Annotated in this window: 54 protein-coding genes (1 of these 54 cut by a window edge); 38 read left to right on the top strand and 16 right to left on the bottom strand. The window is 71.7% G+C overall.

What is annotated here, in order from left to right:
* Positions 1-128 precede the first annotated feature (128 nt).
* Complete coding sequence (locus ABD831_RS19220) at positions 129-767, bottom strand: hypothetical protein (protein ID WP_344950568.1); 639 nt, start codon at positions 765-767, stop codon at positions 129-131.
* A 177-nt stretch (positions 768-944) separates the two neighbouring features.
* Here ABD831_RS19220 and ABD831_RS19225 point away from each other — a divergent pair, with 177 nt between their 5' ends.
* The 5 genes from ABD831_RS19225 (at position 945) to ABD831_RS19245 (ending at position 6,502) form a co-directional block, all read left to right on the top strand.
* On the top strand, positions 945-1,841 hold the full coding sequence (locus ABD831_RS19225) for a lysophospholipid acyltransferase family protein (protein ID WP_344950571.1): 897 nt from the start codon (positions 945-947) through the stop codon (positions 1,839-1,841).
* Entirely contained in the window at positions 1,792-3,108 is a 1,317-nt protein-coding gene (macS, locus tag ABD831_RS19230) for a MacS family sensor histidine kinase (RefSeq protein WP_344950574.1), read from the top strand. The genes ABD831_RS19225 and macS overlap by 50 nt, the downstream gene beginning before the upstream one ends.
* A complete protein-coding gene (locus ABD831_RS19235) occupies positions 3,105-3,818 on the top strand; it encodes a response regulator (protein ID WP_425582856.1) in 714 nt (237 codons plus the stop codon). Before macS ends, ABD831_RS19235 begins: the two co-directional genes overlap by 4 nt.
* 179 nt (positions 3,819-3,997) lie before the next feature.
* Entirely contained in the window at positions 3,998-5,434 is a 1,437-nt protein-coding gene (locus ABD831_RS19240; protein WP_344950577.1) for a class II 3-deoxy-7-phosphoheptulonate synthase, read from the top strand.
* Between the two features lie 3 nt (positions 5,435-5,437).
* A complete protein-coding gene (locus tag ABD831_RS19245; RefSeq protein WP_344950580.1) occupies positions 5,438-6,502 on the top strand; it encodes a threonine aldolase family protein in 1,065 nt (354 codons plus the stop codon).
* A 43-nt stretch (positions 6,503-6,545) separates the two neighbouring features.
* On the opposite strand, the gene ABD831_RS19250 is transcribed toward ABD831_RS19245, so the two are convergent.
* The 3 genes from ABD831_RS19250 to ABD831_RS19260 all read right to left on the bottom strand — a co-directional run bounded on the left by ABD831_RS19250 (position 6,546) and on the right by ABD831_RS19260 (position 10,492).
* Entirely contained in the window at positions 6,546-7,445 is a 900-nt protein-coding gene (locus ABD831_RS19250; RefSeq protein WP_344950583.1) for a DMT family transporter, read from the bottom strand.
* A gap of 9 nt (positions 7,446-7,454) precedes the next feature.
* Complete coding sequence (gene pknB, locus ABD831_RS19255; RefSeq protein WP_344950587.1) at positions 7,455-9,446, bottom strand: Stk1 family PASTA domain-containing Ser/Thr kinase; 1,992 nt, start codon at positions 9,444-9,446, stop codon at positions 7,455-7,457.
* A gap of 83 nt (positions 9,447-9,529) precedes the next feature.
* Positions 9,530-10,492, bottom strand: a complete 963-nt coding sequence (locus tag ABD831_RS19260; protein ID WP_344950590.1) for a LysM peptidoglycan-binding domain-containing protein — start codon at positions 10,490-10,492, stop codon at positions 9,530-9,532.
* Between the two features lie 429 nt (positions 10,493-10,921).
* On the opposite strand from ABD831_RS19260, the gene ABD831_RS19265 reads away from it, so the two are divergent.
* Positions 10,922-11,329 (top strand): Rv2175c family DNA-binding protein, encoded by a 408-nt coding sequence (locus ABD831_RS19265; protein WP_344950593.1) that lies wholly within the window; start codon positions 10,922-10,924, stop codon positions 11,327-11,329.
* A gap of 63 nt (positions 11,330-11,392) precedes the next feature.
* On the opposite strand, the gene ABD831_RS19270 is transcribed toward ABD831_RS19265, so the two are convergent.
* Complete coding sequence (locus tag ABD831_RS19270) at positions 11,393-12,487, bottom strand: polyprenyl synthetase family protein (protein WP_344950596.1); 1,095 nt, start codon at positions 12,485-12,487, stop codon at positions 11,393-11,395.
* Between the two features lie 106 nt (positions 12,488-12,593).
* On the opposite strand from ABD831_RS19270, the gene metF reads away from it, so the two are divergent.
* Complete coding sequence (gene metF / locus ABD831_RS19275) at positions 12,594-13,502, top strand: methylenetetrahydrofolate reductase [NAD(P)H] (protein ID WP_344950598.1); 909 nt, start codon at positions 12,594-12,596, stop codon at positions 13,500-13,502.
* A 154-nt stretch (positions 13,503-13,656) separates the two neighbouring features.
* On the opposite strand, the gene ABD831_RS19280 is transcribed toward metF, so the two are convergent.
* Together ABD831_RS19280 and ABD831_RS19285 are read right to left on the bottom strand one after the other, a co-directional pair.
* Positions 13,657-14,127, bottom strand: a complete 471-nt coding sequence (locus tag ABD831_RS19280; protein ID WP_344950601.1) for a hypothetical protein — start codon at positions 14,125-14,127, stop codon at positions 13,657-13,659.
* Positions 14,128-14,277: 150 nt separating this feature from the next.
* On the bottom strand, positions 14,278-14,991 hold the full coding sequence (locus ABD831_RS19285; RefSeq protein WP_344950604.1) for a DUF4126 domain-containing protein: 714 nt from the start codon (positions 14,989-14,991) through the stop codon (positions 14,278-14,280).
* Positions 14,992-15,515: 524 nt separating this feature from the next.
* Here ABD831_RS19285 and ABD831_RS19290 point away from each other — a divergent pair.
* From ABD831_RS19290 to ABD831_RS19315, 6 genes are all read left to right on the top strand, one after another.
* The gene (locus ABD831_RS19290) at positions 15,516-15,863 is read left to right on the top strand and encodes a DUF6504 family protein (RefSeq protein WP_425582857.1); all 348 of its coding nucleotides are present in this window, start codon (positions 15,516-15,518) and stop codon (positions 15,861-15,863) included.
* 29 nt (positions 15,864-15,892) lie between these two features.
* Positions 15,893-16,342: an SAV_6107 family HEPN domain-containing protein gene (locus ABD831_RS19295; protein WP_344950607.1), complete on the top strand. Its 450-nt coding sequence runs from the start codon at positions 15,893-15,895 to the stop codon at positions 16,340-16,342.
* Between the two features lie 7 nt (positions 16,343-16,349).
* Entirely contained in the window at positions 16,350-20,375 is a 4,026-nt protein-coding gene (locus ABD831_RS19300) for a DNA polymerase III subunit alpha (RefSeq protein ID WP_344950611.1), read from the top strand.
* 63 nt (positions 20,376-20,438) lie between these two features.
* Positions 20,439-21,203 (top strand): class I SAM-dependent methyltransferase, encoded by a 765-nt coding sequence (locus ABD831_RS19305; RefSeq protein WP_344950614.1) that lies wholly within the window; start codon positions 20,439-20,441, stop codon positions 21,201-21,203.
* 72 nt (positions 21,204-21,275) lie between these two features.
* Entirely contained in the window at positions 21,276-22,535 is a 1,260-nt protein-coding gene (dinB, locus tag ABD831_RS19310; RefSeq protein ID WP_142177743.1) for a DNA polymerase IV, read from the top strand.
* A 75-nt stretch (positions 22,536-22,610) separates the two neighbouring features.
* A complete protein-coding gene (locus ABD831_RS19315) occupies positions 22,611-23,009 on the top strand; it encodes a DUF3040 domain-containing protein (protein ID WP_142177744.1) in 399 nt (132 codons plus the stop codon).
* 79 nt (positions 23,010-23,088) lie between these two features.
* On the opposite strand, the gene ABD831_RS19320 is transcribed toward ABD831_RS19315, so the two are convergent.
* A complete protein-coding gene (locus tag ABD831_RS19320; protein ID WP_344950619.1) occupies positions 23,089-23,577 on the bottom strand; it encodes a DUF456 domain-containing protein in 489 nt (162 codons plus the stop codon).
* A 70-nt stretch (positions 23,578-23,647) separates the two neighbouring features.
* Positions 23,648-23,872 (bottom strand): DUF7455 domain-containing protein, encoded by a 225-nt coding sequence (locus ABD831_RS19325; RefSeq protein WP_026863175.1) that lies wholly within the window; start codon positions 23,870-23,872, stop codon positions 23,648-23,650.
* Between the two features lie 359 nt (positions 23,873-24,231).
* On the opposite strand from ABD831_RS19325, the gene ABD831_RS19330 reads away from it, so the two are divergent.
* The 7 genes from ABD831_RS19330 (at position 24,232) to ABD831_RS19360 (ending at position 32,031) form a co-directional block, all read left to right on the top strand.
* Positions 24,232-26,364: a DNA gyrase/topoisomerase IV subunit B gene (locus ABD831_RS19330; protein WP_344950630.1), complete on the top strand. Its 2,133-nt coding sequence runs from the start codon at positions 24,232-24,234 to the stop codon at positions 26,362-26,364.
* Between the two features lie 467 nt (positions 26,365-26,831).
* A complete protein-coding gene (locus ABD831_RS19335; protein WP_344950849.1) occupies positions 26,832-27,806 on the top strand; it encodes an AAA family ATPase in 975 nt (324 codons plus the stop codon).
* A 27-nt stretch (positions 27,807-27,833) separates the two neighbouring features.
* On the top strand, positions 27,834-28,721 hold the full coding sequence (locus ABD831_RS19340; RefSeq protein ID WP_344950634.1) for a DUF58 domain-containing protein: 888 nt from the start codon (positions 27,834-27,836) through the stop codon (positions 28,719-28,721).
* A complete protein-coding gene (locus tag ABD831_RS19345) occupies positions 28,708-29,190 on the top strand; it encodes a hypothetical protein (RefSeq protein ID WP_344950636.1) in 483 nt (160 codons plus the stop codon). The genes ABD831_RS19340 and ABD831_RS19345 overlap by 14 nt, the downstream gene beginning before the upstream one ends.
* Complete coding sequence (locus ABD831_RS19350) at positions 29,181-30,170, top strand: vWA domain-containing protein (RefSeq protein WP_344950638.1); 990 nt, start codon at positions 29,181-29,183, stop codon at positions 30,168-30,170. Before ABD831_RS19345 ends, ABD831_RS19350 begins: the two co-directional genes overlap by 10 nt.
* Positions 30,167-31,177 carry a VWA domain-containing protein gene (locus tag ABD831_RS19355; protein ID WP_344950642.1) on the top strand — a complete coding sequence of 337 codons (1,011 nt, stop codon included), beginning with the start codon at positions 30,167-30,169 and terminating at the stop codon, positions 31,175-31,177. Before ABD831_RS19350 ends, ABD831_RS19355 begins: the two co-directional genes overlap by 4 nt.
* The gene (locus tag ABD831_RS19360; protein ID WP_344950645.1) at positions 31,174-32,031 is read left to right on the top strand and encodes a tetratricopeptide repeat protein; all 858 of its coding nucleotides are present in this window, start codon (positions 31,174-31,176) and stop codon (positions 32,029-32,031) included. Before ABD831_RS19355 ends, ABD831_RS19360 begins: the two co-directional genes overlap by 4 nt.
* A gap of 25 nt (positions 32,032-32,056) precedes the next feature.
* Here the strand turns inward: ABD831_RS19360 and ABD831_RS19365 are convergent, their stop codons facing one another.
* From ABD831_RS19365 to ABD831_RS19375, 3 genes are read right to left on the bottom strand one after another with little or no spacing between them, the layout of a single operon-like run.
* Positions 32,057-33,355, bottom strand: a complete 1,299-nt coding sequence (locus ABD831_RS19365) for a ferredoxin family protein (RefSeq protein WP_344950648.1) — start codon at positions 33,353-33,355, stop codon at positions 32,057-32,059.
* Entirely contained in the window at positions 33,352-35,889 is a 2,538-nt protein-coding gene (locus ABD831_RS19370; protein ID WP_344950651.1) for a DNA gyrase/topoisomerase IV subunit A, read from the bottom strand. The genes ABD831_RS19365 and ABD831_RS19370 overlap by 4 nt, the downstream gene beginning before the upstream one ends.
* Before the next feature lie 53 nt (positions 35,890-35,942).
* Positions 35,943-36,566 carry a nitroreductase family protein gene (locus ABD831_RS19375; RefSeq protein WP_344950654.1) on the bottom strand — a complete coding sequence of 208 codons (624 nt, stop codon included), beginning with the start codon at positions 36,564-36,566 and terminating at the stop codon, positions 35,943-35,945.
* A gap of 55 nt (positions 36,567-36,621) precedes the next feature.
* Here ABD831_RS19375 and ABD831_RS19380 point away from each other — a divergent pair, with 55 nt between their 5' ends.
* From ABD831_RS19380 to ABD831_RS19395, 4 genes are all read left to right on the top strand, one after another.
* On the top strand, positions 36,622-39,321 hold the full coding sequence (locus tag ABD831_RS19380; protein WP_344950657.1) for a bifunctional acetate--CoA ligase family protein/GNAT family N-acetyltransferase: 2,700 nt from the start codon (positions 36,622-36,624) through the stop codon (positions 39,319-39,321).
* Between the two features lie 125 nt (positions 39,322-39,446).
* On the top strand, positions 39,447-40,046 hold the full coding sequence (locus ABD831_RS19385; protein ID WP_142177755.1) for a DUF5998 family protein: 600 nt from the start codon (positions 39,447-39,449) through the stop codon (positions 40,044-40,046).
* A 10-nt stretch (positions 40,047-40,056) separates the two neighbouring features.
* Entirely contained in the window at positions 40,057-41,217 is a 1,161-nt protein-coding gene (locus ABD831_RS19390) for an alkaline phosphatase family protein (protein ID WP_344950660.1), read from the top strand.
* An 11-nt stretch (positions 41,218-41,228) separates the two neighbouring features.
* Positions 41,229-41,921, top strand: a complete 693-nt coding sequence (locus ABD831_RS19395) for a thymidine kinase (RefSeq protein ID WP_142177757.1) — start codon at positions 41,229-41,231, stop codon at positions 41,919-41,921.
* 82 nt (positions 41,922-42,003) lie between these two features.
* Here ABD831_RS19395 and sepH read toward each other — a convergent pair whose 3' ends face one another.
* The gene (gene sepH / locus ABD831_RS19400; RefSeq protein ID WP_344950665.1) at positions 42,004-43,515 is read right to left on the bottom strand and encodes a septation protein SepH; all 1,512 of its coding nucleotides are present in this window, start codon (positions 43,513-43,515) and stop codon (positions 42,004-42,006) included.
* Positions 43,516-43,676: 161 nt separating this feature from the next.
* Between sepH and ABD831_RS19405 the strand changes: the two genes are divergently transcribed.
* From ABD831_RS19405 to ABD831_RS19415, 3 genes are read left to right on the top strand one after another with little or no spacing between them, the layout of a single operon-like run.
* Entirely contained in the window at positions 43,677-44,312 is a 636-nt protein-coding gene (locus ABD831_RS19405; RefSeq protein ID WP_344950668.1) for a trimeric intracellular cation channel family protein, read from the top strand.
* A 57-nt stretch (positions 44,313-44,369) separates the two neighbouring features.
* Positions 44,370-45,509 carry a ferrochelatase gene (locus ABD831_RS19410; protein WP_344950671.1) on the top strand — a complete coding sequence of 380 codons (1,140 nt, stop codon included), beginning with the start codon at positions 44,370-44,372 and terminating at the stop codon, positions 45,507-45,509.
* 9 nt (positions 45,510-45,518) lie between these two features.
* Positions 45,519-46,427 (top strand): inositol monophosphatase family protein, encoded by a 909-nt coding sequence (locus ABD831_RS19415; protein WP_344950676.1) that lies wholly within the window; start codon positions 45,519-45,521, stop codon positions 46,425-46,427.
* A gap of 133 nt (positions 46,428-46,560) precedes the next feature.
* On the opposite strand, the gene ABD831_RS19420 is transcribed toward ABD831_RS19415, so the two are convergent.
* Complete coding sequence (locus ABD831_RS19420) at positions 46,561-46,746, bottom strand: hypothetical protein (RefSeq protein WP_142177762.1); 186 nt, start codon at positions 46,744-46,746, stop codon at positions 46,561-46,563.
* A 348-nt stretch (positions 46,747-47,094) separates the two neighbouring features.
* On the opposite strand from ABD831_RS19420, the gene ABD831_RS19425 reads away from it, so the two are divergent.
* The 5 genes from ABD831_RS19425 to ABD831_RS19445 all read left to right on the top strand — a co-directional run bounded on the left by ABD831_RS19425 (position 47,095) and on the right by ABD831_RS19445 (position 50,022).
* Positions 47,095-47,394 (top strand): DUF4193 domain-containing protein, encoded by a 300-nt coding sequence (locus ABD831_RS19425; protein WP_030146251.1) that lies wholly within the window; start codon positions 47,095-47,097, stop codon positions 47,392-47,394.
* A gap of 53 nt (positions 47,395-47,447) precedes the next feature.
* Positions 47,448-47,945, top strand: coding sequence for a dUTP diphosphatase (gene dut, locus ABD831_RS19430; protein ID WP_142177763.1), 498 nt, complete (start codon positions 47,448-47,450; stop codon positions 47,943-47,945).
* Positions 47,946-48,043: 98 nt separating this feature from the next.
* Positions 48,044-48,838 carry a DUF3710 domain-containing protein gene (locus ABD831_RS19435; RefSeq protein ID WP_344950686.1) on the top strand — a complete coding sequence of 265 codons (795 nt, stop codon included), beginning with the start codon at positions 48,044-48,046 and terminating at the stop codon, positions 48,836-48,838.
* Between the two features lie 67 nt (positions 48,839-48,905).
* Positions 48,906-49,301 carry an OB-fold nucleic acid binding domain-containing protein gene (locus ABD831_RS19440; protein ID WP_344950689.1) on the top strand — a complete coding sequence of 132 codons (396 nt, stop codon included), beginning with the start codon at positions 48,906-48,908 and terminating at the stop codon, positions 49,299-49,301.
* Complete coding sequence (locus tag ABD831_RS19445; RefSeq protein WP_344950692.1) at positions 49,294-50,022, top strand: DUF3159 domain-containing protein; 729 nt, start codon at positions 49,294-49,296, stop codon at positions 50,020-50,022. The genes ABD831_RS19440 and ABD831_RS19445 overlap by 8 nt, the downstream gene beginning before the upstream one ends.
* A gap of 41 nt (positions 50,023-50,063) precedes the next feature.
* On the opposite strand, the gene ABD831_RS19450 is transcribed toward ABD831_RS19445, so the two are convergent.
* Both ABD831_RS19450 and ABD831_RS19455 read right to left on the bottom strand, forming a co-directional pair.
* Positions 50,064-50,750, bottom strand: coding sequence for an NAD-binding protein (locus ABD831_RS19450; RefSeq protein ID WP_142177767.1), 687 nt, complete (start codon positions 50,748-50,750; stop codon positions 50,064-50,066).
* A 23-nt stretch (positions 50,751-50,773) separates the two neighbouring features.
* The gene (locus ABD831_RS19455) at positions 50,774-51,436 is read right to left on the bottom strand and encodes an NAD-binding protein (protein WP_142177768.1); all 663 of its coding nucleotides are present in this window, start codon (positions 51,434-51,436) and stop codon (positions 50,774-50,776) included.
* A 157-nt stretch (positions 51,437-51,593) separates the two neighbouring features.
* On the opposite strand from ABD831_RS19455, the gene ABD831_RS19460 reads away from it, so the two are divergent.
* From ABD831_RS19460 to acnA, 6 genes are all read left to right on the top strand, one after another.
* The gene (locus tag ABD831_RS19460; protein WP_425582858.1) at positions 51,594-53,603 is read left to right on the top strand and encodes an APC family permease; all 2,010 of its coding nucleotides are present in this window, start codon (positions 51,594-51,596) and stop codon (positions 53,601-53,603) included.
* Entirely contained in the window at positions 53,600-54,862 is a 1,263-nt protein-coding gene (locus ABD831_RS19465; protein WP_344950697.1) for a class I SAM-dependent RNA methyltransferase, read from the top strand. Before ABD831_RS19460 ends, ABD831_RS19465 begins: the two co-directional genes overlap by 4 nt.
* Before the next feature lie 47 nt (positions 54,863-54,909).
* Positions 54,910-55,335, top strand: coding sequence for an acyl-CoA thioesterase (locus ABD831_RS19470; protein ID WP_344950700.1), 426 nt, complete (start codon positions 54,910-54,912; stop codon positions 55,333-55,335).
* A 67-nt stretch (positions 55,336-55,402) separates the two neighbouring features.
* A complete protein-coding gene (locus tag ABD831_RS19475) occupies positions 55,403-55,870 on the top strand; it encodes an Hcp family type VI secretion system effector (RefSeq protein WP_344950703.1) in 468 nt (155 codons plus the stop codon).
* Between the two features lie 62 nt (positions 55,871-55,932).
* Positions 55,933-57,201, top strand: a complete 1,269-nt coding sequence (locus ABD831_RS19480; RefSeq protein WP_344950705.1) for a methyltransferase — start codon at positions 55,933-55,935, stop codon at positions 57,199-57,201.
* 125 nt (positions 57,202-57,326) lie between these two features.
* Positions 57,327-57,508 carry the start of an aconitate hydratase AcnA gene (gene acnA, locus ABD831_RS19485; RefSeq protein WP_344950707.1) on the top strand. 2,623 nt of this gene lie beyond the right edge of the window, so 182 of the gene's 2,805 nt are visible here — the first part of the coding sequence; the start codon lies at positions 57,327-57,329; its stop codon lies off the right edge, out of view.

Consider the following 57,508-nt stretch of genomic DNA (forward strand, 5'->3'; position numbering starts at 1 on the left):
GACATGAGGGCCTCCTGTTTGGCGAAGTGAACCTTGAGCAGTTCCACTCCACCGCGGGAGGCCCTCCCATGTCATCAGCTCACAACGCGAAGTCGCATTCCCTCAACCAACGTGCCCGGTCAGTACAGCTAGAGGCGGGTGCCGTCGTCGAACGGGTCGCGCTCGTTGCCACCGCGCAGGACGAGGAGCACGAAACCGACGACGATCATCGTCAGGGCCGTCACGACCCACCAGCCGCTGCCGTCGCGGTCGAAGAAGAGGACATAGAGCAGCAGGAGGGGACCGCCGACGAGGCCACCCACGATGGCCCAGAACATCGGGTCGGTCTCGGCCGAGGGGAGGTCGATCTCCGACGGCGGGACGAAGTGCTCGCCGTCGTCCACGACGTCGCCGGCGTCATCACGGAGGGGGGTGCTGCCACGCCACGCGTGCGAGGTCGTCGGCGCGATCGGCAGCTCCAGCAGACCGGACGCGCTGGGCGGACTCGACGGGCCGGCGGGGCCGGCGGGACCGCTCGCGCTGCCAGGGCCGGCCTGGTCGGGCGCGGGCTCGGGCTGCTCGGGCTGCTCGGGCTGCGCCGCACCTTCGCCCTCGGTGGCCAAGGCGCTCGGGGTGCCGTCGACCGCATCGACCGCGTCGACAGGGTCAGCAGGGCCCGCACCGTCCGTGCTGTCGACGGTCGCCGCGCGGGGCAGCGGGTCAGGTGCCTCGTCGTCCCACCCGGCGATGATGCGCGCGAACTCCGCGTCGAGGTCGCGGTCGCTCACGACCGGCGCCTCGGGACCCGTCGCGCGGGCAGACCGGAAGCGGCTGCGGCGTCGGGAAGGACCGTCACGGTGGGGCTCCTCGGAGGAGACGACTGAACCCACTGATCCTCGCATGCCCCGCCGGGCGGGCGCGAGTGTCGTAGAGTTCGAGCCGTCACACACGGAAGGCGGACGCGGTTGTTCTACTGGTTCCTCAAGACGATCGTCCTCGGACCGATCGTGAGGCTCGTCTTCCGTCCGTGGGTGGAGGGGGAGGAGCACATCCCCGAGGAGGGAGCCGCGATCTTCGCGAGCAACCACCTGTCCTTCTCCGACTCGATCTTCCTGCCGCTCGTCGTGCCGCGGCGGATGACCTTCCTCGCGAAGAGCGACTACTTCACCGGACGCGGCGTCAAGGGGCGCCTCACCGCGGCGTTCTTCAAGGCCATCGGTCAGGTGCCCGTCGACCGGTCGGGGGGCAAGGCGAGCAACGCCGCACTGAACTCCGGACTGAAGGTCCTGCGACGCGGTGACCTGCTCGGCATCTACCCCGAGGGCACGCGTTCGCCTGACGGGCGCCTCTACCGCGGCCGCACCGGCGTCGCCCGGATGGCGCTGGAGGGCAAGGTCACCGTCATCCCGGTCGCCATGATCGGCACGGACAAGGCGCAGCCCACGGGCAAGGTCATCCCGCGGATCATGCGCGTCGGGGTCCGGATCGGCAAGCCGCTCGACTTCTCCCGCTACGAGGGCATGGAGGACGACCGGTTCGTCCTGCGCTCGATCACCGACGAGATCATGTACGAGCTGATGCTCCTGTCGGGGCAGGAGTACGTCGACATGTACGCCACCTCGATGAAGGACCGCCTCGTGGCCGCCGCCCGGGCCAAGGCGCGTGAGCTGCAGGAGGCCGCCAAGCCCGGCAGCGCCGCGCCCGAGCTCGAGGAGGCGCTCGATGCCGCCGAGGGCCGGGCCCGTCCGTCGGTGGGCGGCTCCGCGGAGGCGGCGGACGACGACCGGTCCGGGGACGAGACGTCGTCCCGCAGTGCCGACGACGGCGACGACGGCGATGCTCCCGTCGTGGCGGCGTCCTGACGTCATGGCCGACGACGCGGCGACGCCCGCTGTCGCCGCGTCGACGAGCGCGGTCCTGAACGACGAGCACGCCATCGTCCGTGGCCTCTGGCGCGGCGTCGACGTCTTCCGCTGGCTCGCCCTCGCGTATGCCGCGTGGGCCGCGTGGGAGCGCCACGACCAGATCGCCCACCTCGCCCTGGGCGTCGCCGTCCTCGGCGTCCTCGCGGGCTGGACACTTGCGGTGACCCTGCGGCCGGTGCGCACGGTGCGCGCCTACACGATCGAGCTCGCCATCGGCTGCTCCGCGATCCTCGCGACGCGCCTCGTCGACGACCCCGCGGTCATCACGGCGGGTGCCAAGACCATCCCGTCGATCTGGCCGACCGCCGCCGTCGTCGGGTTCGCGGTGCTGCGCGGTTGGCGTGGTGGGCTCGCCGCCGCGTCGCTCGTCGCCGCGTGCTCCTTCGTCGAGGTGGTCGAGCCGACCCCCAACACCATCACCAACTCGATCTTCGGGCTCCTGCTCGGCGGGTGCATCGGCTACTGCGTCGACCTCGCCCGCACGAGCCATGCGGCGCTCGCCGAGGCGATGCGGCTCGACGCCGCCCGCGCCGAGCGCGACCGTCTGGCGCGCACCGTCCACGACGGCGTGCTCCAGACGCTCGCCTTCATCAACCGTCGGGCCGGCGACCTCGGGGGAGAGGCGGCCCGGCTCGGCGCGATGGCCGGTGAGCAGGAGCGGATCCTGCGCACGCTCGTGAGCCAGACCGACCTCGCCGAGGTGGGCCGCGCCGTCAGCGGGGACGCCGACCTGCGGGGGCTGCTGCGTCACGTCGAGGGCGACGGGGTGCAGCTCGTGTCGCCCGCCGACGCCGTGCTGCTGCCGCGTCGGGTGGCCGACGAGGTCGTCGCCGCCGTCGAGGCGGCCCTCGACAACGTCCGCCAGCATGCCGGTGACGACGCCCACGCGTGGGTGCTGCTCGACGACGCCGGCGACGAGGTGGCCGTGACCATTCGTGACTCCGGGCGAGGTGTGCCGAACGGTCGGCTGGAGGAGGCCGTCTCGCAGGGCCGCCTCGGCGTCTCCTCGAGCATCCTCGGCCGGCTGACCGACCTCGGAGGCACCGCGACGGTCACGTCCGGCCCGACGGGCGGCACGACCGTCGAGCTGCGGATCCCGAATCGCCGGACGGCACGCCTCGCCGGCCGACACCATGGTCGCCAACCGGAGCGCAACGCCGACAGCAGCGCGGGCGCCCGGGCCCAGGGACGAGGAGCATCGTGACGGAACAGGAGGACGCCATGCCGCAGCAGGGGAGCAGCACGCCGCCCGAGCACATCCGGGTCGTCGTGGCGGACGACCACCCGATGTGGCGCGATGCCGTGGCTCGCGACCTCGCCGACGCGGGTTTCGAGGTCCTCGCGACCGCGGACGACGGACGCTCGGCGGTGGCCCGTACCCGAGCCACGACGCCCGACGTCCTCGTCCTCGACCTCAATCTCCCCGGCCTCACCGGCGCCGAGGTGTGCGCCGCACTGGCCGCCGCGCACGTGCCGACCCGGATCCTCATCCTCTCGGCGAGCGGAGACCACCAGGACGTCCTCGACGCGGTCAAAGCCGGCGCCCTCGGCTACCTCGTGAAGTCGGCCGGCCGCGAGGAGTTCCTCGCCGCGGTGCGAGCCACCGCGGCGGGCGAGCCGGTCTTCACCGCCGGCCTGGCGGGCCTGGTGCTCGGAGAGTTCCGACGCGTCAAGGCCGCTGGTGGCGGCAGCGCAGAGCGACCCATCCCGGAGCTCACCGACCGCGAGACCGAGATCCTCAAGTACGTCGCGACGGGCATGGGCTACAAGGAGATCGCAGCAACGCTCTTCCTCTCGCACCGCACCGTGCAGAACCACGTGCAGAACATCTTCGGCAAGCTCCAGATGCACAACCGTGTGGAGCTCGTCCGCTTCGCCATGGAGCGCGGCCTCGACCTCGCCGACCCGACCTGAGCCCCCTCTGAGGCCGGACCTGAGGCCGGACCTGAGGCCGGACCTGAGGCCGGACCTGAGGCCGGACCTGAGGCCGGACCCGAGCCACGACGTCAGCCACGACGAGACGCGGGGGTGCCCCGCACCGCGGCCACACGGCATACGTCGTCGGTGACGGCCCGGGTCACGCAGGTTTCGGGATGCGGACCCGTGCGGGAGCCGCCCCTCACGGCGTCTACTCTGACGGAGTGAACACGAGGACCGTCACCGCCGATGCCGGCCTCGAACCCGTTGACGGGTCCGAGGCCCTGGCCGCCCTCACGGCTGCCGCCGCCGAGCTCGAGGCCCAGCAGCAACCCGCCTGGCCCGACACGGCCGCGCTGGCCGAGGTGATCGAGACCCTCGCCTCGTATCCGCCGCTCGTCTTCGCCGGCGAGTGCGACATCCTCACCGACCGCATGGCCAAGGCAGCCGTCGGCGAGGCCTTCGTGCTCCAGGGCGGCGACTGCGCCGAGACCTTCGCGTCCGCGACCGCTGACAACATCCGCGACCGCATCAAGACGATCCTGCAGATGGCCGCGGTCCTGACCTACGGCGCGTCCGTGCCGGTCATCAAGATCGGGCGCATGGCCGGGCAGTACGCCAAGCCGCGCAGCTCGACGGTCGAGACCCGCGAGGGCGTCACCCTTCCCGCGTTCCGTGGCGACATGGTCAACGACTTCGCCTTCCACGAGACCGCCCGGATCCCCGACCCGCAGCGCCTCGTCCGCGCCTACCACGCGAGCTCGGCGACGTTGAACCTCGTGCGCGCCTTCACGACAGGCGGATTCGCCGACCTGCGCCACGTGCACGACTGGAACCGCGGGTTCGTCGCCAACTCGGCCAACCAGCGGTACGAGAAGATCGCCAAGGACATCGACAAGGCGATGCGCTTCATGTGGGCGTGCGGCGCCGACTTCGACGCGATGCGCACCGTCGAGTTCTACGCCGCGCACGAGGCCCTGCTGCTCGACTACGAACGACCGCTGACGCGCATCGACTCGCGCTCGGGCCGCCTCTACGACACCTCGGGCCACTTCGTGTGGGTCGGCGAGCGCACCCGCCAGCTCGACGGCGCCCACGTCGACTTCGTGTCGCGCATCAGCAACCCCATCGGCGTCAAGCTCGGGCCCAAGGCCGACATCGACGAGGTGCTGCGCCTCATCGACAAGGTCGACCCGAACCGCACGCCGGGCCGCCTCACCTTCATCACGCGGATGGGCGCCGGCACGATCCGCGACGCCCTGCCGGCCCTCGTCGACAAGGTGACGGCGTCCGGTGCGACCGTGACGTGGATCTGCGACCCCATGCACGGCAACACGTTCGAGAGCCCGTCGGGTTACAAGACGCGTGACTTCGAGGACATCGTCGAGGAGGTCCGCGGCTTCTTCGAGGTGCACCAGTCCCTCGGCACGATCCCCGGCGGCATCCACGTGGAGCTGACCGGCAACGACGTCACCGAGTGCCTGGGCGGCGCGGAGAAGATCATCGACTCCGACCTCGAGAAGCGCTACGAGTCGGTGTGCGACCCGCGCCTGAACCACCAGCAGTCGCTCGAGCTCGCGTTCCTCGTCGCCGAGATGCTCGGCCAGGCCTGATCGGTGGTCGCTCCGAGCCCGTTCGCGGCGGACCTGCTCAGTGACACCCTGACCCGGCCGACCGAGGCGATGCGCCAGGCCATGGCGCGGGCCGAGGTCGGCGACGACGTCTTCGGCGAGGACCCCACGTTGCGCGCCCTCGAGGAGCGCGTCGCCGGGATGCTCGGCCACGAGGCCGCGCTCTTCACCCCGTCGGGCTCGATGGCCAACCAGCTCGGCGTCCGGCTGCACGTGAGGCCGGGGGAGGAGCTCATCGGTGACTCCCTGGCCCACGTCGTGAGGGCCGAGCTCGGCGCGGCAGCGGTGCTCTCGGGCATCTCCTCGCGCACCTGGCTCTCCGAGCGCGGTCGGTTCCGCGCCGACGACGCCGCGTCGCTCATGGTCACCGGCGTCGGCCCCTACCAGGTCTGCACGTCGCTCGTGATCGTCGAGAACACCCACAACTTCGGTGGCGGCACCGTGCAGTCCCTCGACGAGATCCGCCGCGCGCGTGAGGTGACGCGGGACCGGGGCGTCGCGATGCACCTCGACGGGGCGCGCCTCTTCAACGCCCACGTCGCTTCGGGCGTGCCGGTGGACGACTACGGCCGCGAGTTCGACACCGTCTCGATCTGCCTGAGCAAGGGGCTCGGCGCGCCGGTCGGCAGCGTTCTCGTCGGCTCGGCCGACGCCATGGCCGAGTCGCGCATCTGGCGCAAGCGCTTCGGCGGTGGCATGCGTCAGGCCGGGATCCTCGCGGCTGCAGGGCTCTACGCGCTCGACCACAACGTGGAACGACTCGCTGATGACCACGCCCGGGCGCGGCGTGCGGCCGAGGCGATGGCCGAGGCCGCACCCGGCTGCGTCGACCTCGCGACGGTCGAGACCAACATCGTCATCGTCGACGTGGCATCGATGGGATGGACCTCCGCGGCCTTCGTCGACGCGGCTCTCGCCGACGGCGTCCGGACGTATGCCGTGGGGCCCGGTGCCGTGCGTCTCGTCTGGCACCTGGACGTGGACGACGCCGGCACCGACGTCGCCGTCGACGTGCTCACGCGCCTGCTCCGATCGGCACCGGCAGCCTGACCCGAGAGCTCGCCGGCCTCGTTCCGTGGGGAGCGTCGGGGGGTCAGACCTCGTGGTGCAGAGCCTCCGCGGGGAGCTCGCCGGGGCGCCTGCGCGCCAGGAGCTCGACGGCATACATGGCCGTGAGCACCAGGGCGCCGCCGAGGACCATCCGTAGCGTCGCGGCCTCGTCGCCGAGGGTCACGGCGAAGAACGCCGCGAACACCGGTTCGAGCGTCATGACGATGGCGGCCCGGGTGGCAGGCAGGTGCGCCTGTGCCCACGTCTGGACCCACAGGGCCAGGATGCTCGCGAAGACGACCATGTACAGCACCGTGCCCCACTGTCGAGGCGTGCTCGGCAGGACGAGACCTCCGGGGAGCGCTCCGACGAGGCAGAGCACCGCGATGACGACCATCTGGACGACGGACAGGCCGGTCGCGATCCCGGACGCGCTGTGGCGACCCAGCCCGACGATGTGCAGCGCGTAGAGGGCGGCGGCGAGCAGGGTGATCGCCTCGCCCACGCCGACCGTCAGACCGTTGAGGGACAGCAGGGCGAGACCACACGTCGCGAGTCCTATTGCCGCCCAAGTGGATCCGGGCACGCGTTCACGAAGGATCACGGCGGTGAAGACCGGGGTCAGGACGACGTAGCTGCCGGTGATGAAGCCGGAGACGGAGGCGGGTGTCGTCGCGAGCCCTTGCGTCTGGAAGATCTGGGCCAGGCCGTAGAGGGCGCCCAGACCCGCCCCGACGAGGACCTGTCGACGGCTGAGTGCACGGACGGGACGCCAGAAGAGCACGAGCATGATGACGGCCGAGATGGAGAAGCGGACCGCGAGGAAGTCGATGGCAGGCAGGGCTTGGACGAGGTCACGGATGAGGAAGAACGTCGAGCCCCAGACCGCCGTCAGGGCGACCAGCAGGATAGTGGCGAGGCGCGTCTGCGCCGCGGGCTGCACGGGGCGGTCTCAGACGATCGTCAGGCTGATCGTGCTGCCCTTGGGCACCGACGTCCCGGCGGCGGGATCCTGGGCGCGGACCTTCTTCTCGAAGAGGTCGCCGAAGGGATACTGCTTGTCGACCTTGAGGCCGAGGTCGGTGAGCGCCTTGTCGGCCGCGGCGTCCGGCTGGTCGACGACGTTGGGCACCTGCACCATGACGGGGCCCTTCGACACGACGACCTTCACCGGGTCACCCTGGTGGAGGGTGCCCTTGTCGGGCGACTGCGAGACGACCTGGCCGGCCGGCACGGAGTCGCTGTTGACGTCGTCGCCGCGCTGGACCGTGAGTCCGGCCTTCGTGAGGGTTGCCGAGGCCGCCTCGAACGGTGTGCCCGTCACGGTGGGGACCTCGATGGGCCGGCGCCCCTTGGAGACGACGACCGACACCGCGGTGTTGCGCTTGACGGACTCGCCAGGGGCCGGGTCCTGCGAGATGACGACGCCCTCGGGGACCGTCTCGCTCCAGGCCCGCGACCTCTCTCCGAGCCGAAGATTCAGGGGGGAGAGGGCAGCTCCCGTGTCGCCGACCTTGACCCCCACGAGGGTCGGGACGGCATACCGCTCCTTGCCCTTCGAGACGACGACGCGCACCGTCGAGTCCTTGCCGAGCTCGCTGCCCGCGCCGGGCTCGACGCGCAGCACGACGCCCTGGGCCCTGGCCTCGGAGAACTCCTCGACGGTCTCCATCGACAGGGAGGCCTGCCGCATCTCGCCTGCGGCCTGCGAGAGCTGCTCGCCGACGACGGCGGGCACCAGGGTCGAGCCGCCCGGGCCGGCCGTGAACCACCAGCCGCCGAACGAGGCCCCACCCACGATGAGGACGGCTGCGAGCCAGAGCGGCCAACGACGCCGACGGCCTCGGCCACCGCGTCGCTCGATCGGCATCGCCGCGGTGTGCTCGAGGGCAGGCCCGTCGTCGTGGACCGGCAGGCCTGCCAAGGCGGCGCGCCCGACGTCGTTGGGGCGCGTGCGTTGCCGCTCGGGCACGGCCGACGCCTCGACGCTCTGGTCTCGATCCACGGGGGAGAGCTGTGCCGTCGCGGAGGTAGGCGCCAGCACTGCGGAGCCGGCGGGGTCCGGACCGGTGCCGCGCTGGTCGAGCTCGGACGCCGACAGCCCGCGCCGGACCTCGCGCAGTGCGGTGACGAAGGCGGTGGCGGACTCGAAGCGGTCGTCGGGCTCGACGGCGGTCGCGCGGGCGACGAGGTCGTCGAGCACCGTCGGGACGGCGGGCACCAGCGTCGAGGGCGCGACGATCGAACCGTGGACGTGGTTGTACGCGATCTGGATCGGGGTGCCGCCGGTGACGGCCTTGCGCCCGGTGAGCATCTCGAAGAGCAGCAGGCCAGCGGCATACACGTCGCTGCGCGTGTCGGCCACGCCTCGCTCGACCTGTTCGGGTGAGAGGTAGGACACGGTGCCCAGCAGGACGCCGGTCTGACTCGTCGTGGCCTGGTTGGTGATCGCGCGGGCAAGCCCGAAGTCGGCGACCTTGACCTCCCCGTCGCGGCGCACGATGACGTTCTCGGGCTTGACGTCGCGATGGATCATGCCGGCCGCGTGGGCCGCCCGCAGAGCCAGCAGGATGGGCTCGAGGATGGCGAGGGACTCGCGCGCGGTGAGCGGCGCCTCCTCGTGGATGACGTCGCGCAGCGTCTTGCCCTCGATGAGCTCCATCGCCAGGAAGACCTCGCCGTCGTCCTCGCCCTGGTCGAAGACGGCGACGACGTTGGGGTGGTTCAGGCGTGCTGCGGACCGGGCCTCGGCGCGGAAACGTTCGACGAAGACGTCGTCGGTGGCGAGCCCGGGGCGCATGATCTTCAGCGCCACCTCCCGGTCGAGGCGTCCGTCCAGCGCCACGTAGACAGAGGCCATGCCTCCGTCTGCGAGGTGGGAGAGGATGCGGTACCTGCCGTCGATCACCCGACCGACGAGGGCGTCCGCCACGCTGGACGTCACAGGCGAAGTTTACGGGCTGATCCTCGGCATCCCGCGCAGGCGAGCCGCGGCGGCCGGGCGTCCGCTGACCTCGGGAGGACCGGTCACATGCGGTCGTAGGTGGCGAGCACGCTGGCCACGTAGCGCTTGGTGTCCTCGTACATGCCCTTGGTCCGGACCGAGTAGAGGCCCTGGTAGTAGCCGGCGATGGCCTGCTCGCGGGAGTCGGCGCTCGTCAGCAGGGCGCGGATGATGAGGACGCCACCGGTGATGTTGTCCTGCGTGTCGTAGCGGTCGAGCGAACGGCCTGCGAGCTGCGAGGCCCACGTCTGGGAGACGGGCATGAGCTGCATGACGCCGACCGCGTCCGTGTAGGACACGGCACGCTGGTACCAGCCGGACTCGAGCCAGCCGATGGCGAGCGCCAGCTTGGGGTCCACACCGTTGCGGGTGGCCGTCGCGCGGATCATCGCCGAGGTCTCGGTGCGGCTCGGCACGGCCTGGGCGGCGAGCTTCGCCTTGCTCTCGGCGACGGCCTGCGCCGTCTTGCTCGGGTACTGGTAGCCGGGCGGGGGAGTCGGCGCGGGCGACGGGGTGCTCGGCGTGGCGGAGGATCCCGTCCCGGGAACGGTGATCTTCTGGCCGACGTAGATGACCGTCGTGCTGCTCATCCTGTTCGAGGCCAGCAGCTTCGTCAGGGAGACGCCGAAGCGCTTCGCGATGCCGCTCATCGTGTCGCCCGAGCGCACGACGTAGACCGAGTCGCCTGCCGACGGCTTCGTGGGACTGGTGCTCGGTGTCCCGGTCGGCCTCGCCGGGAGGGGCGCCGTCGTGGCCCCGGCGGGCCGGCCGGGGACGAGCAGCTTCTGCCCGGGACGGATCAGGGACCCGCCGCGACTCAGCCTGTTCTTCTCGACGATCGCGTAGATCGTCGAGCGGTGCGCGATGGCGAGGTGCCACAGCGTGTCACCCGGGCGGACCGTGACGGTCTTCCACGGCGTCGTGGCGACGGGGGCGACGGCGGAGTGGGCAGGCAGCGCGAGCGCGGCGACGTCGGCGAAGGGCATGGGGTGTGGAGTCCTTTCCTGGGGCCCGAGCTGAGTTCGAGAAACGTGGAGGGGCGTTCGGAAGGGGCGGTCGAGTTCGGCGATGGTCTGGCGTCCGCGGGAGCTGCGGAGACGTTGCTGGGCGTCCCAGTGGGACGCTTGTGAACGGAGTGGCGCCTGTGACGATAGCGCACAATTGAGCACTAAAGTATAAATACACCCGTGTAATTCACGGCTCGAGAGCACTGAGCGCCTCGGTGGTCCCGCTCCGACGGGCCCCGACCCGCCCCGACCCGGCGCCAACCCGGCGCCAACCCGGCGCCAACCCGGCGCCGACCACGCGCCGACCACGCGCCGACCACGCGCCGACCACGCGCCGACCATGCGCCGACCATGCGCTGATCCGGCAGGTGCGCGAGCCGGTTGCAGACGGTGGCAGACTCTTGCACCGTGAGCGACACCCCTGCACCGCAGTCCGACGAGTCCACCCATCCCCACGCGACCGACCTCGAGTCCCTCGTCGGGGAGTGGCTGACCGTGCCCGACGCCGCCGAGCGGATCGGCGTGTCCCTGTCGCACGTGCGGCAGCTCATCGCCGACCGCGAGGTCCTGGCCGCTCGCATCGGCGAGCGCCGGGTCACTGCCGTCCCGGCCAAGTTCTTCGACGAGACCGGCCCTCGGCCCGAGCTCCGCGGAACCTTCACCGTCCTCGCCGACGGCGGCATGGGCGACGACGAGATCATCGCGTGGCTCTACACCCCGGACGCGACGCTGCCCGTCGAGGGCGCCCCCATCGACGCGATGCTGGCCGGCTACAAGACGGAGATCCGCCGCCGGGCGCAGGAGCTCGCCTTCTGAGGCGGCACCCCTTCGGGCACCTGTGACCGCACCACGGGCGTATGCCGTGTGGTGCGGTCCGCGTCAGGACCGGCGCGCCGTCGACACCGCGACGAGCGCCTCGAGCACGTCGAGCGCCGAGGCGTCGTAGGAGTCGGTGGCGCGGGCCCGGTCGAGCGCCCGGAAGGCGTCGTCGGCGAGGGCGGTGATCAGACTCTCGACCCGGTCGACGGAGCCTGTGTCGACGAGCACCTGGCGGATCGACTCGACGCCGCCGATCTCGAGGTCGTCGCGCCCGAGCAGGCTCTCGACGATCTCGCGCTGGGAGTCGGACGCCGCGTCCAGGGCATGCGCGACGAGGACCGTGCGCTTGCCCTCGCGCAGGTCGTCGCCGGCCGGCTTGCCGGTCGCCTCGGGGTCACCGAAGACACCGAGGAGGTCGTCGCGCAGCTGGAACGCCTCACCGAGGGCCAGGCCGTAGTCGGACAGGGGTGCGAGCGCGCCGTCGGGAGCGCCACCGACCAGGGCCCCGATGAGCAGCGGGTGCTCGATGGTGTACTTCGCGCTCTTGAACCGAATCACCTTGCGAGCCGAGGCGATCCGGGCATCGAGGTCGAGCCCGTCCCAGCCGCGGGCCGACTCGAGCAGGTCGAGGAACTGGCCGCCCATCAGCTGCGTGCGCATCGAGTCGAAAAGCTGACGTCCGCGCGCGAGCTCCGCAGCGGGCAGGCCGCACGTGGCATACAGCTCGTCGCACCAGGTCAGGCACAGGTCACCGGCGAGGATCGCGGTGCCCTCGCCGAACCGGTCGGGGTCACCGGCCCAGCCACGCTGCTGGTGCAGCGAGGCGACGGCACGGTGGGCGGACGGCATACCCCGTCTCGTGTCGCTGCGGTCCATGACGTCGTCGTGGAGCAGCGCGGCGCCCTGGAAGAACTCCATGCTCGCGGCGAGGCGCACGAGTGCGTCCGAGTCGGCGCCGCCGGCGGCGCGGTAGCCCCAGTAGAGGAAGCCGGCGCGCAGGCCCTTGCCACCCGTCAGCAGGCCCGTCACCGCCGACACGAGCGGGGCCGTCTCGTCGCCGATCGCGGCGAGCGACTGCGTGGCCCCGGCGATCTGCCCGTCGATCGCCTGCTGCACCCGACGGCGCAGCACGTCGAGGTCGGTGGGGGTCTGCACGGGGTCCTCCATCGAGTCGCGGGAATCGTGGTCAGCCTACGCGGCGGGACGGCCGCCTCGTGAACAGCCCACGCAAGCGTGGACGCGCTCGGCCTAGGGTGGCGACATGGCACACGGCACGGCATCCTCGATGGCGCGGGCGGAGCGGTTCACGCGGTCCATCCCGGCGATGATCGAGGCCGACACCCCGACGTTCAGCTTCGAGTTCTTCCCGCCCAAGGACGACGCGTCCGAGGCGCAGCTCTGGGACGCCATCCGGCGCCTCGAGAAGCTCTCGCCGAGCTTCGTGTCGATCACCTACGGCGCCGGGGGCGGCACCCGCGACCGGACCGTGCGCCTGACCCAGCGCGTCCTCGAGGAGACGTCGCTGACACCCATGGCGCACCTGACCTGCGTCGGCCACTCCGTCGCCGAGCTGCGCAGCATCGTCGGTTCGTATGCCGCTGGCGGGGTCCGCAACATCCTCGCCCTGCGCGGCGACCCCCAGGGTGGCCTCGGCCAGCCCTGGGTCGCCCACCCCGAAGGCCTCGACCACGCGGACGAGCTCGTCGCACTGGTGCGCGGCCTCGGCGACTTCACGGTCGGTGTCGCTGCGTTCCCCGACGGCCACCCCGAGTCGCGCGACACCAGGGAGGACGCCGAGACGCTGATCCGCAAGGAGCGGGCCGGCGCGGAGTTCGCGATCACCCAGATGGTCTTCGACGTCGACCACTACCTGCGGCTGCGCGACGAGCTCGCGCGACGCGGGTCCCGGCTGCCGGTCGTCCCGGCGATCATGCCGATCACGAACGCCCGGCAGGTGGCGCGCATGGCCCAGCTCGCCGGACAGCCGATGCCGACCTCGGTCACCGACCGGCTCGAGCGCCACGAGGACGACGCGGTCGGCGTGCGGGCCGAGGGCATGGCCATCGCCACCGAGTCGTCACGACGCCTGCTCGACGAGGGTGCACCCGGCATCCACTTCATCACGATGAACCGGTCGTCGGCGACGCTCGAGGTCTTCGGCAACCTCTGACACGCGGGACGGACCACGGCCGAGGACGAACCCCGGTCGAGGACGGCCGGCCCCGATAAGGGCCGGCCGTCCGGTTCGGGTGACTCGGGTCGTCCGGTCTGCTCAGGTGCTCGACGGTGTGGTCGTCGAGGTGCCGTCGGGTGAGGTGGGCACCTCACCCTGCTGGCTCTGGGGACCGTCGCCGTCGTGGTCGCCGCCACGGCCTCCCGGTCCGCCCGATCCGCCCTCCTGGACCGCCGTGACGGCGAAGGAGGCGTCGACCTGCACCGTGATGTGGGGTGCCGTCGGTGCGCACCATGTGCGCCTCGTAGACGCCATCCGAGTCGGTCTCGACGCGCTCGATCGTCGCGGTCGGCTCCTTGGCCTTGGCTGCCGCCGTCACCTTGGCGGCGGTCTCGCCCGTGAGCAGCTTCTCGTCGGAGCGCATGGGCTTGCGGGGATCCGTGTTGCCGTTGCCGTTTCCGTTCAGGCCCGGGCCGCCTTCTCCGAGCTGCCCGTAGGCACCGCCCGTCGAGGTGCCGGTGCTGCCTGCCTGATCCGCGCTGGCGAGGGCTGCCCCGCCGAGCGCGAGCGCCGACGCGGCCACGATGCCGGCGCCTGCCAGTGCGATGGTCTTGTTCCTCATGCGGTCCACTCCTTCGATGGGCTGGCCTCGTGCCAGCTGTGTCCACCGTCGGCGGCGGCCCTGTGCCGACCCACTCGTCAGCGTGGGGACGTCCTGTGAGACCCGCGCAGACCTGTGAGTGACCCTCCCGGCGCGGCCTCGGGGCGTGGGTCAGGTCTCCTGGTCGAAGGGCTGCTCGAGCCGTTCGGCGGCCCGGCTCGCCGGAGGAGCCGGTGGCGCCGCGGGCGGCGGCCCCGACCGTGTGTCCGGCCCCCGGCGCCCGGCCGGCACCGCGATGCCCACGCGTTCGCCCCATGCGTCGTAGCGCCGCTTGTAGCGGCGGATCCGGCCGGCGAGCTTGTAGACGAGGAAGGCACCGAGCGCGAGGAAGAGGAAGGCGATGGCCGCAGCCAGCCACGGATGGGCGATCGCGAGGGCGGTGACGCCGGTGACAGTGACGTCCTCGGTGGTGCTGACGAGGACGTTGCTCGCCGGCTCGGGAGAGGTGTTGACGGCGGCGCGCAGGCCGGCCTTGATGCCGTGCGAGATGAGGGCCGTGACACCGCCCGTCGCCGCGCCGACGGCGGCGTCGAGGGAGGCTGTGTCATGGCCGATGAGGTAGCCGATCGTGGCCCCCACCGCAGGTCTGACGACCGTGTGCACGGAGTCCCACACGGAGTCGACGTAGGGGATCTTGTCGGCGAGCATCTCGACCGCGAAGAGGATCCCGGCGCCGATGAGCACGTCGGTGCGGGCCAGGGCGTTCGGGATCTGGCTGAGGTTGAAGATCTTGTCGGCCAGCCCGAGGACGAGCACGACCGCATACGCGTTGATTCCGCTGCCCCACCCGGTGGTGAAGGCCATGGGGATGAGCTCGGCGCCCACGACACTCCTTCGGTCGTGCGCCGGTCGCGGGGGCGCCGGTGCATCTGCTGCCGGGCCGGACGGCCGAGCACAGGTCCAACGTCCCTGACGCTCCCGCATTCCCAGGGAGCGCGCAACGGGGCGCGCTGCAGGTGGCGGCGGGCAGCCGAACGGGCCCGATCCGTGAGCGGACAGGACCCCTGCACCTCTCCGTTCGCGGACCGGACCCGCGGGCCCCACTCTGCCCGCGGGCGGGTGGGACGACGTGAGCACGGGTACTCAGTTTTGTCCGTTTTGGCGCCATGTGCCGGGGGACCTGCCGTGGGACCGTCTGCCGGGGGGCACGCGTCGTGGACCGTTCTTGACACGGTGTCGGCGGCGGGGGTTAGGGTTGTCGTATCGAACAGGTGTTCGAATGAAGATGTCAGTTCAGTCGTCGGTTGGTTGTCGGACCGCTCGTGTGGGGCGCGGGTGGTCTGGGTCGTGATGTCCGGCCTCGACGTGTCCGAGGGAGACGTGTCGTGGTGCGCAGGTTCAGTGACTCCGTGCAGGTGAGAGTGCGGGAGCAGGAGCAGTCCGGGATGGCCCGGCAGGCCCCGGCAGCCGAGGCTTCCGGGGTGCCGCCCGAGGCGTTCATCTGGCGCGGCCGCCTCTACGTCGTGCGAGCCGTCCTCGCGCACTGGCGCGAGCGACGGGCGTGGTGGCGCGACGCGCTCGATGCCGACGAGGCCCAGGTGCGCCCCGGGGAGACGCTCGTCGCTGCATCGAGAGAGCAGCACGTCTGGCGCGTCGAGGCGAGCCCGGGATGGTCGTTCGCCCCCGGGGTCTACGACCTCGCCCACGACGAGCTCCTGCACGGGGACCGCTGGTCGCTCGTCCGGGTCGCCGACTGAAACCCCTGTCCGGAGAAGAGGAGACCCCCGTGACCGCCGCCCACCTGCGCCGCCCGCCCATCTCGGTCGCCGTGCTCGACCTGCTCGAGCGGGCCCGCACGACGCTCGAGTCCGCCTGTCGCACCACCGAGGCCTCGGAGCGCTACCGCGACGCCCACCTCGGTGCCCTGCGTGCCGCTGCCGCCCTCGTCGCGGCCCGCACCGCCCCGACCCCCCGCGCGCGACCCCGCAGCGTCTGGCAGGTGCTGCCCGGCGTCGCACCCGAGCTGGGGGAGTGGGCCGACTTCTTCGCGGCCTGCTCGGCCCACCGGTCGGTCATCGACCGCGGTGGCCACATCAGTGCGCGCGAGTCCGACGACCTGCTGCGCCAGGCCGAGATGTTCCTCGAGATCGTCCAGGACCTGCTCGGGATCCCCCTGACGGCGCCACTGCCGCAGTCGATCACGCCCGTCTCGAGGAGCCGGGCGACCGGGACGTGAGACCAGCATGAGCACCAGGACCATGACCGGCACTCTGGCCACCAGCACCCCGACCGGCACCACGGGCGAGAGCTTCGTGCACCTGCACGTCGCCTCGGGCTACTCCATGCGCTACGGCACGGCCAAGCCGCACCAGCTCGTCGAGCGCGCAGCCGCGTTCGGACAGCCGGCACTCGCCCTGACCGACCGAGACGGGCTCTACGGGGCGGTCAAGTTCGTGCGCGCGTGCATGGAGCACGACGTCGCCCCGATCCTCGGCGTCGACCTCGCCATCGGGCCCGAGCAGCCCGAGCGCCACCGCCCCGTGCGCACCCCGGTGCGTGGCGGCGCTCTCGTCGACCCGCGGCTGCCCCGCATCACCGTGCTGGCTCGCGGCAGCAACAGCGGCCTCGCCCCGGGTGAGGGATGGGCGGCGCTCTGCCGCCTCGTCACCGCCACCCACCTGCGCGGCGAGCGGGGCAACCCCGTCACGACCCTCGGCCTCGTCGCCGAGCACGTGCGCGCGCTGCCCACTGCGTCCACCGGGTCCACCGGGTCCACCGGGTCCACCGGGTCCACCGTCGCCACGACAGCGGACGGGCGGCCCGGCGGCCGCGGCGGACGGCATACGCCATCGGTGACGGACGACAGGCCATCCCGGCTCGTCGTGCTCCTCGGACCCGACTCCGACGTCGGTCGCGCGGTGCTCGCCAAGCGCCGGGACCGTGCCCGGGCAGCCCTCGAGCGCTGGGTCGCGCTGCTCCCGCGGGGCGCCGTCGTCGTCGAGGTCGTGTGCCACGGCGGACCCGAGCACCAGCCCGGCAGCCTCGGCCAGGCGGCCCGCATGCTCGCGCTGGCCCGCGAGGTCGGCGTGCCGAGCGTCATCACCGCAGCGGTGCGCCACACCGACCCCCAGGACGCCGCCATCGTCGACGTCCTCGACGCCGCCCGCCGGCTCGTCGCCCTCGACGCCCGCCACCTCGACCGCGTCACGACGGCAGGGCACCTCTCCCCGACACCCCTCATGCATGCGCTCGCCCTCGACGTCGTGCAGGTCTCCGGGCCGGGTCTCGTCGGCGGCGGGACGCTCGCCCGCGAGCAGGCCCGCGAGCTGCTCGCCCGCACCACGGCGCTCGCCGCCGAGTGCGTCCAGGACCCCCGCGCCGACCTCGGCATCGGCTCGGTGCACCTACCCGAGCCGGGCGTCCTCGGCATCCGGCCCGGCACCAACCCGCACCGTGTCCTCGCGCGCCGGTGTCGAGAGTCGATCCCGGCCCGCTACCCCGGCCGTACCGAGCGCGAGCTCGTCGCCGTCAGCGACCGGCTCGAGGACGAGCTCGGCGTCATCGAGACCCTCGGCTACGCGACCTACTTCCTCACCGTCGCCCAGGTCTGCGACCTCATCCGCGAGATGGGGGTGCGGGTCGCCGCCCGCGGGTCCGGGGCCGGGTCGCTCGTCAACTACCTCCTCGGCATCTCGGGCGTCGACCCCATGCGTCACGGCCTGCTCATGGAGCGCTTCTGCTCACCGCTGCGCGCCGAGCTGCCCGACATCGACATCGACGTCGAGTCCGCCCGCCGCACCGAGATCTACGAGCGCATCCTCGACCACTTCGGCGGCGAGCGGGTCACCTGCGTCTCGATGATGGACACCTACCGGGTGCGCCACGCGATCCGCGACGCCGGGGCCGCGCTCGGCCTGCCTCCGCCCGAGGTCGACGCGATGGCCAAGGCGTTCCCTCACATCGCGGCCCGCAACGTGCGCAACGCCCTCGCCGAGCTGCCCGAGCTGCGGGCGAGCGGCCTCGACGTGCCGCGTCTGCAGCTGATGTTCGACATCGTCGAGCGGCTCGACGGGCTGCCGCGGCACATCGCCCTGCACCCGTGCGGTGTCGTGCTGTCCGACTCCGTCCTGCTCGACCGCACGCCGGTCGAGGCGAGCTGGCTCGGTTTCCCGATGAGCCAGTTCGACAAGGACGACGTCGAGGAGATGGGACTGCTCAAGCTCGACGTCCTCGGCATCCGCATGCAGTCGGCGATGGCCCACGCGATCGACGAGGTCGAGCGGGTCGACGGCGACCACATCGACCTCGACGACGAGAGCCAGGTGCCCTTCGACGACGAGCCGACCTTCGAGCTCGTCCGCTCGACCAAGACCCTCGGCTGCTTCCAGATCGAGAGCCCCGGGCAGCGCGAGCTCATCGGCAAGTTCGGGCCACGCACCTTCGAGGACCTCATCATCGACATCTCGCTCTTCCGACCCGGCCCGGTCAAGAGCGACATGATCATCCCGTTCCTCAACGCGAGGCAGGGCTGGAAGGACCCGTCCTACCTCCACCCGTCGCTCGTCCCGGCGCTCCAGGAGACCGAGGGCGTCGTCGTCTTCCACGAGCAGGTGCTCATGATCGTCGCCGAGACCACCGGGGTGACCCTCGCCCAGGCCGACGAGGTGCGCCGCACGCTCGGCACGCCCGAGGGGCAGAAGCGGATCGAGGCGTGGTGGCGACCTGCGGCCCGGGACCGCGGCTACGCGCCCGAGGTCGCCGACAAGATCTGGGAGGTCCTCAAGGCGTTCGCGTCGTTCGGCTTCTGCAAGGCGCACGCCGCGGCCTTCGCGCTGCCGACCTACCAGTCGGCGTGGCTCAAGACGCACCACCCGGCGGCCTTCCTCGCCGGGGTGCTCACCCACGACCCCGGGATGTACCCCAAGCGCCTCATCCTCGACGACGCCCGCACCTTCGGGATCGCGATCCTCGGGCTAGACGTCAACGTCTCGACCGGCGCCTACCGCTTCGAACGCACCGACGGCGGCGGCGAGGCCATCCGGCTCTCGCTCGCGGACGTCCACGGCATCAGCGAGGCCGAGGTCGCCCAGATCGTCGCCGGACAGCCCTACTCCAGCCTCTCCGACTTCTGGCAGCGCGCCCACGTCTCACGCCCGATCGCCGAGAAGCTCGTGCTCGCAGGGGGATTCGACTCCCTGCACGACATCGACCTCGGCGGTCCGTCCCGTCTCGACGAGAGCGGGGCCGGGGTCGTGGGCCGCTCCCGGGCCGGCCTCGGCCGTCGTGGCCGGGTCACGCGGCGCGACCTGCTGCTCCACGTCGCCGAGCTCGACCGGTGGTCGTCCTCGCAGCGTTCGTCGCGCCGGGGCTCCTCACGGGTCTCGGCTGCGAGCCGGGGCGCGACACGGGGGCGGGTCACGTCGGTCTCGGCCACCGGCGACATCAGGGCCCTCGCTGCCGCGCAGTCCCAGGCCTCCGCCGGAGCGCCCCAGCACCTCGCGACCCAGCTGACGCTCGACCTCGGCGACACGCCACGCCTCTCCGCGACGAGCGGGCTGCCCGAGATGACCGGTCCCGAGCAGGTCCGGGCCGAGCTCGAGGTGCTCGGCCTCGACGCGAGCGGGCACGTCGTCGACTTCTACGCCCCGCTGCTCGACGCGCTCGGTGTCACCCGGGCGCGGGACCTCCTGTCCGGACGCAGCGGGCGAGAGGTCCTCGTGGCCGGGGTCAAGGTCGCCACCCAGACCCCGCCGATCCGCACCGGCCGTCGCGTCGTCTTCCTCACCCTCGACGACGCCACCGGACCGTCCGACCTCACCTTCTTCGAGGACGTCCAGGGCCCGTATGCCGCCACCGTCTTCCACTCATGGCTGCTGCTCTGCCGCGGGGTCGTGCGGCGGACCGGCCCGCGCGGCGTGTCCATCCGGGCCACCGGTGCGTGGGAGCTCTCCGCCCTGCAGGACGCGTGGACCTCCGGCGGCATCACCGCCGTCCGTGACGCGCTCGACGCCGCGGACAAGGCGGCATGGGAGCGTGCCGGCGCGCTCGCCGGACCCGACGGAGCACCGGCCGGAGTCGGTGATGGGCCCGACGGACGACGCGTGCTCGTCCACGCCTCGGGGTTCAAGCAGTCGCCGTACGCCGACATCAAGCCGGCCGGTGACGACATCAGGGGACCACGTGGCACGAGCGGGCTCGTGCCCACCGAGACCGTCGGTGGCCCGCCACGCAAGCTGTGGCACGCGAGCCCGGGAAGCTCGGGGCACTAGGGTGAGGACGCACACGAACCCCACGCGGCACCACGCGTACGACGTTCCCAGACGGAGGATCCCGTGCCCGACGAGCAGCGCCCCCAGCGACATGGAGGGGTCCGGCCGTCGGCGGTCGTCTCAGCCGTGGGCCGCATCGCCGACGAGTGCGGTGCCCGCCTCGGCCGCCCGCTCGAGGTGCTCGACCTCGGTGGTGGCACCGGCGGCGTCGCCGTCCCGCTCGCCGAGGCGGGGCACCACGTCACCGTCGTGGACCCCAGCCCCGACGCGCTCGCCTCGCTCGGCCGCCGGGCCAGCGAGGCAGGCATCGTCGACCGCATCACCGCCGTCCAGGGCGACGGGGACACGCTGGGCGCCGTCCTCGCCGGGCGTCGCGTCGACCTCGCCTGCTGTCACGGCACGCTCGAGTTCGTCGACGACCCCGCAGCCACGCTCCGCGCCGTCGCGGAGGCCCTGGAGGAGGGTGGCGTCCTCTCGCTGCTGGTCTCCGGCCGGCTGTCCGTCGTCTTCGCCAAGGCCATCGCCGGCGAGTTCGGCCAGGCGCGGGCGGCGCTCGTCGACCCGTCCGGCCGCTGGGGGAACACCGACCCGCTCCCACGCCGCTTCGACGTCGAGCAGCTCGAGACCCTCCTCGCCGATGCCGGTTTCACCGACGTCCGGGTCCGGGGCACCAACATCCTCGGTCACCTCGTGCCCGCCTCGCTCGTCGACTCCGAGGCCGACCGTGTCGCCCTGGCGGAGCTCGACGAGCTGCTCGTCTCCGGCCCCGGGCGCGAGTTCCTCCGCACCCTCGGCAATGCCCTCCACGTCGTCGCCCGTCGCGGCTGACCACGTCGCGACCGACCACGTCGCGACCGACAGCGTCGCGGTGAGCTCGTCGACCGGTCGGGACGTCCGGCGATGAGCCGCCGCCAGTTCACCGCGCCGACCCGGGGGAGCGCCGAGCCACCCGACGACACCGGCTGCACGGTCCTGCACGTCGACATGGACGCCTTCTACGCGTCCGCATCGCTCATCTCGCGCCCCGAGCTGCGGGGGCGACCGGTCATCATCGGCGGGGCGAGCGGTCGCTCCGTCGTGCTCTCGGCGACCTACGAGGCGCGCGCCTTCGGCGTCACCTCGGCCATGCCGATGGCGCGGGCCCAGCGACTGTGCCCCCAGGCAGTCATCATCGAGCCCGACCACCGCCGCTACGCCGCCATCTCCGAGGCCGTCATGGCGACCTTCGCCACGATCACCGACAGCGTCGAGCCCCTCTCGCTGGACGAGGCGTTCCTCGACGTGGCGGGGGCCGTACGCCGACTGGGACGTCCGACGCAGATCGCCGAGCAGCTGCGCGACACCATCGCCGACGAGCAGGGCATCACCTGCTCGGTCGGGGTGGCATCGACGAAGTTCGTCGCCAAGCTCGCCTCCACCCTCGCCAAGCCCGACGGGCTCATCGTCGTGCCCCGCGAGGAGGTCGTCGCGTTCCTGCACCAGCTGCCGGTCGGTGCGATCTGGGGCGTCGGTGACAAGACCGAGGAACACCTGCACCGTCTCGGTCTGCGCACGGTCGCCGACCTCGCCCACACGCCCCTCGAGACCCTCCAGCGGGCCCTCGGTGACGTCGCCGGCCGCAGCCTGCACGACCTCGCGTGGGGACGCGACCCACGCTCGGTCGTCCCCGAGAGACGCGAGAAGTCGATCGGCGCCGACGAGACCTTCGCCCACGACATCGACGACCCGGTCCGCATCCACCGTGAGCTGCTGCGCCTCGCCGACCGGACCGCCGCCCGGGCCCGGTCCGCAGGGATGATGGGGCGCACCGTGTCGATCAAGGTCCGGTTCTCCGACTTCACGACGATCACCCGGGCCAAGACCCTGCGCCACCACACCGACGTCTCGCGCGACATCTTCGCGACCGCCCGTGAGCTCTACGACCGGCTCGGCCTCCAGCGGGCCCGGATCCGGCTCGTCGGCGTGCGCCTCGAGGGGCTCGTCCCGTCGGCCGTGGCACCCATCCAAGCCACCCTCGACGAGCCCGAGCACGGGTGGCGTGAGGCCGACCGGGCCGTCGACCGGGCGAGCGCGCGCTTCGGCGCCGGGTCGGTGCGTCCAGCATCACTCATGCCTGACCGACCCTCGGGTTCCCAACGCGAGCGGCGCGACTTATCCTGAGGGAAAGAAGTCCGTGTCGGCCGTTTCCGACATACGATTCGGGCACAGTCGATTTCGCACCATGGGAGGTGCCTGGTGGCACTCTCGGAACACGAGGAAGCACTCCTCCAGCAGATGGAGGAAGCCCTCTACGCCGAAGACCCTCGATTCGCGTCGCGCATCGAGAAGACGAAGTCGCGCGGTCTCGGCCGTGGGCGCGTCGTCGTGGGCGTCGTCGCCGGGGTCGCAGGGCTCGCGCTGGTCGTGTTCTCCGCGATGAGCAGCAACATCTGGCTCGGTGCCGGAGGCTTCGCGATCATGGTCGCCGGCATCGTCTACGCCATCACGCCCTCCAAGACCAAGCTTGCGGCCGTCGGCAGCGACGGCACACCCAAGCCCCGCCAGGGCAAGGTCAAGGCGAGCGCCCCCAAGCAGGCCACCTTCATGGAGCGCCTCGAGGAACGCTGGGAGAAGCGCCGCCGCGACCAGTGGTGACGTCCTGGGGCCGTCCCGAACCTCATCGTCGAAGGACCCCGACGCACGGCGTCGGGGTCCTTCCGCTTGGGTGCCCGCGTCAGGGGCGCGTGACGTAGACGGCCAGGCCCCACGTCGCGATGATTGCGAACGCGGTCGCCAGCTCGATGCCGATGTTGAGGCCCACGGCCCGGATGGCCTGGACGGTGGCGTGCCACGCCCCGGCGTGCTCTCGGCGCTTGATCCGCTCGAGGACGTAGATCGCCAGGACGAAACCCAGGGGACCACCCACCACCGGCACCACGAAGAAGCCCACCACGGCGACGACGAGGGCCACGGCGACGATCCCCGACTCCACGCCGGCGGTCTTCATCCGGCGGCCGGGCAGCAGGTACTGCGCGACGATGCCCGCGGCATACAACAGCGTCGTGATGCCGAGGACGAGCCAACCCGGCCCGTCCTGACGTTCGAACGCCCAAACGAGCGTCGCCCCCCACACCACGATGAGCCCCGGAAGGACCGGGACGACGATGCCGACGGTCCCCACGATCATCGCGAGCAGAACGAGGACGTTCGTCGCAGTGATCACGAGGCAGCCGCCGACGGCGTTCGGATCAGGAGGGAGTCAAGCGGGCCGGGTCGGAGATCGCCTGTCGGACTCAGCGCTCGTCCACGGGAGCGGAGCCCGGGATCTCGGTGAGTCGTTCCGTCTCGTCGCGGATGTCGAGAGCCTTGTCCTTCAGCGCCGGGAGGTGCTCCCGACCGTGGTGCGCGCAGAAGAGCAGCTCTCCGCCGGAAACGAGGCGGGCGCGGATGTAGGCCTGAGCCCCACATCGGTCGCAGCGGTCAGCAGCGGTCAGTTCGGGTGCCAGTGCTGTCGTCATCGTGTTCGCCTCTTTCCTCCCTCGGGGGTCCCCCGGAGGGGTAACCCTGCCATGTGCCTACGACACCCGAGATGGTCCATTCGGTGGACCTCTCGTGTCTCGCGGACGTTCCAACAGTGAATCACGTCGAATCCTTCCCGACGATGAGGCTCGGTCGGTGAGACGCCGGTCGCACAACATCGTTACGTGTCGGTGATTCGTCGCGGTCCCCCTGTACGGATGTCATACCCGGTCCGAGGGCGACGTCCACGAGAGCCGCGAGCCTCCCGGGGGCCGTCGGGGGAGGTGGCTAGGCTTCCACTGCCAGCCCTCCACAGCCCGACCGCTGGCCGATTCCCGACCGAAAGAGAACGACCACCGTGGCCTCCGCCTCCCGTCCTGCTCCCTCCGGCAACGGCGACTACACCGCGCGCCACCTCCAGGTCCTCGAGGGCCTCGAGGCCGTGCGCAAGCGCCCTGGCATGTACATCGGCTCGACCGACCAGCGCGGCCTCATGCACTGCCTCTGGGAGATCATCGACAACTCGGTCGACGAGGCGCTGGCCGGCGTGTGCACGGGCATCGAGGTGATCCTCAGCGGCGACGGCTCCATCGAGGTCCGCGACAACGGTCGCGGCATCCCCGTCGACATCGAGCCGCGCACGGGACTCTCCGGCGTCGAGGTGGTCTTCACCAAGCTCCACGCGGGCGGCAAGTTCGGCGGGACGTCGTATGCCGCGACGGGTGGCCTCCACGGCGTGGGCGCGTCCGTCGTCAACGCCCTCTCCGTGCGCCTCGACGTCGAGGTGGACCGCGCCGGCAAGACGTACGGCATGAGCTTCCGCCGCGGCGAGCCCGGCATCTTCACCGACCGGACCCCGGTGCACTCCCCGGAGGCCGAGTTCACGCCCTACGAGAAGAAGAGCGCGCTACCTGTCGTCGGCAAGGCCAAGCGTGGGGTCACCGGCTCCCGCGTGCGGTTCTGGCCCGACCGCCAGATCTTCCTCAAGGACGCCGAGCTCGACTACGACGCCATCCTCGGCCGCGCCCGGCAGACCTCCTTCCTCGTCCCGGGCCTGCGCCTCGTCATCCGCGACGAGCGCCGGCTCAAGGGCACGCCGGGGGAGGATGGCCCGATCGAGGAGGTCTTCCAGCACGAGGGCGGCATCACCGACTTCGTCGAGTTCCTCGCGCCCGACACCCCGATCACCGACGTGTGGCGGCTCGAGGGCTCCGGCACCTTCACCGAGACGGTGCCGGTCCTCGACGTCAACGGCCACATGACCGCGACCGAGCTCGAGCGCGAGTGCGGCGTCGAGGTGGCGCTGCGCTGGGGCCAGGGCTACGACACGAAGGTCCAGTCCTTCGTCAACATCATCACGACGCCCAAGGGCGGCACGCACGTCGCGGGCTTCGAGCAGTCCATCGTGAAGGTCTTCCGCAAGCAGATCGAGGTCAACGCCCGACGGCTCAAGGCCGGCAACGACAAGCCCGAGAAGGACGACATCCTCGCGGGCATGACCGCCGTCGTCACGGTGCGCCTGGCCGAGCCCCAGTTCGAGGGCCAGACCAAGGAGGTGCTCGGCACCAACGCCGTGCGCGCCATCGTGGCCAAGGTCGTCGAGCAGGAGCTGACCGAACGGCTGACGTCGAGCAAGCGCGGTGACAAGGCGCAGGCGGCTCTCCTGCTCGAGAAGGTCGTCTCCGAGATGAAGTCGCGGATCAGCGCGCGGCTGCACAAGGAGACCCAGCGCCGCAAGAACGCCCTGGAGAGCTCCACGCTGCCGTCCAAGCTGCGCGACTGCCGCACCACCGACGTCGAGCGCTCAGAGCTGTTCATCGTCGAGGGCGACTCGGCCATGGGTACCGCCAAGGAGGCGCGCAGCTCCGAGTTCCAGGCGCTGCTGCCCATCCGCGGCAAGATCCTCAACGTCCAGAAGGCGTCGGTCTCCGACATGCTCAAGAACGCCGAGTGCGCCTCGATCATCCAGGTCATCGGAGCCGGGTCGGGTCGCAGCTTCGACCTCTCCGCTGCGCGCTACGGCAAGGTCATCATCATGACCGATGCCGACGTCGACGGCGCCCACATCCGCACCCTGCTGCTGACGCTCTTCTTCCGCTACATGCGCCCGCTCGTCGACGCGGGTCGGGTCTACGCGGCGATGCCGCCCCTGCACCGGCTCGAGGTGATCAACGCCGGGGCCAAGAAGAACGAGCTGATCTACACCTTCAACGAGTCCGAGATGCGTCGCACCCTGGCCCGCCTGGAGCGGTCGGGCAAGAAGATCAAGCAGCCCATGCAGCGCTACAAGGGCCTCGGAGAGATGGACGCGGACCAGCTCGCCGACACGACGATGGACCCACGCCACCGCACGCTGCGCAAGGTGACGATGCGTGACCTCGAGACTGCCGAGCGGGTCTTCGAGCTGCTCATGGGCAACGAGGTGGCGCCGCGCAAGGACTTCATCATCGAGTCCGCGGCCGAGGTCGACCGGGAGCGCATCGACGCCTGAGGCAGCCGTTCGATCCCCGGGGTGCGTCCGCCGGGTGTGGGGGACCTCCCGCGCGGCACAGCAACCCGTGCTTACGATGTGTCCCTGCCGGCGCGACTCCCTCCGCCGGTACGCGTCGAGAAGGGGAATCGATGGTGGGCAACGTCAATGCCGAGGAGTCGGTCGCCGACGAGCAGGCCGGAGCGCCTGTGGCGAGCCCCGACCGTGACGGTGCCCAACGCGACGGTTCCGAACGTGACGGTGCCGACCGTGACGGTGGCGACCGTGACGGTGGCGACCGTGACGGTGGCGACAGCGCTGACGGACGGACCTTCACGGTCCTGCTCCCCGGCGCCGTCGAGGACGACGCCGCCGTCCCGGAGGAGCCGAGCCGGCTCGCGGGGTCCCCCGATGCGCCGGACGACGACGTGGCCGTCGCGGGCATCGACACGGTCCCCGGTCGCACGACGCCTGCTCCCACGCGATACCTGACCCCCGACGAGCTGCACTGGGCCGGCGAGAGCATCGAGGCCGTCTCGACGGCGTTCGCCTCCAAGGTCGTCGGCCAGGCGCGCCTGCAGGAGACGCTCCTGATCGCCCTGCTGACGGGCGGGCACGTGCTCCTCGAGAGCGTCCCCGGTCTCGCGAAGACGACCGCCGCCCAGACGATCGCGCAGGCGGTCGGCGGCAGGTTCCACCGCATCCAGTGCACGCCTGACCTGCTGCCGAGCGACATCGTCGGCACGCAGGTCTACAACCAGCACTCGGGCACCTTCGAGACCCAGCTCGGACCCGTGCACGCCAACTTCGTGCTGCTCGACGAGATCAACCGCAGCAGCGCCAAGACCCAGTCCGCGATGCTCGAGGCGATGCAGGAGCGCCAGACCTCGATCGGCGACAAGAGCTACGCCCTGCCCGACCCGTTCCTCGTCCTGGCGACGCAGAACCCGATCGAGCAGGAGGGCACCTACCCGCTGCCCGAGGCGCAGATGGACCGCTTCATGCTCAAGGACGTGCTCGACTACCCGTCCCCCGCGGAGGAGGCCGAGGTGCTGCGGCGCATCGACTCCGGCGTCTTCGTCACCGCGTCCGAGCCGGTGGTGTCGGTCGCGGACGTCAAGCGCCTGCAGTCCCTGGTGGGCCGCGTCTACGTCGACCCGGCCATCGTCAACTACATCGTCGGCATCGGCTACGTCACGCGTCACCCGCGCGACTACATCGAGCCGCGGCTCGCCGGCTACGTCGACTTCGGTGCGAGCCCGCGCGCGAGCATCGCGTTCACGAGCGCCGCACGGGCCAGGGCCCTCATCGACGGGCGCAACCACGTGGTGCCCGACGACGTCAAGGCACTGACCCACCGGGTGCTCCGGCACCGCGTCACGCTGGGCTTCGAGGCGGCCGCCGACGAGGTGGCCGTCGAGAGCATCATCGACGCGATGGTCAACGGGATCCGCACTCCCTGACCGGGGCGCCGGGACGAGGGACGCGACATGACGACGACGCTGCTGACGCGGGTGAAGAGCAAGCTCTTCGTCCACGCGCGCCGCAAGTCACGCAGCCTGCTCGAGGGGGAGTACGCGTCGGTCTTCCACGGTCGCAGCCTCGACTACGACGACCTGCGCGACTACGTGCCCGGCGACGAGGTGCGCGACATCGACTGGCGCGCGACGGCGCGCCACCAGTCGCCGCTCGTGAAGCGCTACGTCGCGACGCGCAAGCAGAACCTCATGCTCGTCATCGACACCGGCCGGGGCATGGCGGCCACGACCCGCAGCGGCGAGGCGAAGAAGTCGGTGGCCATCGCAGCCGCGGGCCTGGTCGGCTACCTCGCGCAGCGCCACGGCGACCTCGTCGGGCTGGTGCGCGGCACGGCCGGGTCGACCGTCGCCCACGACCTGCGTGGGTCGGAGGCGCACCTCGAGCTGCTGCTGCGCGCCGTCGACGCGGCCACGGTCCTCGACGGCGACCATAGCAACCTCGCGACGCAGCTGCGGTGGATCGTGCGTCATGTCCGCCGCCGCCTCGTGCTCCTCGTCGTCGCCGACGACAAGGAGCTGGACCCCACCCTCGACGAGCTGCTCCGCCGTCTGCACGTGCAGCACGAGATCCTCTGGATCACCGTCGAGGACGCCGACCCGACCGCGATGGACGGTGGGCGCACGGCCTACGACGTCGCCGACACCTACACGCTGCCGACCCTGGTGCGGCTGGACCCTCGCGTGCGCACGGCGTATGCCGCGTCGGTCAGGGACCGGGTCGAGCGCACCACCGCGCTGCTCGACCGCCGTGGCATCAACCACGCCCGCCTCGGGTCGTCCGACGAGGTCGTGGCCACGGTGTTCGCCCTGCTCGAGAGGCAGCGCCGTGCCCGTCGCTGACGCTCCGCCACCGGGCTTCTACGCCCCTGACCCGTATGCCGCCCGCTGGCTGTGGGTCGGCATCGGCGTGCTCGCGCTCGTGGCCGCCTGGTACGCCTGGGTGTGGTGGTCGACGCGCGCGAGGAAGGTCGTGGTCCCGCCGCGCGTCGCGCCCGACCGGCTGGCGCGCCTGCGAGCCGACTACACGCACCAGATCGACCTGGTCCTGCGCCGCGCTGCAGCGGGCGAGATCAGCCAGCGCCGGGCGCACCAGCAGCTGAGCGTCCTCGTGCGCCACTTCGTCCAGGAGGTCTCGGGGATCGACGCGCCCACCATGACGCTGACCGAGCTCAACGCCAAGGGCTCCCGGCTCACGCCGGTCTCCGAGGTCGTCGGTACCCTCTACCCGGGCGAGTTCGGTCCGCGTGAGACGGCGACGCTCGACGGTGCCGGCACTGTCGCCAAGCAGGTGGTGGCGCGATGGAGCTGAGCGGACTCGACCTCAAGTGGCCGGGCGTCCTCGGCCTCGGCGCCCTGCTGGGAGTCGTGCTGGCGTATGCCGTGTACCGCCTCATGTCGCGGCGGCAGGCCCGCGCGTCGGCAGCCGTCGCCAACTCGAGCGCGCTGACCGAGCTGCCTGAGTTCCGCCGCGCGCTGCGCCGCCACCGGATTCGCATGGCCGTGCTCGCATCGAGCGCCCTGCTCCTGGGCGGGGCGGCGCTGGTGGGTGCGGCTCGACCGCTCGACACGACGGTCGACAGGCCGCAGACGCGCAGCCGCGACATCATGCTGTGCCTCGACATCTCCGGCTCGATGGCGGCCTATGACGCGACGCTCATGTCGACGTTCAAGACGCTCGTCAAGAGCTTCGAGGGCGAGCGCATCGGCCTGGTCATCTTCAACAGCTCGGCGGCGACGGTCTTCCCCCTGACCGACGACTACGACTTCATCAACGACGAGCTCGACTCGGCGGGACGCGCCCTCACCGGCGACCCGGCATACGACTCGTTCTTCGCAGGCACCTTCAACGGTCGCGGGACCTCGCTCATCGGCGACGGGCTCGCCACCTGCGTCTCGAGCTTCGACAAGGTCGACCTGCAGCGGGCGCGCTCGGTCGTCTTCGCGACGGACAACCACCTCGCCGGCCGACCCATCATCGACGTCGAGGAGGCTGGTGGCCTCGCCAAGGCCAAGGGCGTCCGGGTCTACGGGCTCAACCCCGAGGAGGACGGCGCCGACGAGGAGGCGACGCAGATGCGGGACATCGTCTCCGGCACCGGCGGACAGTACTTCGCCATGAGTGACCAGTCGGCCATCAAGGGCATCGTGGACTCGGTCGAGGCCCAGGAGGCCACGCTCATCGACGCCGCGTCGCGCTCGCTCTACTCCGACAACCCGACCCTGCCGATCACGATGGCCGGCATCGGCCTCGTCGGGGTCATCGGCGCCACGAGGCGGTGGGCGTCGTGAGCCTGCTTCCCCTCGCGCCGTGGCCCGTCCTGCTCGTCCTCGTCGTCGCCGCGCTGGCGGCCGTGTGGTGGAATCCCTCGTCGCGCTCGCTGCCCGGGGAGTCGCGAGCCACGCACTGGCGGCTCACCGGCGCCGTGCTGCTCCTCGGGGCCGCCACGTTCCGTCCCGCAGTGCCGGGGGAGCAGGTCGACACGACGGCCGCCAACCTCAACGTGTACTTCGTCGTCGACACGACGAGCAGCATCATCGCGGAGGACTACGGGGACGGGCGCCCGCGGGTCGAGGGTGTCGCGTCCGACATCTCGGCGATCGCGGCCGCCCTGCCCGGGGCGCGCTACTCCGTCGTGACGTTCGACCAGGCGGCGCGCGTGCGCCTGCCGTTGACCACCGACACGACGGCGCTCGACGCCGCGGTCGAGACGCTGATGCCGGAGTCCTACGAGGTCTCGCGCGGCACGTCGGTGAGCGAGGCCGACGAACGGCTCAAGACCCTGCTCCAGCAGGCGGACAAGCGCACACCCGAGCGTGGGCGCGTCGTCTTCTACTTCGGGGACGGGGAGCAGACGGCTCCCGACCCACCCGCGCCGTTCGACATCGACAAGCGGCTCATCAACGGCGGGGCGGTGCTCGGCTACGGCACGACCGAGGGGGGCCGGATGAAGGCGACCCGGTCACGCTTCGACACGAGCAGCGACTACATCAAGGACCCCGCCACCGGTGAGGACGCCCGATCGGTCGTCAGCGAGAGCACGCTGCGCACCATCGGTGACCAGCTCGGCGTGACCTACGTCCACCGCGAGGCCGGAGACGCGATCGGACCCGCGGTGGACGGCATCGACCTCGAGCGCTTCGGGACGAGCGAGCAGATCGAGAAGCAGAAGGTCATGGCCCGTCGCGAGCTGTACTGGCCCCTGCTCATCGGGGTGGCCGGCATCGCCGCCTGGGAGCTGGGCGCCGGGGTCACCGCCCTCGTCCAGACCCGTCGTCGGAGGGACACCCGCGCATGACGCTGCTGGATGACAGGCCGGTGGGCCCGGACGCCACCTCGCCGGAGGACCCTCGCCGTCGCCTTCGCGACCGACTCCGTCCGGGCAGACGCGACCGACGACCCCTGCCGGCCCACCTGCGCCGCCGGCGCCGGCGTCTGCTGCTCGCCTCCGCTCCCGTGGTCGTCCTGCTCGTCCTCGTGGCGGCACGCCTCGTCTCGCTCAACCTCGTGCACGCCCACACGCTCGATGCCTACGAGGCCGGTGACAAGCCTCAGACCCTTCTCTGGGGCGAGCGACAGGGATGGGTCAACGTCGTCGAGCAGTTCCGGTCGCCCTTCGCGATCGGGGACGCCCACGTCCTGTCGGGGCACTACGAGCTGGCCCGCCCATGGTTCGAGCAGGCCTTCTACCAGGTTCCCAAGGGTGGCATCGACGACTGCAAGGTGCGGGTCAACCTGGGCCTGACCTACGAGGCCCTCGGGGACGCAGCCAAGGCTCGCGAGCGCACCGACGAGTGGAGGCAGTACTACGACAAGGGCATCACGATCACCAAGGAGCGCCCCCCGCTGTGCGAGGCGCCCGACGGCGGCCAGACCGGCGAACAGCTCCAGCAGGCGCAGCAGCGGATGGAGCAGAAGAACGCGGACGCACCACCCCAGGACCAGCCGCAGCCGGACCAGCCGCAGACCGCTCCGAGCCAGCCCGCGGATCCGAAGCCGGACCCCGGCAACACCCCCAGCCAGGAGGAGCAGGACTACCTCAAGGAGCAGCAGCGGCAGAACACCATCGAGCGCAACCAGCAGCAACAGCAGCAGGGCAGCGACGACTCGGTGCCGGGTGGCAGCTCGCAGACCGTTCCGAAGCCCTGGTGACCGGCTCGCGCCTACGACGGCCGGGCTAGAACCACGCCTCGAGGATCGAGGCGCGGTGCTCCAGCACCTCGATGGCCTTCTTGCCGCACGACTCCGGCCGGGTGTGCCCGACCGGCTCCCGCGTGACGTGGACCCGCCAGCGACGTCCGTCCTCGTGCGTGACGATGACCTGCCAGCCGTCGTCGGCCTCCTCCGGGAGATCGGCCCACAGCGACGCGATGCGCGTCTCACCGATCTCGCTCCGGACGTGCGACTCGGCGCACTGGGAAGCTGCCGGCACGCCGGACCGCCCCCGGTCGTGGAGCGGACCGAGGAGCTCGGCGGGCAGGTGCCCGGTCTCGCTGGCCGCGAGCACCCACTCGGACGCGCGGTCGTCGAGGCGGGCGAACGTCTGGCCCCAGGGGAGGAGCACCGCCGTCGGGGCGAACCGGTGTCCCCCCGTGTGCGACACCTCCCAGGCTTGGCCGGGGGCGACACGAGCCGCGTGCGCGGCGAGCGGCCGTCCGCGAACGGCGCAGCACACGTCACGACGACCGTTGGTGCACACGAGCAGCGCCGGTGCGCCCGGCACCGACCCGAGGAGAGAGGCCTGCACGAGGGCTCGGCTGCCGCGCGCGAGTGCGGCCCAGTCGAGACCGAGGAGGTCACCGACGTCGTCGACATCGGCGGTCAACAGCCAGGCGTCGTCCGGTCGCGCGCCGGCGTGGGCGACGAGCACGTGTCGGGGACCGTCGTGCGCCGGGTGCCCTCCCGGACGTCGGACGAGCATGAAACGACCCCCGGCACGGCTCGTGCGAGCGTCGAGCTCGGCCCCGAGCTCACGGTCCAGGTGCGACTCGCGGGCTGCGTCGCGCCCCCACGGTCCGGGCTGCTCGACGATGACGAAGAAACGTGCGGTCGCGGCCGTGCCGTAGGCGCTCGTGCCGTCACGGTCCCACTGGACCGAGCACGCATCGGTGGCCGGCGTGCCGTAGCCCGTCGTCGCGGGATGCTCGGCGTGCTCCAGCGGCTCGGCGTGCTCCAGCGGCTCGGCGTGCTCCAGCGGCTCGGTGGGCTCGGTGGGCTCGGTGGGCTCAGCGGGCCCGGTGGAACCGGTGGGCTCGGTGGACCCGGGCGCCGAGGTGGTCTCGGTCGCCTGCGCCGGTTCGCGGTCCCGGGTCCGCTCGGTGCCCGGCGCGCCGCCGTCCGCGCCACCGTCAGCGCCGGTGGCCGCGCCCGTCAGGGAGTCGACGGCCGACGCCACCGACGCCACCGTCGCCGAGGCCGCCGCGCCGGCCGCGGCCGCAGCACGTCGAGCGGCCCTCGCGCTTCCGGACCGGCTCATGCGCTGCCGCCCTCGGGGCTGTCGTCACCGGGTCCGGCACCGTCGTCGGACCCCGTCAGCGCGGCGTGCGCTGACGGCGCCCAGTCGGACGGGGGACCGGCGACGTGGGCGATGACCGTGGTCGTCGGGGCGCCCGAGCCGTCACGTCGGCCGTCCGCGGGTGGCAGCTCGATGGCGACGCCGTTCGCGGCCGCCGCCCGCGCGGGCTCGTTGCCGGCGAACGCCAGCACGAGAGTGTCCTCACCCCGGAGGAAGCGGTGGCAGCGAACGCCTCCGGTGGCGCGACCCTTGGCGGGGTACTCGGCATACGGCGTCACCTTGAGGGAGCCGCCCTCGGTGCCCGGCAGGGCACCGGACGAGCCGGAGGACGTGACGACGACACCGTCACGCGTGGGGTCGGCGACTCCGAAGAACACCGCCCGCGCACCCGGCGCGAGCTTGATGCCGGCCATGCCGCCGGCCGAGCGGCCTTGCGGCCGAACGGACTTCGCGGAGAAGCGCAGCAGCTGGGCGTCCGAGGTCACGAAGACGAGGTCGAGGTCCTCGCGGTCGGCGACCGCGGCACCCACCACGCGGTCCCCGTCCTTGAGGCTGATCACGTCCCAGTCGTTGGCCTTCGGTGCCTCGGAGGTCACACGCTTGACGACGCCGGCGGCCGTACCCATGGCGAAGACGGGTGCGTCCGCGCCGATCGGCACGATGGTCACCGGCTCCTCACCCTTGCCGAGGTCGACGTAGGCGGCGAGTGGCGCGCCCCCCGAGAGGCTGGGCGCACCGTTCGTCGGGGGCAGCGTCGGCAGGTCGAGCGCCGAGAGCCGCACCATCCGGCCGGCGCTCGTGACGAGGCCGAACTCGCCACGAGCGGTCGTGCGCACCGCACCGATGACGACGTCGTGCTTGGAGCGCGAGCCCTCGGCCGTGACGGGGTCGGCGGTCCCGGTGCGCGCGAGCAGTCCGGTCGAGCTCAGCAGCACCCAGCACGGGTCGTCGGCGATCTCGAGCGGCGAGGAGGCCGTGGCCGTCGCGCTGGCGCCGGAGCTCTCGAGGAGCACGGTGCGTCGCGGCGTCCCGTGTGCCTTGGCGACGTCGGCGAGCTCGGTCGACACGAGCTTGAGGAGCAGCTTCTCGTTCTCGAGCAGGGCCCGGAGCTCCTCGATGGCGCGCTCGAGCTCGGTCTTCTCGGTCTCGAGCTCGATGCGGGAGAACTTCGTCAGTCGGCGCAGCTGCAGGTCGAGGATGTAGGTCGCCTGGGCCTCCGAGAGGTCGAAGACGTCCATGAGGCGCGCCCGCGCCGTGCCGGCGTCGTCGGAGGTGCGGATGACCTGGATGACCTCGTCGATGTCGACGATGGCGATGAGCAGACCCTCGACGAGGTGCAGTCGCTCCTCGCGCTTGGCGAGCCGGTGGGCGGTGCGACGCCGGACGACGTCGGTGCGGAAGTCGACGTAGACCTTGAGCAGCTGCTTGAGGCCCATGGTCCGGGGCTGGCCCTCGACGAGCGCCACGTTGTTGATGCCGAAGTTCTCCTCCATCGGCGTCAGCTTGTAGAGCTGCTCGAGCACGGCATCGGGGTTGAAGCCGTTCTTGATCTCGATGACGAGACGCAGGCCGTGGGCGCGGTCCGACAGGTCCTTGAGGTCGGCGATGCCCTGCAGCTTCTTGCCCTGGACGAGGTCCTTGACCTTGTCGATGACCTTCTCGGGCCCGACGAGGTAGGGCAGCTCGGTGACGATGATGCCCTTGCGCCGAGGGGTGATCGACTCGATGCGCGCCGTGGCCCGGGTGCGGAAGCTGCCGCGGCCGGTGAGGTAGGCGTCGCGGATGCCCTCGAGCCCGACGATCTTGCCGCCACAGGGCAGGTCGGGCCCCGGGACGAACTTCATGAGGTCCTCGAGCGAGCACGTCGGGTTGGCGATGAGGTGCCGCGCGGCGCCGATGACCTCCACGAGGTTGTGTGGGGGCATGTTGGTCGCCATGCCGACCGCGATGCCGGCGGCGCCGTTGACGAGCAGGTTGGGGTAAGCCGCGGGCAGCACGCCCGGCTGCAGCTGCGTGTCGTCGTAGTTGGGGACGAAGTCGACCGTGTCCTCGTCGAGCCCTGCGACCATGAGCAGCGCGGCGTTGGCCATGCGCGCCTCGGTGTACCTGGCGGCGGCCGGGCCGTCGTCGAGCGAGCCGAAGTTGCCGTGCCCGTCGACGAGGGGCAGGCGCAGCGTGAAGGGCTGGGCCATGCGCACGAGGGCGTCGTAGATCGCCTGGTCGCCGTGCGGGTGGTACTTGCCCATCACCTCGCCGACGACGCGCTGGCTCTTGACGTGGCCACGGTCGGGCCGCAGGCCGAGCTCGTTGGCGCCGTAGAGGATGCGCCGCTGGACGGGCTTGAGCCCGTCACGCGCGTCGGGCAGGGCCCGGCTGTAGATGACGCTGTAGGAGTACTCGAGGAAGGCGTTCTGCATCTCCTCCTCGACGTCGATGCCGACGATCTTCTCCTCGAAGTCCTCCGGTGGAGGCGGGGGGGTCTTTCCACGGGCCATGCCGGGTGGTGCTCCTTGCCGCTAGCGGGTCAACGCCCCATCTTCGCGCAGGGTCATGACGCGTCTTCACCTGCCACGCCGAAACGGCCCCAGTGGGCCACTTCGTGACCGCTGCGCCGGTGGCGGCGCAGGCTGGGGCTCTTCGGTCCCGACACGGCATACCCGATCGACACGACCCCGACGATCGTGCGCGACGCCGGGATGGCGAACGACTCGTGGACGGCCTCGTGACGCTCGGGAGGCACGCCGAAGAAGAGGCTCCCGAGGCCTTCGTCGGTGGCGGTCAGCAGGATGAGCAGCGAGGCCATGCCGGTGTCGACGTCCCAGTAGGGGACGGGCCAGCGCGCCTCGTCCCGGTCGGTCCAGCCCTTGTCGGGCGCGGCGTACCGGTCGAGGTAGGCGTCCTTGTGGGAGAGGCACAGCACGAGCACCGGGGCAGCCCGTATGCCGTCGAGCCACGGATCGCTCGGGGCGCCCGGCTGCGTCGTGGCCGCCCAGAAGGCGTCGCGCTCCCCGGTCGTGCGCAGGACGAGGAAGTCCCAGCCCTGGCTGAAGCCGGCGCTGGGGGAGCGGACGGCGTTGGCGAGGCAGCGCTCGACGAGCTCGCGGGGGACCGGTCGGTCGGGGTCGTAGCGGCGGACCATGCGTCGCGAGCGGACGACCTCGGTGAACTCCATGCGACCAGACTCCCATCTCCCGGGGTCACGAAGCCGGGCGTGACACGATGACCCCATGGAGGGTGGCGAGCTCAGCGACGACACCGGTGCGATGGAGCGGGTCTCGGCGCAGTCCACCGGCGCCCCGGTCGAGTGGGAGGCCGACGTCGTGCTGCGCGACGGCACGGTCGCGCACGTCCGGCCCATCACGCCCGACGACGCCGAGGGCGTCCGTCACTTCCACAGCCTGCAGTCCGCGGAGTCGATCTACCTGCGGTTCTTCGCGCCGCTGCGCGAGCTGAGCGACCGCGACATCCACCGCTTCACGCACGTCGACCACCACGACCGGGTCGCCCTCGTCGCCACGCTCGACAGCGAGATCATCGGCATCGGACGCTACGACCGCATCGACCCGACGTCGGCCGAGGTCGCCTTCAACATCTCGGACCACTTCCAGGGCAAGGGCATCGGTTCGGTCATGCTGGAGCACCTGGCAGCGATCGCCCAGGAGATGGGGATCAACCGGTTCGTCGCCGAGGTGCTCCCGCAGAACCGCAAGATGCTCACGGTCTTCAAGGAGGCCGGCTACGAGGTCACCCACCACATCGAGGACGGCGTCGTCGAGGTGTCGTTCGACATCTCGCCGACCGAGCAGAGCAAGGCCGTGCAGCTCTCGCGTGAGCACCGCGCCGAGGCGCGGAGCATGCACACGATCCTCTTCCCCGAGCGGGTCGCCATCATCGGCGCGAGCCGCCGCGAGGAGTCCATCGGCGCGCTCGTGATGCGCAACATCCTCGCGGCCGGCTACCAGGGCGAGCTCTACCCGATCCACCGGGTGGCGGACAGCATCCAGGGCCTCAGGGCCTACCCGACCATCCACGACGTGCCCGAGCCCGTCGACCTGGCCATCGTCGTGGTCCCGGCAGCGCAGGCCATCGACGTCGTCAAGGACTGCGGCAAGGCCGGCGTCAAGGCCCTGCTCGTCCTGTCGGCGGGTTTCGCCGAAGCCGGTGAGGAGGGCGTCCGCCTGCAGGAGAAGCTGCGCCGTCGCGTGCGCCGCGCCGGCATGCGCATCGTCGGGCCCAACAGCTTCGGTCTCATCAACAACGACCCGACCGTGCGGCTCAACGCGACGCTCGCCTCGGTCATCCCCGAGTCCGGTCGCCTCGGGCTCTTCGCCCAGAGCGGTGCCCTAGGCGTCGCCGTGCTCGCGTCCGCGGCGCGGCGCGGACTCGGCATCTCCGTCTTCGCCTCCGCGGGCAACCGGGTCGACGTCTCGGGCAACGACCTCATGCAGTACTGGATCGACGACCAGGAGACCGACACCGTCGGCCTCTACCTCGAGTCGATGGGCAACCCGCGCAAGTTCTCGCGCATCGCCCGGGCGCTCGCAGCCGTGAAGCCGGTCGTCGTCGTGAGCTCCGGCGTCTCGAGCTTCGCCGCGCCGCCGGGACACCGCACGCGCGTCACCAACGTGCCGCCGCAGGCCTTCCGCGCGCTGCTGCGCCAGGCCGGCGTCATCCGGGTCGAGAACGTCCACCAGCTCTTCGACGTCGCCCAGCTGACGCTGCACCAGCCGCTGCCCAAGGGCGACCGGGTCGCCATCGTCGGCAACTCGGACGCCCTCGGCGCGCTCAGCGCGAGCGCGTGCCTCAGCTGGGGCCTCAAGGTCACCCACGGGCCGGTGTCCCTGCAGCCGCAGGCGTCCGCCGAGGAGTTCGCGGCGGCGTTGGACGCAGCCTTCGCCGACCCCGAGGTCGACAGCGTCGTCGCGGCCTTCATCCCGCCCCTGGTCACCCCGGACGAGGACGTGCACGAGGCAGTGCGCAACATCGTCGCGGACTACGAGAAGCCTTGCGTGGCAACGTTCCTCGGCATGCGCGGAGTCGGCGACGGGCTTTCCTACGAGCAGGGTGGCGTCCGTCGCTCGGTGCCGGCCTACTCGATGCCCGAGGACGGCATCCGCGCCCTCAACGCCGTCACGCGGTATGCCTTGTGGCGCCAACGTGACCGTGGCACCCAGGTCGCGCCGGTGGGCATCGACCGCCTCCGTGCGGAGTCACTCATCGAGGGACACCTCGCGGCCAGTCCCGAGGGGCGGGCGCTGACGCGTGAGGAGGCCCGCGAGCTGCTCAGCGCCTACGGGATTCGCGTGTGGCCCGCGGTGGAGGTCTCGGGCGTCGACGCGGCGGTCGCTGCGGCCACGGAGCTGACGTTCCCCGTCATCCTCAAGTCGACGTCGCCGGTCGTGCGCCACCAGCCCGGACTCGTCGGTGTCCGCGGCGACCTCGTGGACGCCGAGGCCGTCCGCGATGCCCACAGCTCGCTCACGCAGCGCCTCGGCCCGTTGGGCGCGGACCGCTTCGTGGTGCAGCGGATGGCGGTGCCCGGCGTCTCCTGCGTCATCCGCGCGAGCGAGGACCCCCTGTTCGGCCCGGTCGTCAGCTTCTCCGTCGCCGGACCGCCCACCGAGCTGCTCGGCGACGTCGCCCACCGCATCCCGCCGCTCACCGACGTGGACGTCACCGACCTCATCGACGGCGTGAAGGCGGCGCCCCTGCTGAGCGGGCACCGGGGAGCGGCGCCGGTGCACAGGGCAGCCCTCGCCGACCTCATCGCCCGCCTGTCGGTCCTGGCCGACGACCACCCGGAGCTGTCGTCGGTCGAGCTCAACCCCGTCAACGCCTGGACCGGAGGGGTGGACGTGCTCGGCGCGGAGGTCGTCGTGCGGCCGGCGCTCGTGCGCAAGGACCCCGGCCGGCGCCGCATGACCTGACCCGCCGCGTGGCTGCCCGGAGCCGTCGCCCGGAGGGGTCGTCCGGCGGCCTCGGCGGCCGGGTCCGGCGGCAGTCTGTGGGCGGCCGGATGGGTGGCCCGGCGCACCAGTGCAAGGATGGGGTCATGCGACGCGCCATCCCGGGCACCGGCCGAGCCCTTCCCGAAGACCTCACCGAGGCGATCACGCGGGCCGGCTACTACCCGTCCCTCGTCTGCGACGTGGTCGAGTCGGCGATCGCCGACGACGAGGTCGTCTCGCACCTCGTGCACCAGGAGACGACCTTCGACCACGAGACCGTGCGTCGCCACGTGACCGTCCTCGTCGTCACGCCGCTGCGCCTCGTCATCGCGCACGCCGACGACCACGCCGAGTCCGAGGACAAGCTCATGGCCACGGCCACCACCGAGACGGTCCCGCTGGCGGCCGTCCGTGGCGTCATGCTGACCCACGTGGTGGCGCAGCCCGACACCTTCACCCCCGGCACGCACGGCCGGGACCTGACGCTGACGCTCGGCTGGGGCGCCGTGAGCCGCCTCGACATGATCCCGGCCCAGTGCGGCGACCCCGACTGCACCTCGGACCACGGGTTCGAGGGCACCATCGCGTCCGACGACATCTCCCTGCGGATCAGCTCGGCCGCCGACGGCGAGGACGCCGTGGGCCGCGCCATGCACTTCGCCAGGGTGCTCTCGGCGAACATCGGCGGCGGCACGGCCCGCTGACCCGACGGCCGTGGCTCCCGACCTGACTTCTCACTCCTCCGTCCCGACCGACTGGTCCGCCGGCACGCTCGCCTCGGTCCTCCCGTCGGTGGCCGACCGACTCGGGGTGCAGCGGTATGCCGGCCGCGACGTCTTCGACCTGCCTGCGGTGCCGCGCACGGTGGTCGTGCTCGTCGACGGCCTCGGCCACGACCTGCTGCGCCAGCGCAGCGGCCACGCGCCCTTCCTGCGCAGCCTCCTCGGGACCGCGCACCGGGTGCCGTGCGGCTTCCCCACGACGACCGCGACCTCGATGGGCACCTTCGGCACGGGCCTGCCGCCGGGATCGCACGGGCTCGTCGGCATGCAGGTGCTCGACCCGGCGACCGACCGCCTGCTCAACGAGCTCTCGTGGGAGGACGGACCCGACCCGCGGGCCTGGCAGCCGCACGCGACCGTCTTCGAGGCCGCTGAGAACGCCGGCGTCACCGTCACCATGGTCGGGCCGCACTACTTCGACGGCTCCGGCCTCACCACTGCCGCTCTGCGGGGCGGCGGGTTCCGGGCTGCCCGCTCCCTCGAAGAGCGCGTCGACGCCGCGGTCGCCGCGGTGCGTGCGACCCCGCGCTCGCTCGTCTACCTGTACTGGGGCGAGGTCGACAAGGTCGGTCACGTGCACGGCTGTCAGTCGTGGCAGTGGGGCGACGAGGTCGAGTCCGTCGACGCCGCGCTGCGACAGCTCGCGGCCCGGGTGCCCGACGACACGTCGATCCTCGTCACGGCCGACCACGGCATGGTCGACGTGCCCTTCCACGATCGCATCGACCTCGTGAACGAGCCCGACCTCATGGCCGGGGTGCGCCACCTGGGCGGGGAGCCGCGCAACCTGCAGCTCTACGCCGAGCCCGGCGCGGCCTCCGACGTGGAGGCGGCGTGGACGGCACGGCTCGGCGACCGAGCACGCATGATGAGCCGCGAACGAGCGGTCGCCGAGGGCTGGTTCGGGCCGGTGCGGCCCGCCGTCGAGGGCCGCATCGGCGACCTCCTCGTCGTCATGGACGGGTCGTTCGCCGTCGTTCACTCCGGACTCATGCGCCGCGAGGTGGTCGCACTCCTCGGCCTCCACGGGTCGACGAGCGACGCGGAACTCGCCGTGCCCGTGGTCGTGGTGCCTCCGCGCCGCGGCGCCTAGGGTGGAGCCTCGTGGCTGAGCTCGTCTTCTTCTCCGGGACCATGGACTGCGGCAAGTCGACCCTTGCCCTGCAGATGGACCACAACCACGGCGCGCGCGGACGGGTCGGGCTGATCTTCACCAAGATGGACCGGGCCGGCAGCAACGTCCTCAGCTCGCGGCTCGGTCTGTCGACGGGCGCGCTCGAGGTCGGCGACGACCTCGACTTCTGGGAGGCCATCGTCAGCCGGGCCACGGCGGGCACCCGCATCGACTACCTCATCTGCGACGAGGCCCAGTTCTACACCGGTGACCAGGTGGAGCAGCTGGCCCGCATCGTCGACGAGATGGACGTCGACGTCTTCGCGTTCGGCATCACGGCGGACTTCCGCACCGAGCTCTTCCCGGGCAGCAAGCGCCTCATCGAGCTAGCCGACCGGGTGCAGGTGCTCCAGGTCGAGGCCCTGTGCTGGTGCGGGCGGCGGGCGACGACGAACGCGCGCGTCATGGACGGCGTCATGATCGTCGAGGGCGAGCAGGTCGTCGTCGGAGACACGAAGCCGGGCACGGCGGGCATCGTCGAGTACGAGGTGCTCTGCCGCCGGCACTACATGCGCCGCATGACGTCGCACGCCGCGAAGGCCGCGGCGGTCTCGCCCGAGGTGCTGCCGTTCGACCTCGACGTGTGTCCCCTGCCTCCGCTGCCGATCACGCAGGCGGACTGACTTCTTCTCAGCCCGCGCCGTTCTCTTTCCCGCCGTCCTCGTCGCCGCCGGCTCGCCGAGGCGGCAGGACCGCGGTGGTCGGTCACTCGTTCTTGCGGCCGAACATGATGTCGTCCCAGCTCGGCACGCTGGGCCTACCGGACTTGCGGGCGGGCTGGGCAGGCCGGGGCCCCGGCTTGGCCTGCGGCGCCCGGACGCGCTGCTCCACGACGTCCTCGCCGTCGCCGTCCTCCTCGAACGACCCGGACCCCGTCGCCGCCACCGTCCCCGGTGGGCGCTCTGCGGAGATGCGGGACACCGGTCGTGCCTCCGCGCGTCGGCGCGCCGCCGGACGCAATGGGCGGTCCTCCTCGAACGGCTGCTCCGACAGGGCAGGTCCGTGGTCCTCTGCATCCGTCTCGTGGTCTGCGGCCTCGTTCTCGGACGGCCCGCGGAGCGCCTCGTCGTGGACGGGGGTGACCTCGTCCTCGTCGTCACCAGCGACGTCGTTCGCGATGTCCGCGTCGTCGTCCGCGACAGCTGTCGCCGGTCGGGCCAGGGTCTCGATGTCCGCGGCGCGGGCTGCGGGCTCGGGTCGGGAGGGCTGCTGTGCCCGGGTGCGCTCTTCGGGTGTCTGGCGTACCGGCTGGGTCGGTTCGGTGCGCCGCGCCTGGCGCCGGGCGGCCTCGGCCCCGACCCGCTGCTCGACGGTGCCGGACTTGATGACCTCGGGGTCGTCCTCTGGGTGGGTGTGGGCCGGTGGCGGCAGCTCGTCGCGGGGGTCGCCGGCCAGCTCCTCGAGGGGCAGGGCCTCCTCCGGCACCTCGTCGAGCCCGGGCACCTCGGTCGACCGCGGGCGACGGCGTCGACCGCGCTGTGAGCTGCGCTCGCGCATGGCCGCCATGAGGTCGACCGTCTCGCCCTCCCGGCGCCGGGTCGCCGACGCGTCCACCCCGCCTTCGGCCTCGACGTCGTAGACGCGGCTCGGTCGGGTCGACGCCGCGAGGTGCGGAGCGGGGATGGGACCCGGTGCCTGCTGGTCCTCGTCCTCGCTGAGCCAGCGGGCCTCGTCGTCGACCGCGGAGACGGTGCGGGCGAGGGGGTCGAAGAGCCAGGCGGCCTCGCGCTCGCGGCCGCCGGCGTTGAAGAAAAGCAGGACGGTCCAGGCGCCCTTGTCGGTGCGCCGTGAGTCCCAGCGTGCGCTGCCGGCGTCGATCTCGCGCGTGCGCAGGCGCTCGGTGACCCGGGCATCGAGCGTGGGGGCGCCCCCGTGGGACCCGCCACGGGGACGCAGCCGGACCTGGCGGGCGAGACCGGCCACGTGCTCGCGCTCGGCGAGGATGGGGCCTTCGTAGCGGTGGACCTTCTCGACCGTCCAGCCCGCCCGTTCGGCGACCTCCTCGGCCGTCATGCCGGCCCGGACCATCGCCTGGACGTCCTTGGGCCGCAGGCCGCCCGACACCTCGATCTGCAGCTGACCGAGCCGCGGACGGTCTCGCCGCACCGCGGCACGGAGCGCCTCGTCGAGCGGCACCGAGAAGCGGTTGCCCTCGTCGTCGGCCAGCAGCAGGTGCATTCCGTCCTCGTGGACGCCGACGAGCCTGAGGTGCTGCATGGGTGGGTCTCCCGGTGCCGAGTCTGCGTGGTCGTGCCTGATCTGCGCCGACGGGCCGGTGCTTGCGTGACGTGCTTGCCGGTGCGTCGTGCAGACGAGCATGCCACCGGGCCGGGTGCGCGCCAAAGCGCCCACGCCGCACGGGTACCGTTTGCTCTGGCATGCCCACCTCCTTCGCCTCCGCGCAGCTCGCCCTCGACCTCGTCGGCGTGTTCGTCTTCGCGCTCTCCGGAGGGCTGGTCGCCGTCAAGAAGCGCTTCGACCTCTTCGGGGTCCTCGTGCTCGCGTGCGCCGCGGCACTCGGTGGCGGCATCGTGCGCGACCTGCTCATCGGCGACATCCCGCCGGTCGGCATCAGCGACTGGCGTCTGCTGACGGCTGCGGCACTGGGCGGTCTCGTGACCTTCCTCTTCCATCCCGGCGTCGAACGCATCACCCGGTTCGTCCGCGTCCTCGACGCCGCCGGACTCGGTGCCTTCGCCGTCGCCGGCAGCCTGAAGGCCGTGACGACTCCCGGGGTGTCGCCCGTGGCTGCCGTCCTCGTCGGTGTCATCACCGCAGTCGGCGGCGGCGTCGTGCGTGACGTGCTCGCCGGCCAGGTGCCCGAGGTGCTGCGCCGCGAGCTGTATGCCGTCCCCGCGATGCTGGGGTCGGTGGTGGTCGTCGTGGCCGCGCAGCTCGGGTCGCTGCAGGACTGGGTGCTGTGGACCGCCGCAGGAGTCGTCTTCGCCCTGCGCATGCTGGCCGTGCGTCTCCACCTCAACGCGCCGACCCCGCTGCGCTCCAATCCCACCTAGCGCGCGCCTCGAACGACGGACGAACCCCTGACCCTGCTCACGACCGATGGCGGAGACATGACACCAGACGCAGCACCGACACCCGAGCCGACCCAGACCGGGGCCGAACGCCCCCCGCTCGAGCCGTACGACGCCGTGCTGCTGCTGGGCTTCGGCGGACCGGAGGCACCCGATGAGGTGATGCCCTTCCTCCGTCGGGTCACGGCCGGCCGCGGCATCCCGGACGAGCGGCTCCAGGCCGTCGGCGAGCACTACCACCACTTCGGTGGTCGCAGCCCGATCAACGACCAGAACCGCGCGCTCATCGCCGCCCTGCGGGCCGAGCTCGACACGCGCGGCATCGACACGCCGATCATCTGGGGCAACCGCAACAGTGCGCCGTTCATCGACGACGCCCTCCGCGAGAGCCACGCAGCCGGCCACCGCCGCGTGGTGGCCCTGACGACGAGCGCCTACTCGTGCTACTCGTCGTGCCGGCAGTACCGCGAGAACCTCGCCGACGCCGCTGCAGCCGTGGCGGACGAGGGCGTCGAGGTGCAGATCGACAAGGTCGCCCAGTACGCCCCGAGGCCCGGTTTCGCCGCCGCCAACGCCGGCGAGCTCGTGCGCTCCCTCCGTGCCCTCGACGGCGCACCGGACTCCGAGATCGCGCTGCTCTTCGTCACGCACTCCATCCCCGAGGCCATGGATGACACCTCGGGTCCGGGCGACGGCGAGGGCAACCTCTACCAGCGCCAGCACCTGGCGCTCGCGTCCCGACTGACCGATGAGGTCAACCGGGTCCTGGGTCGAGACCTCACCGGCGAGCTCGTCTTCTGCTCGCGCTCGGGCCCGCCCGGCCAGGCCTGGCTGGAGCCGGACGTCAACGACCGCATGCGCGAGCTCGCGGCCGGCGGCACCCGCACCGTCGTGACGGCACCCATCGGCTTCGTCAGCGACCACATGGAGGTCGTCTACGACCTCGACACGGAGGCACAGGAGACGGCGGACGAGCTGGGCCTGACCCACGTGCGCGTCCCGACGGTCGGCACGGACGCCGTCTTCGTGAGCGACCTGGTCGACGCGCTGCTCGAGCGCGCGGCCGAGGCGCGCGGGGAGGACGTGCCGCAGTTCGAGGGCCGGATGCCGTCCATGTGCGCACCCGGGTGCTGCCCCAACCTGCGCCAAGCGCGCCCCGCCCTGTGCGGCAGGGACTGAGGAGCACCGATGACCCCCGCACCAGCACAGCCCGAGCTCCCACAGCTGCCGGATGGCATCAGCGTCGAGGAGCTCGAGAGCCTCTGCGTCCGGTTCGCCACGGAGGCGGCCCGCTTCATCCGCGACGAGCGACCTGACCGCATGGGGGTCGCTGCCACGAAGTCGAGCGAGACCGACGTCGTGACCGTGATGGACCAGCGCTCGGAGGAGCTGCTGCACCGGCTCATCCAGCAGGCTCGTCCCGACGACGGCATCCTCGGTGAGGAGGGCGCCGACGTCCTCGGCACGTCCGGTCTCACGTGGGTCGTCGACCCGATCGACGGCACCGTCAACTACCTCTACGAGGTCCCCGCGTATGCCGTGTCCGTGGCTGTCGTCGTCGGCGACGCGCAGTCGCAGGGCGGTTGGCGTCCCGTTGCGGGCGCGGTCGCCGACCCCTGCCTGCGCCTCGTGCACCACGCGGGACGCGGCACCGGTGCGTGGACCAGCCCGGAGAACCCGGCCGACCGGGCCGACCCGGCACGCTTGTCCGTCTCGGGCGAGGACCGCCTCGCCCGGACGTTGCTGGCGACCGGCTTCGGCTACGACCCGCAGGTGCGCGCCCGCCAGGCCGAGGTCCTGCTCAGGGTGCTGCCCCAGGTCCGGGACATCCGGCGCATCGGCAGCGCGGCGCTCGACCTCGTGCGGGTGGCCCAGGGCTCGGTCGACGCATACGCCGAGACGGGCCTCAACGCCTGGGACCTCGCGGCCGGCTGGCTCGTCGTCGAGGAGGCGGGCGGTGTCGTCGTCGGAGTGGGGGAGGGCGCGCACAGCGCACCCGGCAAGGCCCTCACCGTCGCGGCCGGACCGGCCCTCGTCGACCAGGTGCGCACCCTCTTCGTCGGCCCCGCCGCCCCTCCGGACGCCGCCCGGGGCTGACCCCGGTCCGAGGACACCCCGGCAACCGGACATGAGCAACGCCCCACCCGGCCGGGCCGGGTGGGGCGTCTCTCCGTCTGGAGGACGCGGACGGCATGCGCCCGCGTCGGGGGGTGGTGCTGGACGTCGCTGCTCAGGCCGCCTGGAACGGCTCGAGCTCCGGGACACGGACGCCGTTCTCGGCGGCGAGACGGGCGAAGGACTCCAGCTCCCCGGTGTGCACCTGCACCCGGAAGTCATCGCCTGCCTGCCGCGCGTCGGCGAGGTCGCCCAGCGCGTCGTTGACACGTTGCCTGATCTGGTCGACGAACTCGGTCATGGGTGCCACCTCCGGGCCTGGGTCGTTGATCGGTCGAGTCCGGAGACCCTACCGCGCCGTAGGACCCCCAATGTGCACCCGGGACGGTCGGTGGATGGCAAAGGAAAGGTGAACTCTTGGTCCGGAAACGGCAGGCATGGGGGGTCCGTCCCGCCCGTGTCTCAGGCCTTGGTTCGGGCAACGTGACAACGCCGTGGGGATCAGGCACCATACGCGCACGCGGAGATGTTTCGTCGCTGTTAACAACGCCGTTGACGGTACGGCTTCCACGGGAACAAGCACGGGCCACTGAGCGTTCTCCGCGTCACAGACCGCAAGGCGCAGCACGAGTAGAAGTGAGACAACGAGATGGCAACTGATTACGACGCGCCACGCAAGACGGACGACGACCTGAACGAAGACTCCATCGAGGAGCTGAAGTCCCGGCGGGTCGACAAGACCTCGTCCAGCGTGGACGTCGACGAGACCGAGCAGGCCGAGGGCTTCGAGCTGCCCGGTGCCGACCTCTCCGGCGAGGAGCTGTCGGTTCGCGTGCTGCCCAAGCAGGCCGACGAGTTCACCTGCGGACGCTGCTTCCTCGTCCACCACCGCAGCCAGCTCGCCAAGGAGAGCAACGGCATGATGATCTGCACGGAGTGCGCCGCCTGAGCGCGTCTCCGACCGGGCAGCGGCACTGCCCGGAGCAAGTAGGGTCGGTCCTCGTGACCGACCCTTGTGCTGTCCCGGTGCGGCTGCTCGACCCGGACCTGCCGCTGCCCGTCTACGCCCACCCCGGCGACGCCGGGGCCGACCTCTGCGCACGGGTCGAGGTGACCCTCGAGCCGGGCGAGCGGGTGCTCGTCCCGACCGGTGTCGCGCTGGCACTGCCGGCGGGTCATGCAGGGTTCGTCCACCCGAGGTCCGGGCTCGCCGCCCGGCACGGGATCTCGATCGTCAACGCGCCCGGAACCGTCGACGAGGGCTACCGCGGCGAGATCCTCGTCAACCTCGTCAACCTCGACCCGCGCGAGCCGTTCACGGTCCGTCGGGGTGACCGGATCGCCCAGCTCGTCGTCCAGCGCGTCGAACGCGTGCGGTTCGTCGAGGTCGATTCGCTCGACGAGACCGGTCGGGGGGACACTGGACACGGATCAACCGGTGGCTTCGGTCCCGGGGGCGCCGCCTCGCCGACACCGGGGGAGACGCCCAGCGAGGCGTGATCATCGGATACGGTTCGCCGGGCGCTGCGTCAGCGCCGCGCCGGCCACGGGCGGGCATCGTGCCCACCCGGGCAGCAGGACTCTAAGGACGGAATGACGTGGGACTCTTCAGCCGGGGCAAGTCGAAGGACCGCCCGGACGCCGCTGCCGTGGACGCAGACCTGACGGACGACGGTCTCGACCCCGCCGGCCAGGACGACGTCGTGGACGCAGCGCACCGTGACACGGACGGCTCGGACCGAGCGACCGACAGGGGCGAGGGCACCACGGGCCCGCTCGACCGCAGCGAGGTCGACGACGACAGCGACTACCTCAACCTCGGCGCCATCTGGTTGCGCGGGCAGCAGGGGATGGAGCTGCGCCTGGAGGTCAACGAGCAGGAGCAGCAGATCACGGGCGTCACCGCCGTCATCGGCGAGTCCGCCGTGCAGCTGCAGGCCTTTGCCGCGCCGCGCACCGAGGGCGTCTGGATCGACATCCGCAACGAGATCGCGGCAAGCATCGTCGACGCCGGCGGCACCGCCGAGGTGCTCACGGGCGAGTTCGGCGAGGAGCTGCTGACACGGATGCCGCAGGCCGACCCCGAGGGCCGCACCGTCTTCATGCCGGCCCGGTTCGTCGGCGTCGACGGTCCCCGCTGGTTCCTCCGCGCCGTCGTCTCGGGGCGCGCCGCCATCGAGCCCGCTGCGGCGGAGGCCGTGCACGAGGTCATCCGGACCACGGTCATCGACCGCGGTGAGGAGGCCATGCCGCCGCGCGAGCTGCTGCCGCTCCGCCTGCCCGACGCCGACGGCGCCGCCCAGGCCGATGCCGAGGGCGACGCCCCCGGCGCTGCGGGTGGCCCGGACCTCAGCCCGTTCGAGCGCGGTCCAGAGATCACCGAGGTTCGCTGATGTCCGGCCCGTGTCCGGCGTCGCACCCGGCCGCGCATCGAGCAGCACGTCGAGGCGAGGCGCGCCCGTGACCTCGGGCCAGCCCGGTGCCCTGCGGCGGCTCACCGAGCGCCTGACGCGCTCGGCCCACGAGATCGAGGCCGCGGAGCTGCGGCGCGAGTCCTCTGACCTCGCCGGCGTCGTGCACATCGGGGAGGCTCCCCAGCGCACCAGGGTCACCGTGTGCGGTGAGGTGCGCTCGGTGACGCTGCGCCCCCGTGAGGAGACCCCGGCGCTCGACGTCGAGGTGTGGGACGGCACCGAGTCGCTGCACCTGGTGTGGCTCGGCCGGCGTCGCATCGCCGGCATCGTCCCCGGCATCAAGATCCAGGCCACGGGCCGCATCACCAACCGCCGAAAGGTCATGACGATGTTCAACCCCGCCTACGAGATCATCGGCAGGGCAGGGCAGTCGCATGGCTGAGGCCGACGGGGAAGCGACGGTGCCGGGCGTGGGGGAGGGCGACGGGGTCGTCCGCTCCGAGGCCGACCTGCGTCGCTACGACACGGTCGAGGAGCTGCTGCGCGACAAGCTGTCCGAGGCCCTCGGGGGCTGGCGCGGCGCCGTCGAGTCAGCCGTCCCGACCCTGGCCTTCGCCCTCGTGTGGGCTCGCACCGAGAACCTCCGCACGGCCCTCGTCGTCGCCGGGGCGTGTGTCGCCGTCCTGCTCGTCGTGCGCCTCGTGCAGCGCCAGGACCCCCGCTTCATCGCGTATGCCGCTGCGGGAGTGGCCATCTCGGCCTTCTTCGCGCTGCGGTCCGGCAAGGCCGAGGACGCCTTCCTGCCCGGCATGCTGCAGAACGCGGGGCTGCTCGTGCTCCTGCTCCTGACGAACCTGACGCGGTGGCCGCTCTTCGGCTTCGTGGTCGGGGTCGCCGAGCCCGAGGCCTTTGCCGAGAATCCCACGTGGTGGCGGCGTCACTCCGGAATCGTCACCGTCGCGGCCAGGCTGGCGTGGGTGCTCATCGCCCTCAACGTCGTGCGCCTCGCGATCATGGTCCCGCTCTACCTGGCCGAGCAGGTGGCCGCGCTGGGCGTGGCCAAGGTCGTCCTGGGCTGGCCGGCCTACCTCGTCGCCATCACGGCGATGGGGGCCATCCTGCTCCGTGGTCGCACCCCGATCGACCCCAACCGCGTGGCCTGACGGCGCGCGCGGGACCGGACAGTCCTGGACGGTCCGGGGACTCAGCCCTCGCTGGTGGCGTGGTGCCGTTCGCCGGGGGACACGAGGTCCTGGAGGCGGTCCTCCTGCTCGGTCGTGGTGATGAAGAGCAGCTCGTCGCCAGCCTCGATGGCATCGTCGGGCGTCGGCGCGAGGGGCCGCTCCTCGCGGATGATCGCGACGAGCACCGTGTCGGTGGGCCAGTCCACGTCGCCGACGCGGCGACCGGCGAAGGGGCTGCCCTCGGGGAGGGTGATCTCGACCATGGAGGCCCGACCCTGCTGGAACTCGAAGATGCGCACGAGGTCGCCGATGCTGACGGCCTCCTCGATGAGCGCCGTCATGAGGCGTGGGGTCGACACGGCCACGTCGACGCCCCACGACTCGTCGAACATCCACTCGTTCTTGGGGTTGTTGACGCGGGCCACGGTGCGGGGCACGCCGAACTCGGTCTTGGCCAGCAGGGAGAGCACGAGGTTGGCCTTGTCGTCGCCGGTGGCGGCGACGCACACGTCGGACTCCTCGAGCCGGGCCTCCTCGAGGGCTGCCAGCTCGCAGGCGTCGGCGAGCAGCCACGACGCCTCGGGCACCCGTGAGGCCTGGACGTCGTCGGCGTCCTTGTCGATGAGCAGCACCTGGTGCCCGTTGCCGAGCAGCTCACGGGCGATGGAACGGCCGACGCTTCCGGCTCCGGCGATGACGACGCGCATGGGGGCTTCTTCTCCTGTGCCGGTCAGTGGGGGGCCGGAGCCTGGTCGCAGAGCCGCTCGACACGAGCGAGGTCGTCGCGAGGGACGGTGAGGTGCACGAGGTCGCCCTGCTGGACGACCATGTCGGGCCGGGGGAGGGTGCCCTCCCCGAGACGGGTGACGTAGGCGACGCGCGAGCCGGTCTGCTCCTCGACCTCGGTGAGGTGGCGGCCGACCCAGGCCTCGTTCAGGGGCACCTCGGCGATGACGATCTTGCCGCTCGGGTCGGTCAGCTCGGGCACGGCGCCCTGGGGCAGCAGGCGCTGGATCATCTGGTCGGACGTCCAGCGCACGGTCGCGACCGTCGGGATGCCGAGCCGCTGGTAGACCATGGCGCGCTGCGGGTCGTAGATGCGCGCGGCCACGTGCTCGACCCCGAACGTCTCGCGGGCCACCCGGGCCGCGAGGATGTTGGAGTTGTCGCCGCTGCTGACGGCTGCGAACGCGTAGGCCTCCCGGATGCCGGCCGCGACGAGGGTGTCTCGGTCGAAGCCGATGCCCGTGACCGTCTGGCCCTCGAAGGAGGTGCCCAGACGGCGGAACGCCGACGCGTCGGCGTCGATGATCGCGACGTCGTGGCCGCCTCGGCCCAGGGTGCGGGCGAGGGTCGACCCGACGCGGCCGCATCCCATGATGACGAAGTGCACGGACGCGACGCTACACCGTGACAGGGCCGCCCACCCCGCGGGCCGCGCGCGCCGGCCCAGCCCGTGAAACGACCGTGACGGCATACGTTCTCGGGGTGGCGTCCGCGCCGTCGCGAGTGGGTCGGTGCGTGGTCCCGATCCGTCATACAGTGTCGTCGTGCCCGGTACCGGTTCGCTGTTCAAGCGCCTCCTGCTCGGTCGTGCGATGCGCAGCGACAAGCTCGGGGAGACCCTGCTTCCCAAGCGGCTCGCGCTGCCGATCTTCGCGAGCGACGCGCTCTCGTCGGTGGCCTACGCCCCTGACGAGATCCTGCTCATGCTCGGCCTCGCCGGCGGCACGTTCGTGGCGACCCACAGCTGGCAGGTGACCGTGGCGGTCGTCCTCGTCATGGTCGTCGTCGTGGCGTCGTACCGCCAGAACGTGCACGCCTACCCGTCCGGCGGCGGCGACTACGAGGTGGCGACCGTCAACCTCGGTCCGCGCGCCGGGCTCACCGTGGCGAGCGCCCTGCTCGTCGACTACGTCCTGACCGTCGCGGTGTCGATCTCCTCCGGCGTGCAGAACGCCGCCACCGTCCTCGGCTTCGTGCGGGGCCACGAGGTCATCGTCGCGGTCGCCCTCATCGTGTTCCTCACCGCCATGAACCTGCGCGGCGTCCGTGAGTCCGGCAAGGCGTTCGCGGTGCCCGTCTACGCGTTCATGCTGGCGATCATCGGCATGGGCATCTACGGCTTCGTCCAGCACTTCACCGGCTCGCTCACACCGGCCGAGAGCGCCGGCCTGACGCTCAAGCCGGAGGAGGGCCAGGGGCTCACCGGCCTCGCGGCGGCCTTCCTGCTGCTGCGGGCCTTCTCGTCCGGCTGCGCGGCCCTCACCGGCGTCGAGGCGATCAGCAACGGCGTGCCGGCCTTCAAGAAGCCCAAGAGCGACAACGCCGCCACCACCCTCCTGCTCATGGGGACCCTGTCTGTCCTGATGCTCGGGTCGATCATCACTCTCAGCCAGTGGACCGGCGTCAAGATCGCCGACAACCCGGGAGCCCAGCTGCTGCGCGACGGACAGCCGGTCGGTGACTCCTACGTGCAGCACACCGCCATCGGCCAGCTCGCCGAGTCGGTCTTCGCGAGCTTCCCGGTCGGCGTCGTCTTCGTCTCGATCGTCACCGGTCTGATCCTCGTCCTCGCCGCCAACACCGCCTTCAACGGCTTCCCGGTGCTCGGCTCGATCCTCGCCCGGGACGGCTACCTGCCTCGCCAGATGCACACCCGCGGCGACCGGCTCGCCTTCAGCAACGGCATCCTCATCCTCGCGGGGGCCGCCATCGTCCTCGTCATCGTGTTCAAGGCCGAGGTCACCGCGCTGATCCAGCTCTACATCGTCGGGGTGTTCGTCTCCTTCACCACGAGCCAGATCGGCATGGTGCGGCACTGGACGCGCAACCTCCGGCTCGAGCGCAACGCCAAGGAGCGCTCGCGGATGCAGCGCTCGCGAGTCATCAACGCGGTCGGCGCCGCGATGTCGGCGACGGTGCTCATCGTCGTGCTCCTCACGAAGTTCCAGGCCGGTGCGAAGTACGCGATCCTCGCGATGGTCGTCCTCTTCGCCCTGATGCTCGGGATCAAGAAGCACTACAACCGCGTCCGCGACGAGCTCGCCATCGACTGGGACGTCGAGCGGCCGATGCTGCCGAGCCACGTCCACGCCATCGTCTGCATCTCCAAGGTGCACAAGCCGACCATGCGGGCGCTCGCCTACGCCCGGGCGAGCCGCCCGTCCTACCTCGAGGCCGTCACGGTCGACGTCGACCCGGACGAGACGCAGACCCTGCTCGACGAGTGGGACAAGCGCGAGATCCCCGTGCCACTCAAGGTCCTGTCCTCGCCCTACCGGCAGATCACCAAGCCGATCCTCGACTACGTCCGCTCGATCCGCAGCGGCAACCCGCGCGACATCGTCACGGTCTACCTCCCGGAGTACGTCCTCGGAAAGTGGTGGGAGCAGGTGCTGCACAACCAGAGCGCCCTGCGTCTCAAGGCGCGGCTGCTCTTCACGCCGGGCGTCATGGTCGTCAGCGTGCCCTGGCAGCTCCAGTCCTCCGAGGGTGCGGAGCGCGACTGGATCGACGAGCCGCCGATCAGCGGGTCCGTCCGCGGAGGGGCGCTGTGAGCGCGCGTCAGACCCGCGAACGTGCCGCCGGCGGCGAGTCGCTCGTCGGGCAGCAGTGGACCGTCGAGGTCGGACCGGTGGCCCACGGCGGTCACTGCGTGGCCCGTCACGAGGGCCAGGTCGTCTTCGTCCGCCACACGCTCCCCGGCGAGCGGGTCGTCGCGCGCATCACCGAGGGCAGGGTGGGCGACAGCTTCGTGCGGGCCGACGCCGTCGAGGTGCTCGAGGCGGCGCCCGGCCGTGTCCCCGCCCCGTGCCCGTATGCCGCCCCCGGCCTCTGCGGTGGGTGCGACTTCCAGCACGTGTCCCTCGAGACGCAGCGTGAGCTCAAGGCCGCGGTCGTGCGTGAGCAGTTCACGAGGGTCGCCGGCCTCGACGTCGAGGTGGACGTCCGACCGGTGCCCGGGGACGAGGACGGCCTGCGCTGGCGCACCCGCGTCGAGTTCGCCGTCGACGGGGCCGGTCGTGCCGGCCTGCGCCGACACCGCTCGCGCGAGATCGTGCCGGTCGAGGACTGCCTCATCGCGACACACGCGGTCATCGACTCGGGAGTCCTCGACACCGAGTGGTCCGACCTCAAGTCGGTCGACGTCGTGGACGCCGTGCACCCGGACGAGCCGGTGCTCGTCCCGCTGCCCGCGCCCGAGGGTGCGAGCGCCGGAGGCGGCCTCGTCGGCGAGCTGGCACGGGACGGCGACTGGGAGGGCGAGTACGTCGTGGCGGCGCGGGGCTTCTGGCAGGTCCACCCCGGAGCGGCGTCGACGTTCCTCTCGCGCGTCACCGCCCTGCTCGGGGCGCGACCCGGCGACCGCGTCGTCGACCTCTATGCCGGCTCGGGCCTGTTCACCATGCGCCTCGGCGAGCTCGTCGCCCCTGACGGCTTCGTCCTCGGTGTCGAGGGAGACCGGGCCGCCGTCGAGAACGGGCTCGTCAACACCGAGCACCTCGACAACGTCGAGTGGCGCTCCAACCGCGTCGACCGCGAGCTGCGCTCCCTCGTCGGCCAGGACGTGACCGCCGATCTCGCAGTGCTCGACCCGCCGCGTACCGGCGCGGGCAAGGACGTCATGGGTCTGCTGGCCCAGCTGGCTCCCCGCCGGGTCGTCTACGTCGCGTGCGATCCCTCGGCGCTGGCCCGGGACGTCAAGGCCGCGGCGACGCACGGCTATGGCCTCGTCTCGCTCGAGGCCTGGGACGCGTTCCCGATGACGCACCACGTCGAGTGCATCGCGGTGCTCGAGCCCACCGGGCCGGCCTGACCGTCCCCGGCCCTCAGGGCCCGATCCCGGCAGTGGACGATGTCCCCATGTCGTTCAGCTACCCCGTGGCCGTGAAGTTCTCCGAGATCGACCTGGCGGGGGTCGTCTTCAACTCGCACTACCTGACGTGGTGCGAGGACGCGAAGATGGCCTTCCTCGACGACGTCGGCTACGGGCCCTACCGCTTCGCCGCCGAGCACCGGCTCGCCCTCGTGCGCCACGCCGAGATCGACTGGACGGCAAGCCTCAAGCCGCTGGACCACGCCGACATCCGGGTCGTCGTCGAGCGCATCGGTACGTCGTCGTTCACGTTGCGCCACGAGATCTGGCGCCGCGGTGAGGCGCCACTGCTCACGGCCACGTGCGTCATCACCTACGTCTGGTTCGACACCGTGGCAGGCGCCAAGGCGCCGCTCGACCCCGACTTCCGAGAGGCCCTCCACCGGGTTCAGGCCCCAGCCGGGCAGGGCTGAAACCGTCCTCGCCCGTCGACCCCGGTGCTAGCGTCGGACGGAGTGCTCGGCATCGGGTGGAGGCGACATGGACGCGTTCATGAAGTTCGACGGCATCGAGGGCGGCAGCGAGAGCAAGGACCACAAGGGCGCTGTCGACGTGCTCTCGTGGAACTGGGGTGTCACGACGACGTCCACCACCTCCGGGGCCGCTGGGGGAGCGGGCCGGCCCCGCCCCCACGAGTTCCGCATCGTCCACCACTACGACCTCGCCTCGCCGCACCTGGCCTCGTTCGCCGCCACCGGCAAGCACCTCAAGGACGCCACGCTCAACGTCGCCCGGCCCGGAGCCCGCAAGGACTTCCTCACCGTGACGATGAAGGACCTCGTCGTGACGGAGGTGCTCGTCTCCGGCGACGAGGAGGACGTCGACGAGGAGGTGGCCCTGCAGCCGGCCTGGATCCGCTTCGACTACGCCGAGCCCGGGCCGGGCGGGGGAGCGACGGGTCGCACCTCCAGCGTCACGTGGGACATCCGATCCAACAAGATGGGCTGAGTGCCGTTCGGGACGACGCGGGCGACGCCGGGGACCCCCGCGACGCCCACGACGCCCACGACATGGAGGCACCGGGCATCCCCGTCCTCCTGGAGGACTGTCTCGAGCGTGCCCTCGAGCGGGTACGGGCGGGCGACGGACCAGGCGCCGAGGCGGCGCTCGCCGACGCGGAGACCGCGTCCGACACGGGCGCGGCGGGTGACGCCCGCGTCGCGCACCTGCGCGCCGTGGCCGCCCACCTGCGCCACGACGCGGAGGCCGCCGAACGGCTGATGGCGGTGGCCCTCACGGCGACGACGGACCCGACGCTGGTGGCGAGCCTGCACAACGACCTCGGCAACATGCGGCTCGAGGCGGGGCGCCCGGCAGCCGCCGTCGAGTCGTACGAGGCGAGTCTCGCCGTGCAGCCCGCGGACGCACCCACGTGGGCCAACCTCGCCACGGCTCGACGGCACGCGGGTGACCCGGTGGGAGCCGGGCGAACGGGCCTTCACGTCCTCGAGCTTGAGTCCGGTGCTGCGCTCGGTCGGGCGGCCGTCGGCGCTGCCTTGGTCCACCTGACGGGTCAGGGCCGGACCACCGAGGCCCTGGACCTGGTCCGGCGGTGGGTCGAGCTCGACCCCGAGCACCCGGGCGCCCGACACCGCCTGGCGGCGCTCGGCGGTCTCCCGGTCCCGGACCGTGCACCTGACGACTACGTCGAGACGCTCTTCGACGCCAGTGCCGAGGACTTCGACGACCACCTGGCTGGTCTGGGCTACCGAGCGCCGGGGCTCGTCGTCGACCACGTCACCGTGCTGCTCGGCGAGGCCGGCGGTGCGCTGGACGTCGCCGACCTCGGCTGCGGGACCGGCCTCGTCGGCCACCTCGTCCGTCCGTGGGCGCGCAGCCTCGTCGGCTGCGACCTGTCGGTCGGCATGCTCCGAAAGGCGCAGCGCCGCGGGTGCTACGACACCCTGCACCACGCCGAGCTCGGCGCGTTCCTCGGAGCCCGACACGCGGCATACGACCTCGTCGTGTGCGCGGACACGCTCTGCTACTTCGGTGATCTGACGGACGTGACCCGGGCGGCGGCCGGCGCGCTCCGCCCGGGCGGGACGCTCGTCGCGACGGTCGAACGTCTCGAGGACAGGTCCTGGCAGCTGACGCCGACGGGACGCTACGCCCACAGCTCCGGGCACCTGCACGAGGTGGCCGTGCGGGCCGGCCTGCACGAGGTCACGACGCGCCGAGTGCACCTCCGGCTCGAGGCCGGGGAGCCGGTCGAGGGCCTGCTGTGGTCGGCGCGCCGACCACGAGCGGCCGCCGACGGCACCGGGGCAGACAGCTGACCGAGCGGGGTCGAGGATGGGCGGGTAGGAGGGGACTGACAGGGACGAGCCCGTGTGGTTAGATATATCTTGACGTCAAGATAAATCGAGCACCGTGACATCAGTGTTGCTGGAAGGAGCCCGACGTGGGCAGTGTTGACAGCTTCAAGGCCAAGGGGACCCTCGAGGTCGAGGGCCAGTCCTACGAGATCTACCGCCTGGCGGGGATCGAGGGGCAGGAGACCCTGCCCTACAGCCTCAAGGTCCTCCTCGAGAACCTCCTGCGCACCGAGGACGGCGCCAACATCACCGCCGACCACATCCGTGC

This window comes from Terrabacter ginsenosidimutans, from assembly GCF_039539425.1.
GTDB lineage: Bacteria > Actinomycetota > Actinomycetes > Actinomycetales > Dermatophilaceae > Terrabacter > Terrabacter ginsenosidimutans.

Coding starts and splice junctions, on each gene's coding strand:
- sepH (WP_344950665.1), bottom strand. CDS start 43,515: ATGCAGCACCTCAGGCTCGTCGGCGTCCACGAGGACGGAATGCACCTG.
- ABD831_RS19385 (WP_142177755.1), top strand. CDS start 39,447: ATGCGACGCGCCATCCCGGGCACCGGCCGAGCCCTTCCCGAAGACCTC.
- ABD831_RS19450 (WP_142177767.1), bottom strand. CDS start 50,750: ATGCGCGTCGTCATCGCCGGAGCCGGAAGCGTCGGCCGTTCCATCGCC.
- ABD831_RS19405 (WP_344950668.1), top strand. CDS start 43,677: ATGCCCACCTCCTTCGCCTCCGCGCAGCTCGCCCTCGACCTCGTCGGC.
- ABD831_RS19350 (WP_344950638.1), top strand. CDS start 29,181: ATGGAGCTGAGCGGACTCGACCTCAAGTGGCCGGGCGTCCTCGGCCTC.
- ABD831_RS19410 (WP_344950671.1), top strand. CDS start 44,370: ATGACACCAGACGCAGCACCGACACCCGAGCCGACCCAGACCGGGGCC.
- metF (WP_344950598.1), top strand. CDS start 12,594: ATGGCACACGGCACGGCATCCTCGATGGCGCGGGCGGAGCGGTTCACG.
- ABD831_RS19420 (WP_142177762.1), bottom strand. CDS start 46,746: ATGACCGAGTTCGTCGACCAGATCAGGCAACGTGTCAACGACGCGCTG.
- ABD831_RS19380 (WP_344950657.1), top strand. CDS start 36,622: ATGGAGGGTGGCGAGCTCAGCGACGACACCGGTGCGATGGAGCGGGTC.
- ABD831_RS19415 (WP_344950676.1), top strand. CDS start 45,519: ATGACCCCCGCACCAGCACAGCCCGAGCTCCCACAGCTGCCGGATGGC.
- ABD831_RS19445 (WP_344950692.1), top strand. CDS start 49,294: ATGGCTGAGGCCGACGGGGAAGCGACGGTGCCGGGCGTGGGGGAGGGC.
- ABD831_RS19240 (WP_344950577.1), top strand. CDS start 3,998: ATGCGGACCCGTGCGGGAGCCGCCCCTCACGGCGTCTACTCTGACGGA.
- ABD831_RS19375 (WP_344950654.1), bottom strand. CDS start 36,566: ATGGAGTTCACCGAGGTCGTCCGCTCGCGACGCATGGTCCGCCGCTAC.
- ABD831_RS19480 (WP_344950705.1), top strand. CDS start 55,933: ATGGAGGCACCGGGCATCCCCGTCCTCCTGGAGGACTGTCTCGAGCGT.
- ABD831_RS19370 (WP_344950651.1), bottom strand. CDS start 35,889: ATGGCCCGTGGAAAGACCCCCCCGCCTCCACCGGAGGACTTCGAGGAG.
- ABD831_RS19300 (WP_344950611.1), top strand. CDS start 16,350: ATGAGCACCAGGACCATGACCGGCACTCTGGCCACCAGCACCCCGACC.
- ABD831_RS19360 (WP_344950645.1), top strand. CDS start 31,174: ATGACGCTGCTGGATGACAGGCCGGTGGGCCCGGACGCCACCTCGCCG.
- ABD831_RS19365 (WP_344950648.1), bottom strand. CDS start 33,355: ATGAGCCGGTCCGGAAGCGCGAGGGCCGCTCGACGTGCTGCGGCCGCG.
- ABD831_RS19425 (WP_030146251.1), top strand. CDS start 47,095: ATGGCAACTGATTACGACGCGCCACGCAAGACGGACGACGACCTGAAC.
- ABD831_RS19475 (WP_344950703.1), top strand. CDS start 55,403: ATGGACGCGTTCATGAAGTTCGACGGCATCGAGGGCGGCAGCGAGAGC.
- ABD831_RS19325 (WP_026863175.1), bottom strand. CDS start 23,872: ATGACGACAGCACTGGCACCCGAACTGACCGCTGCTGACCGCTGCGAC.
- ABD831_RS19470 (WP_344950700.1), top strand. CDS start 54,910: ATGTCGTTCAGCTACCCCGTGGCCGTGAAGTTCTCCGAGATCGACCTG.
- ABD831_RS19260 (WP_344950590.1), bottom strand. CDS start 10,492: ATGCCCTTCGCCGACGTCGCCGCGCTCGCGCTGCCTGCCCACTCCGCC.
- ABD831_RS19280 (WP_344950601.1), bottom strand. CDS start 14,127: ATGAGGAACAAGACCATCGCACTGGCAGGCGCCGGCATCGTGGCCGCG.
- ABD831_RS19340 (WP_344950634.1), top strand. CDS start 27,834: ATGACGACGACGCTGCTGACGCGGGTGAAGAGCAAGCTCTTCGTCCAC.
- dinB (WP_142177743.1), top strand. CDS start 21,276: ATGAGCCGCCGCCAGTTCACCGCGCCGACCCGGGGGAGCGCCGAGCCA.